The sequence below is a fragment of the Bartonella sp. CR127HXZ genome, from assembly GCF_042194555.1.
GTDB lineage: Bacteria > Pseudomonadota > Alphaproteobacteria > Rhizobiales > Rhizobiaceae > Bartonella > Bartonella grahamii.
The window spans coordinates 1-57,671 of the sequence record NZ_JBHIMZ010000005.1 but is presented as its reverse complement, the minus strand read 5'-3'; the positions used below and the strand labels follow the sequence as shown (position 1 = coordinate 57,671).

The following is a 57,671-nucleotide window of genomic DNA, read 5'->3' as shown; positions in this document are numbered from 1 at the left end:
ATTATCTTAAAGTGATATGGTTCCCCAGCCTATTTAACAAACACTTTAAAAACTAAATTACACAAAAAAAGATTCTGGAGTCTTAACGCAAAATATTTTTTTATAACTGATGATTTTTTTATTGTAACTGCATCACAAAAGAGACAAATTCTTCGCCTCGCATTTCATAATTTTTAAATTGGTCATAACTTGCACAAGCAGGTGACAAAAGAACCGTCACCTCTTTTTCCTTACAACCCATTGCATCAACAGCTGCTTCACGCACCGCATTTTTCAAAGTTAAGCTCATAGAAAAGGGAAAAGCAGATCCAATAGTGCGAGCAAATTCTTCCGCCGCGCTCCCAATCAAATAGGCTTTACGAATTTTAGGAAAAAATTTTCTAAGAGACTCTATTCCTCCCTTTTTTGCCTGTCCCCCAACAATCCAAAAAATATCATTAAAGGTGGAAAGCGCAGGAGCTGTTGCATCTGCATTAGTCGCCTTGCTGTCATTGATAAACAAAACCGCCCCCATTTTACGCACCTGCTGCATACGATGATCCAGCCCTTTATAACTTGCTAAATGCTTGTTCATAGAAGGATCGGTTATTTTTAAAGCCTGCAACGTTGCTAATGCCATAAGGGCATTTTGCGCATTATGACGTCCGCGCAAAGCAGTCATAGACGTCAGATCTGCAAGCATATGACGCTGTCCTTGATAAACAGAAAAGAGCTTAGTCCCATCTGCATAAAAACCATTTTCAACAAAATGATCCTTGGAAATTGCCCCAATTTTCTTCCCTTCATGAAGCAACTGTTGATATAAAACCCTACAAGCTGCATCATCAACTGAAATAAAAGCCTGTGAAGCCTGAGCAATCAGATGCCTTTTGGTTTGCACATAACAGGCAAAACTCCCATGTCGATCAATATGATCAGGTGTTAAATTCAATAAAAGTCCAATGGTCGGCTGAAGAGAGGGTGTAAGATCAATTTGAAATGATGAACATTCAATCACATAGATACGTTTTTTAACAAATGGCTTAAGCGTCAATATTGCCTTTCCGATATTCCCCCCCACCTGCACATCATAACCCATTTTTTCCAACAAATGCGCAAGTAAAGCCGTTGTGGTTGACTTTCCATTCGTCCCCGTAATCGCAATGAAAGGAACATCTTGGTCACAAAAACCATAATGCTGTAAAAAATGCTGGCGCGCACGAACAAATAATTCAATATCACCGATAATTTCTATATTTTTTTTTCGTGCTTTTTCAACAACCCAATGGGGTTGAGGATAATTTAAAGGAACTCCAGGAGCTACAATCAATGCAACAAATTCTGACCAATCTTCATAACGGAGATCTCGCGTTGGAATATTGTGCCGGAAAGCCATCTGCACGCTTGAAGGACTATCATCCCACGCCACCACTTCTGCACCGCCACGCATCAATGCTTGTGCCGTTGCTAGTCCAGACTTTCCTAATCCAAATAAAGCAACTTTTTGTCCTTTATAACACGCAACAGAAATCAAAATCTCACCGCAATTTAAGTGTTGAAAGACCAATAAGAGCAAGAACAATTGAAATAATCCAAAAGCGTATCACGACTTGGCTTTCAGTCCAGCCTTTTTTCTCAAAATGATGATGTATCGGTGCCATAAGAAACACTCGTTTTCTTGTTAATTTGAAATAACCAACCTGAATAACGACCGAAAAAGCTTCCACAACAAAAAGCCCACCAATAAGAGCCAAAACAATTTCGTGCTTCGTAGCGACTGCAACAGTCCCCAATAATCCTCCAAGAGCCAACGAACCAGTATCTCCCATAAAAATAGCTGCAGGTGGTGCATTAAACCATAAAAAACCAAGCCCTGCCCCAACAACAGCTCCCAGTAAAACAGCCAATTCACCTGCTCCCGATACATAATGGATTTGGAGATAATCAGCAAAATTCATATTACCAGAAAGATAAGCAATCAGAGCAAAAGATAAGGCTGCAACCATCACAGGAACAATAGCAAGGCCATCAAGTCCATCCGTCAAATTAACCGCATTACCCGTCGCGACAATAACAAAAGCAGAAAAAGGAATAAAAAACCAGCCCAAATTGATAAGATAATCTTTCAAAAAAGGCAAAGCGAATCCAGATGAGCCAATTTGTAGGATGACAAAAGCAGCAATTGCGGCAACACAAAACTCCAAACTTAACCGTGCTTTCCCAGAAAATCCTTTGTCTGTTTGTTTTGTGACCTTAAGATAATCGTCATAAAATCCAATTACCCCAAAAGAAAGCATAACCAATAGCGATACCCAAAAATAAATATTCGATAAATTACACCACAAAAATGCCGATACCACAATGCCGGTTAAAATCATCAATCCACCCATTGTAGGTGTTCCAGCCTTTTTAAAATGTGTTTGAGGACCATCCGCACGAATCGGTTGCCCCTTACCCTGCCGCAATTTAAGAGAAGCAATGATGCTAGGTCCAAACAAAAAGACGATGAGCCCCGAAGTAAGCATAGCCGCTATCGTGCGAAAAGTAATATAACGAAATACATTCACACCTGGAAGCCAATCACTAAACGAAGAAAAAAACAGCATCATGGTACAAAAAACCTCTTAAAATTATGAAGAAACCGCTTTATAGCGGTCAAGCAATGCAGTCACAATATTTGATGAACAAAGGCTATTGGATGATTTAACCATAAGCAGATCCCCAGAAGAAATTTCTGCTAAAAGGAGAGATAAAATTTTCTCAATATTTTCAGCATAATGAACCTTAACACCAGCAGACAAATCACTAACTAAAGATTTCATCGCCTCACCAAATAGAAAAACCGGATTAGCACCGGAAAGACGTATTGGCTTTATTAAATCACGATGAAGCTTTTCACTATACTCCCCTAACTCTAGCATATCTCCTAAAATAGCAATTCGCCGCCCCTCTTCCCCGACTGGTCCTGTAGCAAGAAGCTCAAGCGCAGCACGCATAGAAGCAGGATTTGCATTATAGCTTTCATCAATGAGATAAAATTCACCCCCATTTGATAAAGACAGTCGATAACGAACACCTCGCCCCTTTTGAGAAGAAAAATGGCGAAAAGAAAGAAGAACAGGCTCTAACTCAACTCCCATAGCATCACAAGCAGCAATAACCCCTAAACTATTTTGCACAATATGGCGTCCGGGAGCACCAATTTGAACCTCCCTATCCCGCTCCCTAATACGTACAATCATAGAAGAACGATCAGTTAGAAGACGTATATCTCGCGCTTGATAATCAGCATTTTTGCTCTCACCAAAGCTTAAGATATTCTTTACACCGCATTTCTTTGCTTTTTGGATGAGATAAGAAAAAAAATCACTATCCGCATTTAAAACGGCAATGCCTTTCTCATCTAATCCTTCAAAAATTTCAGCTTTTGCCTTTGCTATTTCTTCAAGATTTTTGAAAAAACCCATATGTCCTGCACAAATATGTGTAATGAGAGCAACATGCGGACAAACCAGTTTGACCAGAGGGCGAATTTCATCTCTATGATTCATGCCAATTTCAAAGATACCATAATCACTCTCCATAGGCATCCGCGCTAAAGTGAGTGGAACCCCCCAGCAATTATTTAAAGAAGCGAGATTCGCATGAACGTTCCCAGTCGTTGCAAGTGCTTGTTTCAAAGCTTCTTTTGTCGTTGTTTTTCCCACCGATCCTGTTATCGCAATAATCTTAGCTCTTGAACGTTTGCGTGCAGCTTGTGCAAGTTTTTCCAAGGCTTGCAAAACATCAGGAACAACAATAAGTGGAGCCGATATCTTTTTCATATCCCTTAAACGGTGTTCCGCAACGATAAGAACCCCTGCACCTCGTTCATAAGCTTGCGCAGCAAAATCATGACCATCAAGATGATGCCCCTTAATGCAGAAAAAAATATCACCTTCCGCAAGAGTACGGCTATCAATGGAAACCCCAGAAAAAGTTTCTGGCATGCTTCCTATTACAACACCATTAATTGCAGCAACAAGTGCTTTCTTATCCCATAAAGCTGTCATTTCTTTCGGTTCTCTAGAGCTTCTATCGCTTTCAGACGATCTGAAAAAGGATAAGTTGTCTGCCCTATAATTTGGCCATCCTCATGACCTTTTCCAGCAATGATTAATGTATCACCAACTTTCAAAAGCTCCACCGCGTAAGAAATAGCCTCACCACGATCTGCTATCTCTATTGCTGTTGGCACTGCCTGTAAAATATCCTTGCGTATTTTTTCTGGCATTTCTGTGCGAGGATTATCATCCGTTACAATAACAATATCCGCTTTATCCGCCGCAATTTTTCCCATCAAAGGTCTTTTTCCTTGATCACGATCTCCTCCACAACCAAAAACAACGATCAAACGCCCTTGCGTAAAGGGACGAACAGAAAGCAAAACCTGCTCCAAAGCTTCTGGTTTATGGGCATAATCAATATAAACAGGCGCATTATTTTCTGTCTTTCCGACAAATTCTAACCGCCCAGGTGCCCCCTGCAAAGTTTCAAGCGCAGAAAAAACCTTACGAGGTGAAACACCCGTTGCAATCGCTAACCCCGCTGCCATAAGCGCATTGGCTACCTGAAAATCTCCAGCCAAAGGCAAATCAAATGTATAAATATTATTTTCCACACGACACTCAATACACTGTTTTGAGCGTTGATGTTCAACACGATTAATCGTGATAAATTTCCCCTTACGGCCAATTGTCAAGACACGGCGGCGCGCTTGTGTAACAACATCAATAACCTTTTGTGAATAGACATCATCAGCAAAAATCAAAGCAGGAGCAGATACAGGCAAAAGTGTATCAAACAACTTCATTTTAGCTCGCAAATAATCCTCTACCCCCGTGTGATAATCCATGTGATCTCGCCCTAAATTGGTAAAGGCACCAGCCGTTAAACGAACTCCATCAAGTCGTCCTTGATCAAGCCCATGCGAAGAAGCTTCAAGAGCTGCATGAGTCACACCTTCATGAGAAATTTCACAAAGAAGACGGTGCAAGGCAACCGGATCAGGTGTTGTGAGAGAACCATAAACATTCCGTTTAGGAGAAACAACACCAACCGTTCCTATACTCGCAGCACAAAATCCAACATGAGTCCAAATTTGCCGAATAAAAGAGACAACAGATGTTTTACCACTTGTACCAGTCACAGCAACGACCGTTTCAGGCTGAGAACCGTAAAAACGTGCAGCTGCCAACGCTAAACTATGACGAACATTAGAAACACGTAAAATGGGAACAGGTAAATCCTCAAGAACAGCATAACAATCTGTAACAATTGCTCGTGCGCCACGCTTTATCGCATCATCTATATAGTGTCTTCCATCACTTTTTTTTCCTTGAACAACGACAAAAACATAGCCTGGCAAGACTTGTCGAGAATCTGCACTGATTCCTGTTATTTCCATTGAAGAAAGATTCTGATCTTCAAGACATTCTGTAAAAACTGTTCCAAACAACATAACGATACACCTTTTATTCATTTTACCGTTGTTTAACGAAACTTGAATTGCTCTTTTTAGTTAAAAGAGGCTCATATTCTTTTTTAAAATCGGGTTTTACACCAAGAAAACTAGCTGTGCGACGAACAATATTAGCAAGCATTGGTCCAGCATTCATCCCCGCTGTTGCTGAACGCTGTCCTTCTGCAGGCTTTGGTTCATCAATAATTGTTAAAACAACGTAAACAGGATCATCAATAGGAAAAGCAGCAAGAAAACTATTGAAATTTTTTGTTTTAGAATATTTTCCATTTTCAACTTTTTCAGCTGTTCCTGTCTTACCACCAACCCGATAACCTTCCACTTTTGCATTACGTCCAGAACCAATATCACTATTTAATTTATAAAGGTAACGCATATTTTGACTTGTTTTAGCCTGCAAAACCCGTTTTGTATGGTGCAAAGTTTGTCCTTTTGTACGTTTTAAAAATGTCGGAGCAATTAACCGACCACCATTCATTAAAGCAGCAGCCCCGACAGCTGTTTGCAAGGGTGTTGTTGCCATACCATGCCCAAAAGAAATCGTCATAGAATGGATATCCTTCCAATGATGTGGCACAATAGGATGGGCAACTTCAGGCAACTCTGTTGTGAGACGATCCAGTAACCCAAGTTTTTGCAAAAAACCACGATGTTTATCAATCCCTATCGCCAATGCCTCTTTAGCAGAACCAATATTGGAGGAATAAATAAAAACCTCCCATAACGTTAAGGGACGATTTTTTCCGTGAAAATCATGAATAGTATACCCACTACTTGCTTTTATTGGCTTTGAAGCATCAATAATACTGTTTAAATGAAAAATATCGGAATCAAGAGCCATGGCGGTCGTAAAACTTTTAATGATTGATCCCATTTCAAAAGCTCCTGCCGTTATCCTATTGAGACGATCACTTTTTAAAGCTTCAATAGGATTTCCAGGATCAAAATCTGGTAGTGATGCCAAAGCCAAAACTTCCCCTGTATGTATATTTAAAATAACAGCTCCTGCAGCAATTGCCCTATAACGTTTCATAGCCTGAATAAGTTCATCATGAACAATTGCCTGAACACGCACATCAATCGAAAGCTGAACTTGTTTTAATGATTCTTCCATGGCAAGACCAGCGGCACGCAAAGCACTCAACCCCGCATCATCAATATATTTTTCCATACCTGCAATGCCCTGATTATCAACATTCACCATACCGAGAATATGGGAAGTTACAGGTCCATCAGGATAAAAACGACGAATTTCAGTCCGAAAACCAATTCCTGGTATACCAAGAGCCATAATTTGCGTCTTCTGCATTGGTGTTAACCCACGCTGTATCCAAGAAAAACCAGATTTTCTTTTTAAACGCTTATAGGTTTCCTGCCAATTAAGATCAGGCAAAACTGTTGAGAGCAATTCAATTGTTTCATCCACATCAATAATACGTCGTGGCTCAGCAAAAAGTGAATACGTTTTAATATCTGTTGCCAATAAACGACCATTACGATCAACAATATCAGGCCGTGCCATCAATTGAAGAACTCCTGGCCCCTTTGCTTCTTCAATCTGTCCACCTTCCAACCCATAAGAAATAAGGCAAGCCCCCATGATGCCATATAAAATTAAAAAGCAGAACAACGAAAAAAGCAAACGTGGACGACTAGAATAGGGACGACGAACAGAAACATTATGATTATTCAACGAATTCTTTAAGCGCTTTTTCTTCTGTGAGAATAAAAAAGTCGATTTCATTACTGCGCGCCTTTTTGGACAACACCATTTATCTGAGAAGCCCGATTATTTGTCAAAATATCCTGATTATCTTCCAAGATATTTTGTTTAATCACTTCTTCAATTTGATCATGTATCCGTACCGGAATATCTTTAAACGCCACGATTTGACGCGGCTGTATAACCTCTAACTCAAGTTCTTTTTGATAACGTTTTGCAAGTTTTTGCATGCGTGAAGGCCTTATCATCACAGCCCACTCAGCACGAAGCAAACTTACCGTATTTTTTGCTGCAGCAATTTCATGCTCAAGATGACGAACTTCGTTCATTCGTTTTTGAACATCATATTTTACTTTATAAGTAAGACCTGCCATACAAATCATAATCATCACTAAGATCATATCAAATGTACGAAAAACTGTCATTTCTTGCCGCCTTCAAAACTGGCAATCTCTGCTAAACCAAATAATTTCATATCTGCTGCAAGAGCCTCTGCTTCAGTTCGTACACCAATACGCAACCGCGCAGAACGTGAACGAGGATTTTGCTGTAACTCCTCTTCACTTGCAGTTATCCCCCCTTTAAACAAAGGGAAAAATGTTGCTGGAGCCGTTTTTATTTCAGGAAGATAGCGTGATCTCATACACTCTCCAGAACGAAAAGAAAAAAATCTTTTGACCATACGATCTTCAAGAGAATGAAAACTGACAACACCCAAACGACCACCCGGTTTCAAAATGCGTTCAGCAGCAAATAAGCCACGTGCAAGTTCACCAATTTCATCATTAACATAAATGCGAAGAGCCTGAAATACACGTGTTGCAGGATGAATGCGATCTCCCGGCTTACGTCCTATCAACGCTTCGATAGCATACGCCAAATCACCTGTACGCAAAAAAGGCTGAACAACACGACGCTTTTCAATCATCCGTGCAATTCGCCCCGCATAACGCTCTTCTCCTAATATCTTAAAGATACGTGCCAAATCCCTTGCTTTTAAGTGATTTACAACATCGCCAGCAGTAAAACCAGTCTGAGCCATTCGCATATCTAATGGACCATCTTTTTGAAAAGAAAATCCCCTTTCAGCTTCATCAAGCTGCATTGAAGAGACACCAATATCCAAAATAACAGCGTCTACCTTCTCTTCAACAACGCGATCCAACTGTGAAAATTCCATTTGCACCAAACGAAGTCGTGGAAAAAATTCTTCAACAAGCGATTGTCCCGCACTAATAGCATGAGGATCACGATCAAGAGCGATCACCTCCGCCCCTGCCTTTAACAAAGCGCACGTGTAACCACCAGCACCAAAGGTGCCATCAATCACTTTTGCTCCAACCAATGGCATAAGCCCAGCCAAAACTGGCTGCAACAACACTGGAATATGGCGTTCAGCTCTTTGATCCTGCTTTATCAAAATAATCCGTCTTGAAGTTATGCTGTCTCAAATCAACAGCTCTCTCATAGCAACTGATTTTAGAGTAACCTAGCCTTCAACTTTCATATTAATCACAATGAACGAAAAAACTAAAGTTATCCCAAGACAGATCCTAACGCATTATACTTAAAGAAATGTTATAATTTTTTAAAATACTCTTTTCTCAAGTGTCCATTTCAAACACATAGACTCCATAAAAGATCATATAATCGATCTTATAAAATATCGCGTATCATCATGAAATATCAGTCGGCCTATAAGCCGGGTTCTGTAGAGTAAAGCTTACACTTTACATGGCAACCATTCATCTGGGACGGATGTTACCATCCGCCTCGTGCAACCTACCCGAATGACTCGCCCGGAAATCGGCTGCAAATTAAATTTTGCACGTCATTTCTATTTGGTCTTGCTCCCGGTGGGGTTTACCTTGCCACATTCATTACTGAATGCGCGGTGGGCTCTTACTCCACCCTTTCACCCTTACCTATAAAAATAGGCGGTTTACTTTCTGTGGCACTTTCCCTAGGGTCACCCCCGCCGGGTGTTACCCGGCACCGTCTTTCCATGGAGCCCGGACTTTCCTCACCTGCCGCATTTTAGCATTAGACAAGCGCGGCTGCCCAGCCGACTGACGCATTAATTTATAAAACATTTTCAGCTCCGTGAAAATAGCATCTTAAAATATTTTACAACAAACCTGTCTAAAAAGATGTTTTTATTTTAATGAAGCCAGATAAGTTTTCACTTTTGCGCAATATTTCGCCGAAATGGAATTCATTTTTTTTGCAGCATGACCTGCGTTATATTTAAGGATTGTACCACACGTACTTCCACCACTGAGTTTATACGCCCGTGCCAAATAACGCATACCATATTCAAGGTTGGTCGCAGGATCGTACAAATCCTGTACAGAACCACTAAAGCCCAACCCTCGTGCCGTAGAGGGTTTAATTTGCATCAAACCTATTTCGCCAGCAGCCCCCTTTATACCTGCCTTATAATTACTTTCAACTTTTACAACAGCATGTGCTAAATTAACGGGAACATTATATTTATTCGCAAGTTTCTGAATAAGAAACTCATAAGGACGATCAGGAATCTTAGAAGCAACAATTACTGAAGCTTCTCCTGATTCCGCAACATTCAAGACACTATGAGTCCAACTTATATCAAATACAAAAAATACAGCACACGCTGTACTTAACAAGATTTTCAAAAATTGCATTTTCTTTCTCTTCACTCAAACATTCTCAAATTCTAGCTGCAAATAATTTGCAAATGTATTGTACAAAAAAAGAAAGCAAAAGAACGGCTTGAAAAAGGAAAGAGTAAGACAATTTCAAGATAAAATTCTGCAACAAAAGAAAATCTCTTTATGCACAAATTATAGATTTTTCTATATCATAAAATAAAAAAAATAAAGAGAATATAATTAATCTTATAGCGTATTAAATAAAATGATATAACCTACAAATTTCTGCTATCACTATTGTATCACTCAATTTTTATATTAAAAAAATAGCATCTTTTTACCGAAGATCCTCAATATCAAAAAAGTTTCACAAAAAATATAAACCGTTATCAACGCTTTTCTCTGGTTAATAAACACCCACAGCACTCTTTATGTCCGATAAAACCTCAACAAATCACAAAACAAATCCCTACCCCCATCATTGCGCAATAAAAAATTCATAAATATACTAAAACCATCATACTCTTTACCAATTCAAAATATTGCAACAGGCTTTTAGCTCTCAAGATTCCTCAAATAAGCTTTTTACTTCTTTTTTTTAAGAGCCTCTATTCACACAAGCCTCTCACTTGTAGTGCACAAGAAGCTGATTTTGATTTTTTCACCATGAATAAATTTAAAACGAGAGAATTTTACAATTCCTAAGATTCTCACTCAATATGAAAATGACAAATTCTCATTATAAAACAATATGCTAAAAAAGTTATATCCGTCTTTGTCCCTACAACAAAGCTTAACAATTACTTTTGTCTGTTTTTTGAAAATGTTAGAAAACTCAATACCCCCAAAGCCTTTTTAAATAAAAATAGACTTCTCATCTTCATTCAAATATTTTTTTCTTTGCCACAGACTATCATCTTATCAGCCTTGCACCCCATTTTCAGAAATCATACAAGTGAATAAATATCCTAAAATCCGTAGAACAAAGGAAGCCTAAATCCTTTAAATTTTTTTTATTTGCCCATATCAAATAAAAAACAACTGGCATATAAAATGCGATTAACGTGTTTTATTATAGTCAATACTGCTTTTGTCATTGTAGCGATTGATAATGCAATTAACTTGACCAACACCCTTGATAGACTTTCTATCACTCCTGTAATGATTGCACCATTATCCCTATACTTCGATTGCTTACCTTTTGAGTAAGATAAATTTTGCTAACTATCTTACAAATTGATTATCTCCTCGCACTTTTCAAAAATTCACAAAAAGCTCTTTCTCCTCAAAATAAAACCCAAAAGCGCGATTAAAAAAACAGCTAAAAATAAGCATTAGCAATGGAAGGACGAGAAATCGCTTTTGAAAGAGCCATAGCAACAGTTTCACCAGATTTGTGAGCCTGCTCACGACTCTGACCACTTTTAAAAGCAAGCGCAATTACATCACGACGCAGCTGCGCAATAAACAACTCTTGCTGTTGAGGACTCATCTTAGAAAGATGCTTGATAATATCTGGAAAAGATACAGACAATCTCTCTAACAACTCCTCCTCTGTTACATCAAGCTTCTGAGAAGAAAAAGAAGAGCGGCCGGAAAAAAACTGATAAACAGCACCGCTTCGAGAAGCAAAAAAGACAGCGCCAAAAATAAAAAACATAAATAAAATAAAAACAATACGACGCGAAAAAGATTCCATTATCTCTTACCTAAAGATCACAGAACACAAACATAGATTCCTTTTATGATTCCCCTTATAACATTCAACAATGTCTCAATAAAGAAAAATCAAATTATTGAAAATGAATACGCTAACACTATCCGCCCAATAAGAACCGCCCCTCTATGTTTTAGGTAGTATAGGCGAAACAACAACAGATCTTACACTTCCCCCTAATAACACGCTACAACACCCCCAAAAACAATTACAAAAAGCCTGACTGAGGAAATCCTCAGTCAGGCCAGACAATCTAGGGGATCCACGCGGGGGGGGGGGGAGGAGGTTCCCCGATCGTCCTCTCACATCAACCACTAAGATAGCCGATGCAATATTCTTGCTATGGAATAAAATTCTTTAAACAACAAGAAATTCTTATCATCTTCTACGCAAAAAAACATAAAAGAGTTATAAATTGTTTAAAAATGTTTAAATTTAGGCAAAAAAAGTTTAAAATGACCCAATTTGAAGCAATTTTATTTCAAGAAGCATCAATTAGAATCTACGATCATTATAACTTTTAAATAGTTTCTTTCATAACTCTGATGATCATAATTAAAAAAACCGTAATTTCTACGTATCCACCCTATAAAAATCAAACCATGTAAAAGTAGAATCACTTTTCCAACAGCAATCACCACAAAAATAAAAATGTAGATTTTTAAAATCTTATCCATCTTCATAAAAAATTCTGTAAATGATCATTAAAATATCGTCGCATCTCTCATGTAACAATCAATGAAGAATTTAAACAGCTTAATTTTATGAAAAAATGAGAACTCTGAAGGTATTTGTTTCGAATCACGTCCTATAATCATTCCAAATAACGATAAACTATTTTACAATAACCAACAGGCTCTAACGCATTTTAACATAACAAACCGAGATCAATGCAGACAGTTTCTCTTAATCTCTATCATTTAAATGATCCCGTAAAATAATACACACAGTAGTTTCTATGCTCAAAAATTGTTATAGTCTGTTCTTCTACCGTAAATAATGCATTGATTTACAATCATAACTCATCATTTTACAACTTACATGAGAGATCTCAAGAACGTAAGATTCCCTTATTTTAAATCTTCGTCTATTGAATCAATGAATAGCCATACTATGGCACATCACAAACAAGAAAAAGCATATGGATAAAAAACATAAAACGATGATGCCCTATCAATTTTACGCTATACTAACGGGCTGCGTCATAAAATGAGCAGTAAGCATAAAAAGAAAAAATCACTTTTGGCAAGAAAAATGGACTTATTTAATAACCTTTTTAATAACCTTCATACTTCTCATGATAAAGAGATACGAAACTTTAGTGTAATATCACGCTTTTCTTTTCTACTTTCAGCCACGGACTATCCATAGATTATCGTCAATCTTATTTTTATGAATATAATAAAAAACACATAGACGAACGCCATATATGAAGCTTGTAAGAAGAAATAAACGTAAAGTCAGATACGCTATTATAACCATTGTTGTACAAAATGTTTTTAAAATTCAGAATATCACTCCAATCCATTACTAATTTATGAGTAATTTTATGGCGTCATCTACCAAGCTTTTACGTTTGCTATTACTTGTAAATCAACACCTGCTCCTAACATGGCAATATGCTTGAGATAAAGACTAGAGCAAATGAGAACCATGTAAACAGTCCCAGCTTTTATATGCCCAATTAGAGTAAAAATATTTACGTCTGTTTGAGTAATCTTAAAAAAGCCATCATTTATTTTGAACGAAACATAAAAGCCCAAAGATAAAAACCTATTGCCATCTTTACCATCCCTTTCATTTGCCTTTACGACTTTCAAACACGCTCATAACGCTGTGTTTTAAATAATGAAAATCATGCATTGTCTTACCCTTTTACCCCTTCGTCTTTTTAGAGCATCTTTTTGCACCCCTCACTAAAAATTCCAAGGTACTTCTTATCTAAGCACCTGTTTTAAAGAGACATCGTCAGATCTATTGGGTACCACCATTTTTGACATTTATGAAGGTATGAGCCATCACTATATTGTATTGTGCGCTGTTACATCATATCGCCGCCGCTCTCATATTTAGAAATATGTATTTCCTTTTACAAACGGTATTATTTAGATAAATATCTTCTCTTGTAACAAACAAACAGACTCTTTTGGATTCTGAAACAGGAAATTTGAAATGAAAAAATATTCCTATATTCGAGCCTCTCATTGAAGTCTAAAAAATCAATATATTGGCTAATAAAACAAATATGATATCAAGACACCTTAAATAACGATCCTCATAGGCTTATCTCTATAGAAGGTGCTTTCATTACACAGTACACAGCCACCAAGCCCCTGTAAAACACCAATACTCTCATATAAAAACATAATACACATGTAAAAAACAATAGATTATCAATGATTGAATAAAGGTTTATCTCTACGCTATTCCTTAAGAAAAATCAGAGAATAAAGCAGGTCAACAAATGCGATTTATGCAAAATCGACTTGTTTATCTTTGATATCGTCAACTAATAAACGCGGATCACGAGCAAGCCAAAGCGTAACCATACCCTTCTCACTGTTTTCATTTTGTATAGGAGTAAGACAAACCGTTTGTTCTAGAACAAGTCCCGTATTTTTAAGCCATTGTTCTATTTGTAAAGCCGAAAATCCAAAACGTATATGTGCTTGATCAGAATATGAAGACTCAATTTCATGATAACCAAAATCCACAATCAATAAACGTCCATGAGGACGCAAAACACTTAATATCTCATGAAGAAACATTTCAGGATTTTCAAGAAAATGTAAAACCCAATGAAGAATAACTAAATCAAAAGTTGTATCTCCAACAGACAAGTGAAAAACATTGCTATCAAGCACAACTTCAACCGCATGCGTATAAAGATTAGAAAACAATTTTAAGACAGAGTCTCCACCTATTCCAATATTCAGCATCGTTTGAAATGGTTTATCGCCAATGATTTCAAGTAAAGCGTTTTCCACACCATGATCTGCCATATAGGATGACCGTAATACATCCCATTGCAACGTATTTTGTAAAAAATGCTTCTTCCTCGTTTTTTGACGCTGCTTTTTAACATCCTTCAAACGTTCTAAATCATGCGCTAACAACATATCATGCTTTGGCAAAGCCGAAAGAACACCCATCACAATGTCTTTACCCAAAAAATCATGACAAAGCTTAAAATAAAGGCTATCTCCCTTCTGATAACGCTCAATCAATCGTGCTTCGTACAACAAACGTAAATATCGTGATATACACGCTTGCGACTGATCAAGAATAAAAATAAAATCAGAAATTGTTAAATCTTCATGACGCAAGAGCGTAAGAACACGTAAATGGTTTATTTCTGCGACCGCTTTTAGCAGCACAATCATTGCATCTAAACTTGCACTTTTTTTCATAGTTATCCCTTAAACATTCCTATAAACATTTGTTTACAGAAAAAAAAGTCAAGCATAAAACGCATATTCTCATCTATTTTGTTCTCTCTATTTTATTATACTATGAAAAAAATAGGCTACTGTAAAAAACGAACAGATTATCCCCCTGCTTCTCGTTATAATGATAATGCATTGATTTATAATAACAATTCATCATTTTCAACTTGAATAAAACATCGGAGTACCGTAAATTTTTCTCATTTCAAACCTATTCATGATAAATCAATCCAAATTATTCTCTTACAGCTCATAAACAGAGGAGACATATGGATAAAAATACCTTTTATGGTCATCTCAAAACAAGAACTGCACACTATTGAGAGAAAATAAATAACATGATGGTGCCAGCTTGCATTTTTATTAAGTAAAAATGATAATGCTCAATGACTAGAGCATTTGTAGAAATAGCGCTATACTCTTCATCCCCTCCTTTTCATTACAATACAATTTTACAAGCAATAGTCGGTTATATATCATGAGTAGAATAACCCTATCTAGGTCGTAATTTCATAAAGTATCTCTTACTATTTTCAATGAATAAAAACTTCCACAGAGTACACTCACACTTTATTTATGAAATAACAAATGCAATAAAATACACCATTTTTTCAAAAACGTTGAGATAAGATAAAAAATTCTAGCGTGTAAGAGGTTTATAATTTGCATGCTTAGGATTAAGAGATTCCGCCCCAAGACGACGAACTTTATCAGCCTCATATTCAGCAAAATTACCTTCAAACCATTCTACATGGCCATCACCTTCAAAGGCTAAAATATGTGTTGCCAATCGATCAAGAAACATACGGTCATGCGATATGATAACTGCACAACCAGCGAAATTTTCCAATGCATCTTCCAATGCACCCAATGTTTCAGTATCAAGATCATTTGTCGGTTCATCAAGAAGAAGCACATTCCCCCCCTCTTTTAGAAGTTTTGCCAAATGTACGCGATTGCGCTGCCCTCCTGATAAATTTGCCACCTTCTGCTGTTGATCTGCCCCCTTGAAATTAAAAGCCCCGCAATAAGCGCGACTATTCATCTCATATTTGCCTAATTTAATAATGTCATTTCCACCAGAAATTTCCTCCCAAACAGTTTTATTCCCCACCAAGGAATCGCGACTCTGATCCACATAACTCATGTGAACTGTTTCACCGATACGTATTTGACCTGAATCGGGCTGTTCCTGTCCCGTCAACATTTTAAACAAGGTCGACTTTCCCATACCATTGGCCCCAATAACGCCGACAATACCACCAGCAGGAAGTTTAAAAGAAAGAGAATCAATCAATACACGCTCACCATAAGCTTTAGAGAGATTATCAACTTCAATAACAACCTGTCCTAATCTTTCTCCAATAGGGATAATAATTTGTGCCTCTCCAGGACGACGCTCACGTGCTGCTTGAACCAACTCATCATAAGCCTTAATCCGAGCTTTTGACTTTGCTTGTCGCCCTTTTGGACTAGAAGCGATCCATTCTTGCTCACATGATAAAGCACGTTGACGCGCTGCCTCTTCACGTCCTTCTTGAGCCAAACGCTTGGCTTTAGCCCCCAAATAAGCAGAATAGTTTCCCTCATAAGGAATACCTCTCCCGCGATCTAACTCTAAAATCCAACCCGTTACATTGTCGAGAAAATAACGATCATGGGTTATCAAAAGCACAGCCCCAGGATATTCACGTAGATGCCTTTCAAGCCAAGCCGTCGTTTCAGCATCTAAATGGTTTGTCGGTTCATCCAAAAGTAACAAATCAGGTTTTGACAAAAGCAATTTACAAAGTGCAACACGCCGCTTCTCACCACCCGAAAGTTTTGTTACATCCCCATCGGCTGGCGGACAACCAAGAGCAGCCATAGCCATTTCCACTTGACTTTCTAAATCCCAAAGATTCTGACTATCAATAATGTCCTGAAGCCGTGCACTTTCATCAGCCGTTTCCTCGCTATAATTCATCATCAATTCGTTATAACGCTCAAGAATTTCTTGTTTATCTGCAACACCTTCCATCACATTGCCACGCACATCTTTGCTCGCATCAAGCAAAGGTTCTTGTGGTAGATAGCCACAGCGTGCTCCTTCAGAAATCCATGCTTCTCCCGTATATTCCTTATCTAGCCCAGCCATAATACGTAAAATAGTTGACTTCCCTGCACCATTCGGCCCTAAAATACCGATCTTCGCATCTGGATAAAAAGACAAATGAATATTTTCTAGAACTTTTTTATTGCCGTAAGACTTATTAAGCCCAGCCATATGATAGATAAATTGACGTGCCATAAATTTCTCTTTATATTGTGCGATATTAAAGATTAGGATTTTGAAAAAAACTGCTTTTGCTTTTTGAAACTGTACAGTAAATAGCACTTACATCGTATCAAAAGCTTTTCGCTTTATATTGGTATATTTTTTCTAATCTCACAAGCCCCAGTATGGTCCTGAATGCAAAAAAACATCCCCCAAAAAAGCAAAAAGCAAATCTTTTTAGCTGTACCTGAAACCTGTTATCAAACATTGCCTCTCTTTTCCATACCAGATATAACATTGTATTTTTATCGTATTAAACCAACTTATCAATGTAATATAGTACCAAAAAGAAAAGCAATTCTCTATGCGCCTTCTTTTTTTGCTTTATGGGCTTTATATTACGCAGTAAAAAATCCTTCCCTTTTTTCATCGATTTTTTGCTACGGGAAACAATGGTCTTCCCCCCTTGCCTTGATATGGCTTAAATTACGTTTACAAAATGATCGCCGCCTTATGGGATCTGACGTCCCAAGCCCAATGATCATGAAAGCTTTGCATCAACACGTAGCAACAAATGACTACAGTGCACTTCCCATTGGTACGTGGTTACAATTCGTAAAAAACTATAAAACCAATTGTAAAAACTTATCCATCCCCCTCTTTTGGCTTGATAATTATAAAAATAATATCAATATTCAGCAAATCATTTCAAAACTTCAAGACGAAATATAGCTTTTTAAAAATACGATAAAAGATCATCTCATATAGGAATATATTTATGGAAAAAAAAGCCTTAATCGTCATTGATGTTCAAAATGACTTCTTACTAGGTGGAGCACTTGCCGTACCACAAGGTGATGCTATTTTACCCGCCATCAATAATCTCATAAATCATTTTGACCACGTTATCTTAACCCAAGACTGGCACCCAAAAAACCATTGCAGCTTTGCTTCCTGCTATCCTGAAAAAAAGCCCTATGATACCATCATTCTTGACTATGGTCCTCAAATACTCTGGCCTGATCATTGCATACGAGGAACACAAGGAGCAGAATTTCATCCATCTCTTAGAGTGGAAAAGGCACAACTTATCCTTAGAAAAGGCTATAATCAAAAAATGGATAGCTATTCTGCTTTTCTTGAAAATGATCAAAAAACACCAACAGGTTTACAAGTTTATCTCAAAGAACATGGTTTTACCAAGCTCATTATGTGTGGCTTAGCAACTGATTTTTGTGTCGGATTTTCTGCTCTTCACGCTATACAATGCGGTTTTAAAGTCAGTGTTTCATTAAATGCCTGTGCTGGTATTGATGTAAATGGATCACTAAACACTATGCTTAAAACTATGAACGAAGCTGGTATAGAGCTTTTAATGGTCTCTTAAAATATTCTTCTCTAATCTACTACTATAATATACTGATTTATAAAGGATAAATTATTTTTCACATATTTAAGTGAGAGTCTAGAATATCGTAAATTCTCTCATTTCAAACCTGTTTCAAAACCATTCTCCTACACGTTACAAAGAGAATCAATGTATGAATAAAAATCATTCAAAAAAACAGTAAAAACACTTCTTATGAACCATTAGATGCAAGAGCTTGTCATAATATTGAAAGCTAGTAAAAAGTATAGCATCAGCTTTCTGTCTTAAATTTAGGTCAAAAAGCACCTTAGAGATTGTACACTATTCCCTTCATGAGTAGTATCATGCAATGGACTCAACTTTAAAACAAAAACGCAAATAAGCAATAAAATAGAATAGTATTTTATTTTGCATAAAAGACCTCTTTCTATTCAAAGATATGCGATAAACAAAAGCGTAAGAAAATAAGAAATCTCCATTACTTAGACACAACATGTTTATCCACCTGACGATGCTTAAAACGAATCGAAGAATATAATGCCATTCCAATAATACAGACTCCCACAAGTCCTGTTAAGACTTCAGGAACCGATATAATCGTCTGCAGATACATAATCACTGCAAGAACTAAAATTGCATAAAAAGCACCATGTTCCAAATAACGATAATGCAATAATGTTCCTGATTCAACCAACATAATTGTCATAGAACGAACGTAAAATGCACCGATACCAAGACCTATCGCAATAATAAAAAGGTTGTGTGAAAAGGCAAAAGCACCAACCACGCCATCGAAAGAAAAACTAGCATCAAGAACTTCTAAATAAAGAAACGCCCCTACTCCCCCGTGAGTTACTGTTGTTAAAGTCTTTTGAGGGGTATCCAAGAGATGACCGACAACTTCAACACCGATAAAGGTCAAAAGTCCATAAAGGGCTGCCAATAAAAAAGTTATTTTATCTTCTGTGTCAATCTGACCTGAAACAAATAAGATCAAAATCAAAACAATTGCAATATCAATCCCAACAAGCGCCCCAAACTTTTGAGCAGGTCTCTCTATAACATTAAGCCAATGTACCTCTTTTTCAGAATCAAAAAAATATTTTAAGCCAACCATCATAAGGAAAGTGCCTCCAAAAGCAGCAATCCCCATATGTGCATCGGTTAAAACTTCCGCATATCGGTGTGGTTCCCATATAGCTAATTTGACTGCCGCAATTGGATTAATCCCAACAGCAACGACAACCACCAATAATGGAAAAACAATTCGCATCCCAAATACAGCTATCAAAATGCCCCATATAAGAAAACGACGACGCCACAACGGATCCATTCTACTAAGAACACGCGCATTGATAATAGAATTATCAAAAGATAAAGAAATTTCCAAAACTCCTAAAACAAAGCAAATAAAAAAATATTTAAGAAAACCAATAATACTTTCCGTTTCAAACCAACCAATAACCCCTCCTAAAAAGACACCAATAATCGTGAAAAAAAAAGCAAACCCAAAATAGCGTAATAGGGCCATGATCATTCCTCAAAGTTTATTTTCTCATTCATCTAAAACACACCCAGTCCAAATCCAAAGTTTGCATCTCTTTAAAGTTGCATCTATTGATGCAAAAGTGTATAGAATATATATGGTAAAGTTACATGAAAATTCTCTCAAAAAAAGCAAGAGACAAATGTAGCAAACAGAGAATTTTGTTTTGAAATGAATATCAATTGTCAATACAATAAGCGAAAGATTTCTTTCTATCCACGAAAATAAAAAATAAAAAGAAATTAAAGCTATAAATATTGACATTATATCATAGAATATTAATACATAGTGTGCTTTTATTATTTAATGATTTATACCATGATGATTTACTGAGGGAGATAATTCGTGGCACGTCCTGAAACTGAATCAAAAACCATATTTGGAAAACGTTTACGTTATGTACGTCTTGCTTTAGGCGATCCATCACGTGAAACCTTAGCTAAAAATTTTAGCATGACAAAAAATTCCATTGCTTTTTATGAGCGTGGAGAGAGAGAACCCAATCTTAGTGTCTTACAAACATACCGCACGTTATATGGTGTCAATATTAATTGGCTTTTAACTGGGCAAGGAAAAATGTTTGACACCGAATATACAAAAGGTGATTTTGACTGGAATTATTTTATTAAAAAAATCGAAGGACTGGAAGAAACACTTGCCAATAGTGATCGTAATGAAAAACCAAATCAAGAAAAAATCGACAGTTCTTATGAAAAATTGCAGCAATATTTGTCAAGACAAGGTTTATCAAATGGACTTAACCCCAAGACTACAACCTCTCTGATCGATATGAAAGCTAAAATGGCCAATTCTTATACTCTTAGCTTATTCATTGATTTACTCATTCGAAGCGTATCCCAAAAAGAGGTTATAGCCAATCAATAAACGTCTGTTTCAAAAGAAAAAGCAAGAAATGATAAAACTCTACCAGTATGGAGAAGAGTATTTTTTACTTTATCCATGCTGGTGAAATTTTGTATAATTTATAAAATTTATTTCTGTACTGACAATAAAAATATTCGCATTTTAAATGAAAGTATAGTGTCTTTAAATTAAAAAAAATAATTTTATAGTATAAAATTCTCATTCATATCTTATTGACAAGAATTTTTTTCTTGTTAAAAGAATAATAGCTCTCATAGAAATTATTTTTTAAGGTCAGAAAATTTAAGGGGAATATATTGACGACTTCCTATAGAGACATACATTAGTGTTCACAGACGGATTAGTTAAATATTTATCCTGAAAATTATCAGCTATTTTATGAGGTGGGAAGCATGTATTTTGAGGTGTTTCAAGGAGTTCACAATCAATGGTACTGGCGTTTAATCTCAGGAGATGCACAAAAAATTGCTTTTTCTAGTAAAGGTTATCCAACAAAACAAGATATCCTAGTCAATATTGAACAAATCAAAGAAATTACACATAAGGCTCTTATTAGAGAACTACAGTCCTGACGTTCTTTACCATTAAAACAAACGTTTATTTTGTGTAATGGTATGGTGAGTTGCTTTTGTGACAAATAAAAAGTGATCGTTTTTCCCTCAGCGGGAGGAGGTTTTTGTATTATTTCTGATACTCACAAATAACAATCACATTCTTGCAGTTTATTATGTTTGTTTTCAATCATACTTAAGTCTCTATAGCATTTATCAAAAAGAAAGTCTCTTAAGTCTTGTATTTTTCATAAAAAATAAACACACATGAAGAAAAGATAATTTATCAATGAGAATATAATTACTTTACAAGATATTAATATCTTTTATGCTCATATTCCTCTTCTGCATTTGATAATCATAACTGACTTACCCATTTCATCTTCATAAAAAGCAAATATCTCTTTCTTTCTATTATCATGCAATTTTTTAGACATATTAGCTGAAACTATCGTAGCATTTATACCTTATATCTAAAAGGAACGTGCAAAATTGTTTCCAGCATACTGGATTGTATAGACGCGCTTTTTAATAACCAGCATACCTATAAACTGGTTTATCACCATAACCTCTTATTTTATAATCAAAGACGCTCTGTCTTATAAACTTAAATGTTTTCATAAAATCAGAGTAAACTTGAATATTCTCTTTCAATACAATCTCTCCATCAGCACCATAATTGGCTTCATTAAAGTTTATCTCTCTCGTCATTCCAATCTTCCTAACACATTTCCAAGCCCTTTAATGCAAAATATGAATACATATCACTCTTTATCATCTTCAGATTTAAGCATTTTTTGATATTTCTTTTCATTTTTTTCATATTGTTTAATTTGTTTTTTCAGTTTTTCAATTGCTTGGTCACGTCTTTTAATCACCATACTTTGCTCTCTAATAGCTCTATCTCGTTCTTCAGTCATCTTCATAGAATCTCTTAAAAACTCATGCTTTATTCTTCTAGATTCATCTTTTAAAACTTTCACTTGACTGCGATAATATAAAGAAAACCGAAATATAACCCCGCTGCACAACAAAACAACAACCATTGCTCCCAATAAAATTTCGTTTACACTCATTTGGATCTCCCTTAATTGTCGCTCAAGTGATCATCTTGACCAATTTGTTTCATCCTCAATCAAAAAAAGAATGCAATAAACCGCATGTTCCAAGTGTGAACAATCACTCTCGGCATTCTTATTTTCTCCATTAAAGCCATTGATAAATGACGCAAAAAAATCTCTGAAAGCGGCTAAATCTACACGCTTACACCAATTATTTGCGACACATTTATTGACACAAAAAACAAAAATAAGGAACGTCAAATAAAACTAACGACGCAACGCAATCGTACAAGCCTTGCCCAAATCGTTCCTATCTTCCTTTTTACGCCATGGGGAATACGGCTATATATGAAAGTTTTTCATTATTACAAAAATCATCGGTGTCACAAAGCACAGCATTTCTGTAAAATTTTGCCTTCCCAAAAATCTTTACATCACCATAAATTAAAGCATCACTATAAACTCGAGCCTTTCTATAATCACGAGTATCACCATAAAATTCAATACATTGAGCATTCAAAACTTGATCAAAAAAGACCGCATTAGCGTAAACATATGCATCTCCACTCATATTCGAATAACTATAAAGTTCTTATCTTTCATAAACATGCAAACTCTTACGAACGACTACACAACCATATGTTAATGCATTGTTATAAATAACAATATCATTGTAAATACAGACTTCATTATAAACTGCAGCTGCCTTAAAACACACTCATCCCCGTAAGGACATTGATCAAATGTATACACCCTACCAAACAACCACCTATGTGACTCAGATTACCTTCCTGTTTAATAAAATATCCAAGATCACTTTTTTGATATTTTCCAAATTTTTTAACGCATATATACGATATACCATCTGATAGTGATCTAATTTATTACAATAAAGGAGAAATCAGTATTCTTTGCCTATGAATTTACATTTTTTCTACAGCCATTATCCTATCTCTTAAGGCTCTAAAGCTTCGTTATACTCACACACCGCCTCAACACAGAATTTTTTACAAATTCTGATGTTGGGGTATATCTTGATTTATAATGCTGCTACGTATACTATCACAGTGAAATCTCATAAACATACGAGTGTGTATCGCCATTTCTGGTATACACGTTTATTTTTTCACAACCGTGGAACTAAGCAACCATTTTTTATTGATTCGAATCTGAAAGTGTATGGGGACATTTTGTTATTAGTTAAAAACAACTCTATATGCTTCATTAGCGAAGAGCTACACATGGATATTTTCACGCTCCTTGTATCATATATTCTGGATTCGCAACGCAATATTAACGCTATAGCGTAAATATGTAAAGGTCTAAAAATGACAAAGACTGAAAAAGATTGGTTCCAACGCTTAGTTGAATTGATTAAAAGTGACGGACGAACAATGATTGAAATAAGCAGAGCTGCAGGCTGTGGACAAAATTACGTCCAACAAATGATAAATGGAGGAAAGAGGCCTTCAGTAGATAAACTCATGGCTATTTTGAACACACTGGGAAATGCTAGTGCCATATATGTAATAACTGGTTTCAACATCTCCGATGAAGACTTAAAACTCATAACTTTGATTTCGTCTGGAGATAAAAAGAAGATTGAAGCCTTAAATGTTCTGTTGAATGAGCAGAATCTGTAGAATTTTCTACTCTATCCAATATCGCTTGCTTTTGAGACGTCGATAAAGACTCCCATTTTACAATAATATCAGATAAAGTTGTTTCAAATTTTTTATCATTCTTCATAGTCATACTCCATGTAGTCAAACTATATAACGCTAAAGCGTTTAAATATATCTCATACCTTAGAAAAAAATATTTGCAATAGGCAGTATGGAAGCAATTGTGTACAAACTTATTTTACAAAATCAGATGAAGTTCTATTAGTCATGTACCATGGTGAAACAGAAAGCATCACACGATCCAGATCTTCTTATGAAAATTGGTATAATCTATCAAAAATGCGAATAATGTTACGCATATCTTGTGATTCGGACCAGTAACAAACTAATGTGAAAATATCCCTGAAGACACTCCTGAACTCTATATAAGAGAACACGAAAAAGCTTTTTTGAAAAAAAATATATCACAATTTTATTCTACATAGCACCGTCTATGTTTTTTAAACAATATTGCAAAGCAAGAATATAACAATGTTATAGGAATAAATTCTTATAAACAGAGCCACACTACCTAAAACTCTGTAACACGTTTATAGGTAACCTCCCCTCTAAACGCACCTTGTAAATACTAATATTAAGTCTCTATCATAAGCAAAAATGATACTATTAAAAAATAAAACGAATCACCACGCATAATCCTTGTACGTAAATTGTATTGCAGATTTACAACAAGAGAGAAATTCCCTTATGTAAATGAAGAATTATATTTTCAAAGTATGATTTTGAAGAAAAGTATACTTTTCCAAAAAAAATTACCCTCTCTGCCAATAATTTTTCATAAGAGAGAAAACTCACAACAAAGATAAAACTCTCTACACAATCAATACGAGAAAAATGTTAGCAATACCCAAAAGTGCTAGGTTGACCTAAATATTGCCAATCCCCTATGAGAGTAAAATCAAAAAAGACTTCTGCTCTTCAATAATAATTTGGCTTACATGAAAACTCTATAATTTGAGCATTAAGCGAAAAATACACAAAAACAGAAAATGGCATTTTAACGAATTTTCCAATATCATAGAAAACATTTTTTACAGAATAAATAAAATGCTTATTACAATAAAATCTGGATGATGCAAAGCGATAGAAAAAACCACTCAATTGACTTTTCAAAGAACAATTGATGAGATTCTTTTCAGAGAACACGCCAACGTCACTATGAACAATATTTCTCAAAAATCAAATAGAACTCCTCTCTTGGGAAAAAGAAAATATCAACAAATGTTATTATCGTTGACCCCATGATACATATGAGCACCTATGGATTACATCCTCTTATATACAACCTTTCATCACGATAATGCTATTCGAACGTCTAAAAGACATTAACATCACTCAGAAAAAAGCAAATTTACACTAAATGTTTTTTGAGCCATTTGTTCTAAACAGATACAATCTTTAAAATTGGTTTTATTGGGATCTGTTTATTTATAGAACAAGCATAAATAAACTTATCCAATGAAGCTTTTAGTCTTCTATTTTATGAAGAACATCATACAGAAAAAGTACAAAACAGTATATGAATTAAGAAAGTAAATAGCGCCACATATCAGTTAATCCAAATGCTACAATGTTTCAAATGAGAGCACTTCTTTAATGAGACTAAAAAACATACTATCACTTTATATTAAAGCGACTGATAGAAAAAAACAGCAACAAACAATGACAAAGGATTTTAGAACAAACAGAAAAATAAATAAAAAACGAAAAAGGTAGAATCCCAAAATTTTTATATAAGCTACCCATTTTTCTATTGGCCATTTCCCTATTGGTGGGCCCGGAGGGACTCGAACCCCCAACCAAGCGGTTATGAGCCGCTGGCTCTAACCAATTGAGCTACAGGCCCCATATATAGGTTGTTTCTCTCTAAACTAAAATGCCCTATGATACAAGAGCTGACGAAGATTATAACCCATCTTTTTCTCTTTTCTATTGGTTTTTTTTTCAGTGCCCTAATTTCTTTACAAGAACTCTTAAAAATGAGAGAATAGTTAACTGACAAATATAAAGGTATAGATATGATAGAAAAGAAAATTCAACCACTGAAGGGTTCTCTGGTTAAAGCAGTTATATTAGCATTTACACTCTTAGCCACATCGTTGACTGTACGTGCTTATGCTGAAGAAAATAAAATGAAAAATGCAACTATTACAGTGACTGCAATCGGAGAAAGTCAAGCTGCACCGGATATGGCAATTATTAATCTAGCCGTTGTTACCTATGACAAAACTGCCCAAAAGGCATTAGCTTCCAATAATCAATCCATCAATGATATTATAAAAGCTTTTAAAAACGATGGCATCCAAGCAAATGATTTGCAAACATCAGGTTTATCCATTTATCAGTCGACTTCTGATAAACACCACGAAAAAAAGAATAATGAAAAACTCTATCATGTTTCAAATTCTTTAACCGTGCGCATTCGTGATCTTAATAATGCTGGTAAAATCTTTGATCAAGCGATGACTCTAGGTGTTAATTCAGTCAACGGCATTACTTTTACCAACGCAGATACAAAGCCGTTTTATCAAGAAGCACGTAAAAAAGCCATTACTGAAGCCATTGAAAAAGCGCAAACGATAGCGCAAGCAGCCGATTTAAAATTAGGAAAAATTATTGAAATCAATGAAAGGGATGATTACTACCACCCAACACCACGTCTCATGAGTAGAGCAGCAGATGCAAGCTACGAAAATACAAATTTTGCAGGTGGTGAATTAACTTATAATGTGAGCGTCACTGTCGTCTTTGCGATCGATTAAGTCGCCAACTGTTGTATAAAAAATCATATTACTGGCCTTTACATAGAAGACCAGTAATGTGATAAAGATAATCTTCCTCAGATAATAATTCGTCTTCGTAAACCTCTATCTGTCCGCGTGCAGAAATATGCGCTGTATGTACCGTCTGGCAATCTCCTGATACCAATGGATGCCACCAATGAAGATCTTTTCCCTCATAAATTAATCTATAAGCACAACTTTCTGGAAGCCAACGCGCTGTTTTAACTGTCGTAATGTCTAGCGATATACAATCTGGTACAATTGATTTGCGATGAGCATAATCTCGACACCTACAAGTTTCCCCATCTAAAAGACGACAAGCAATACTGGTTGCATAAAGGTCACCCGTATCATCGTCCTCAACTTTATGGAGACAACAACGACCACAGCCATCACAAAGGCTCTCCCACTCAGAAATGGAAATCTCTTCTATTTTTTTTACTTTCCAAAAGGGAAGCTCTCCACTCATAAACTCAGACACACCTTTTTTAATTAAGACGATCTATAAAAAATGAAACGTTTAATTTCTATAATTTCATCTATTTCTGTCTCTTAAAAAGATTCAACTCAATGTATGCTTTAAACCGTTTTCTTAAAATCTATCTGAATAAAAAGAGAATATTCAAAAAATAGCGCATATAAATGAACATAATCTATTGAAACATTCCTTTATAAACTGACGAAGAATAAAATGCGTCACCTAAAATGATAAAAATTCCGCAACGAATACACATTTCTCATCAAAAAGTCCGTATGTTGCAATATAAGTTTATTCTTAATAGATCCTATTTCTTAAGAAACGAGCCGCTACACGCAAGATAATGTTTTTCGTTCATTTTTTCAAATGACTACCACACCAGTATTTACCCTACATCTGTTATTTTCAGAAAGAGAAATACAAAATTCAAAAGCTAAGAAAAACATTAAACATCGTAAACTTTCTGGATTATTCAAATTCTTCCCATATTTTCTCAAAAAAGCATCAAAGTACAATGTGACACACCTCCCCTTCATTAAGAAGAAAGAGGGATTTATTAAAATACACACGAATTTCTTTATTTAAGAATCGAGAAAACTACGCAATTTTCGTGAACGGCTAGGATGTTTTAATTTACGAAGTGCCTTTGCTTCAATCTGACGAATACGCTCTCTTGTAACTGAAAATTGTTGTCCTACTTCTTCCAACGTGTGATCTGTATTCATCCCTATTCCAAAACGCATCCGCAAAACACGTTCTTCCCGCGGTGTTAATGAAGCAAGAACGCGTGTTGTCGTATCTCGCAGATTAGCTTGGATAGCTGCATCAATTGGTAATAACGCATTCCTATCCTCAATAAAATCACCTAAATGGGAATCATCTTCATCACCAACAGGCGTTTCGAGTGAAATGGGTTCTTTTGCAATTTTAAGAACTTTTCGTACTTTTTCCAACGGCATAGAAAGCTTGCTAGACAATTCTTCTGGTGTTGGTTCTCGTCCAATTTCATGGAGAATCTGACGCGATGTACGAACGATTTTATTAATTGTTTCAATCATATGAACAGGGATACGAATAGTACGCGCCTGATCAGCAATTGAACGTGTAATAGCCTGACGAATCCACCATGTTGCATAAGTTGAAAACTTGTAACCGCGCCGATATTCAAACTTATCCACAGCCTTCATCAAACCGATATTACCCTCTTGAATAAGATCAAGAAACTGCAAACCACGATTAGTGTATTTTTTTGCAATTGAAATGACAAGACGCAAATTAGATTCTACCATCTCTTTTTTCGCAATTGTTGATTCGCGTTCACCTTTCTGCACCTGCATAACAATCCGACGAAATTCACCAATCGAAATAGCCGTTTCTTGCGCAAGATTTTGTATCTCACTTCGCAGTTTTTGGATTTCTTTTGCTTCACGCATCGAAAATTCTTTCCAACCAGGTGTAGGCAAAGCAGCAATATAATTCATCCAATCTGCGTCCAATTCACGCCCTTGGTATTCTTTTAAAAAATCCTCGTGGCCAATGCCATAGCTGTTGGCAATCCGTTTCAGCTTACCTTCATTATGAATCAATCTCTTATTGATGTCATAAAGCTGTTCAACCAAAGCTTCGATACGATTTTGGTTTAAAGAAAGAGATTTTACTGCTTGAATCAACTCACCCTTTAATTGAATATATTTTTTCTTCTGAGAAGATGTAAGGGCCCCCTCTTTACGCTCTGCCAAACTGCTTTCAACATGCTGATCTTGTAATTTTCGTAATTTCACATAGGTTTGAGCAATAAAATCCAATGTTTCCATAACTTGAGGACAAAGTTCATTTTCCATTGCAGCAAGCGATAAGTTAACATCGTCATCGTCTTCTTCATCATCGTCTTCAATGTTTCTCTCTCCTGCGCTCTCCTCCATATTACGTATACCAGAAGACATTTTTTCTTCTTCTGTCTTATTCACTTCACTTCGCTCAATAACAGGAGCCTGCTTTGCTTCTGGACCAGCATAAGTCGTTTCAAGATCAATAATTTCACGAAGAAGAATACGCTGTTCTTTTAACTCGTCACGCCATATAATAAGAGCCTGAAAAGTTAAAGGACTCTCACAAAGTCCCGCAATCATTGTCTCACGCCCTGCTTCAATACGCTTAGCAATGGCAATTTCACCTTCCCGTGAAAGAAGCTCAACAGCTCCCATTTCACGCAAATACATACGCACCGGATCATCCGTACGATCTGTTACTTCGCGTTTATTCGTTGTCGTTGCAATTGCGTGGCTAGAGGCTTCTACTAAATCACCACCCTCTACTGTAACTTCTTCTTCATAATTTTCAGACTCAACTTCATCCTCATCATCCACAACATTAACCCCCATCTCAGAGAACATCGCCAAGATATCTTCAATTTGTTCGGATGTAACCTCGTCAGAAGGAAGAACAGCATTGAGTTCATCCATTGTTACGTAACCATTTTTTTTGGCAAGCTTAATCATTTTCTTGATGGCATCATCAGAAAAATCAAGAAGAGGACCATCCAAACTCGCTTGGCTTGTTACTTCTGCATTATCTTTCTGTTTAACCTTTGTTGCCATACCATAACTCCACTCGACCACTTCACAGTTTCCATGTAACCATAGCTTCCATGTGACCAGTTTTTTTGCTCTCACTAAAATCTACCAATAGTTTCTCATATATACTTCCTTTTAAGAGATTACTATTGGAAAGAATACATTTTGTATACGCCTTAACATCCAGACAAACTTCACATCCAGACAAAAACGCGGGAAAACTCCAGAAGTTTCCCCGACACCTCTCAGCCCTTCTGAGATAATCTCTATACCCTATCGTAAGAACCAATTTCCCGCTTTTCCTAAAATTTACCCGCTTTTCCTAAAATTTAATTGCCATCTTTATGAAAATGTCACTCCCATAAACTTCCTCGTCTAAAATTTAAGTGACTGATTCGCATTAAAAAAGCGAATCATTTTATCGTATCTTGTGTATTCCCGTCTATTTTTTCATCCAACCAACTTCCAAACCCTTCAATTAACGCTTCTGTTGCCTGCATCTGCTCCAGCTCATTTTTTACCTCACGAAGCAGATCAAAAACCTCACTCCTAGGATTTTCTACAAGTTGCTCTTTAATATCCTGTAATCTCTTATGTAGGTGGTGTTCTTGAAGATGCAAGTAGACAGCTTGTTTTAATATCGCACGTGCATCCTCTATAGAAGCTCTACCAAAGATAATACGCATACCAATATTTTGCACAAGATGTTTCATACGCTCTAACAGAGCCTTTTGCCCTCTTTTTTCTAAGAGCGCAACCATCGTCTCCTCATCATGAAGCTGTTGATTCCCAAGAATTTCCAACATAGCTTGATGAAAGCACATCAATTGAGTATTTTTTAATTCTAACTCAGAAAGAATTTCAAAATTTTCATACCACAACTCAGGATAGTAAGCTAAAGTGAGTAAAATCACTGCTTCTCGCAAAGGAATAGATTGCGAAGAATTTCGTACTATTTCAGAATTTGCTAACAGAGAAAAGGATTGATCTTTAAAGATCCTATTTGATGAAGATTGATCATATCGCCCTTCTCCCTTTTTTTTCGAAAAAGAGGGACGAAAAAAATCAAAAAGGCGTTTTTTTACATCTTGCAAATAATAACGACGGACATCTTCATCCTTAATCGTAAAAATTTGTTGTTTTAGTTGTTTTTCTAGCGCTGCTCGTGTCTCTGGAGTTTCAAAATGCTTTCCATAGGTAGCTCGCCACCATAAAAGCTCACTCAAAGGAATTGCTTTTTGCAAAAAAGAAGAAAAAAGTTGTGCTCCACCAGCACAAACAATTTCATCAGGATCTTTTCCTTGTGGCAACAAAACAAAGCGTACACAAACCCCAGCCTTTAAAAGAGGCAACACACGATCAACAACACGAAAAGCAGCGTTTAAACCAGCATCATCACCATCAAAACACAAAATGGGCTCCTTCCCCATCTGCCATAAAAGCTCAATTTGCGCTTCCGTTAATGCTGTCCCCAAGGGCGCTACAACTCCTTCAAAACCAGCTTTAGTCAATGCAATGACATCCATATACCCCTCAACAACAAGGAGTGAATGATTTTTTTCATCGCCAACAAAGCGACTGTTTTTGCGAGCTGCTACCGCGTTATAAAGTATATTTCCTTTATGAAACAGCACTGTTTCAGGGCTATTGAGATATTTTGCTCGTGTCTCTTTCTCTAATGCACGCCCTCCGAAAGCCACCACACGTCCGCGCAAATCTTCGATAGGAAACATAATGCGATTTCTAAATCGGTCATAAGAATCCGCACTCCCCTCACGCACTGTGAGAAGTCCACATTCTTCCATTTGCTTTATTGAAATGCCCCGTGCACTCAAAGCTTCTTTCAAAGCTGTACGCCTTACCGGTGCAAAACCAATGCGGAAACGCTCTACGAGCTCTGGTGTCACACCACGTGCATCCAAATAACGACGTGCTTGCACACCTCCTTTATCGCGTAAATTATATTGAAAAAAATCTGTAGCAATTTTCATTACATCATAAAGCTCAGCTTTTTCCAGTTGACGTTTATGACTTTGTGAATCCAAAATAGGGAGTTTCATTCCCGCAAAATCAGCCAAACGCTCTACACTTTCTGAAAAGTGCAATCCATCAAGCTCACACAAAAAGGTAAAAATATCTCCACTTACACCACAACCAAAACAATAATAGCGCCCTTTATGATCATCACAATGAAAACTTGGCGTTTTTTCACCATGAAATGGACAACAACACCAAAAGTCTCCCCGTGAAGGCTTACTTTTTCGAGGATCAAAATCCACCCGTTGACCAATCACTGTTGAAATTGGGAGTCTAGTACGCAGTTCATTAAGGAAATCGGGCGGGAAACGCATTATCTCTCACAGAGTTTGAAAATTCTTTTTTGCATATTTAACGACTTTAGAGCATAATTCCAATACTTCCTCTTAAGTAGTTGTAAAATTTTAAACTCTTAACTGCATATAACTTTAGAAATGGAGAGTGGAAAAGTGATCGAATTTATTGTTCAATATCCGTGGTTAGAGGCTATTTCTTGGCTTATTATTCTTACTATATTTGCCCTTTTAGTCAACTTTCTAGGACGAAAATTACTTATTCACGGAGCCAAAAAACTCTCTTCTTTTCTCCCCAAAAATACAACGATCGATATTAATAATGCTATTCAATACATAGCGGATATCATTTCAGCCTTTATTATTTCGGTTGGTGTTAATTTTATACCAACATTGCCCAATGCATTCAGTACTATCATCGGTAATGTTGCTAACGCCTTCATTATCTTTTTTGTTGTTCTGACAATTTCTGCCTGTCTGAATGTCATTAACATCCTCTACGAACAACGACCAACAGCACGGTTAAAACCAATAAAAGGTTATATTCAAATTGCTAAAATTGCACTTTTTGCTGTTGCGACAGTTTTAATGGTCGCTACATTGATTGACCGCTCCCCTCTTATTCTTTTCTCCGGTCTTGGTGCAATGGCCGCGGTTCTCATGTTAATTTTTCAAGATACGCTTCTTTCTCTCGTTGCCGGTATTCAAATTTCATCCACTGATATGGTTCGCGTTGGTGATTGGATTGAAATCCCTAATCTCGGTGCCGATGGTGATGTTATTGAAATTGCCCTGCATACTGTTAAAGTTCAAAATTTCGACAATACCATCACCTCAGTTCCTATCCGTAAACTTGTGACCGACCCTTTTAAAAATTGGCGTGGAATGCAAGAATCGGGTGGACGACGCATCAAACGCTCCCTTTTTATTGATCAATCAAGTATCCATTTTCTCACAGAAGAAGAACAAAAATATCTTTCCCGATTTAATTTATTAGAAAAATATTTCACGCAAAAATTAGCAGAAATTGACCAATGGAACGCTCAATTAGATAAAAATCATGATGTCTTAGCCAATACGCGCCGTTTAACCAACATTGGAACTTTTCGTGCTTATGTTTTTGCTTATCTACAACAACACATAAACATCAACCCTAATATGACCTTTATGGCACGGCAATTACCTCCTACAGAAAATGGTTTACCATTGGAAATTTATTGCTTTACGAACACCACCGTTTGGATAGACTACGAACAAATTCAAGGTGATATTTTTGATCACCTTTATTCCATTCTTCCCTGTTTTGGTCTAAAGGTTTTTCAAAATCCAAGCGGTTATGATTTTAATCAAGTATTAAAAGCAAAAACGAAATAAAAACGATAAACTTTAATTTATCAATTTTGAGGCAAACATACTCATAACAACAGAGAAAGAATAAAGTATCATGAATGGTTCATTGGTACTCCTTCATCTTGCCGGCGCTATTTCTTTACTTCTCTGGGCCACACGCATGGTGCGCACAGGAATTGAACGCGCCTATGGTGACAGACTTAAATATAAAATGTGCCACGTCATTTCAAAACCATTGTTTGCGGTAAGTTTTGGGCTTTTTACAGCAATGATTTTACAAAGCTCTACAGCAATAACGCTCCTTGTTGGTTCTTTCGTTGAATCTGGTTTTGTCTCTGGAGTAGCGGGACTTATGGCTGTACGCGGAGGAGAATTAGGATCAGCAATCGTTGTTAAAATTCTCACCTATGATCTCACACTTGTTGTGCCCCTTTGTCTTTTAATTGGCACTTGTATCTTCATGACAACAGAAAAACGTGAGTGGCGTCAAATAGGACGTATTGTCATCGGTATTGGTCTGTTAATTTTATCTTTAGAGATGATAAGTACAGCGACAGAACCTTTACGTGAAAGCGAAATTTTGCCTAGCATCATTCGTTATCTTTCAACCGATCCTGTTTCCACTTTTTTGTTGGCTGCTGGCTTAACCTACCTCTTACATTCATCTATTGCAGGAATCATTTTGCTGGTCAATTTTGCCAACTACGATCTTATCCATACGCAACTCTGTGTTGTCATGGTTCTTGGTGTCAACTTTGGCTCTTCTCTTATAGCACCACTTTTAACGCGCAACGCCTCTCCTAATACCCGCCTCGTTCCCTTAGGAAATTTACTCATGCGTGGGGCCGGTTCAATCCTTGTACTTATCTTATTTCTCTCCTTCCGCCCTCCCATCACATGGCTTGGCAATAACGCCCCTACTCAAGTGATCAACGCCCACATTATTTTTAATGTTTTCATTCTCCTTGCTGGAATACCGCTTTCAAAATGGGTTTTAAAATTAACCACTCAAATTGTTCATATAAGTGCAAAAAAAACGCAAGCCGACAAAACGCTCAATTTATCGGATCAAACAGCTCTTGATGACAGTGTGCTTGAACGCCCCTCTCTCGCTCTCTCGAATGTCATGCGTGAAGTCATTCATATTTGTGATCTTGTAGACATCATGCTAGAAAAAATCATGGGACTTTATGAAAATCCTGATCCCAATATTATTCGTGAACTCAACCAACTCAACACCATATTGGACAAAAAACATATCGCCATCAAACTTTATCTTGCACGATTAGCGGGACAAAAATTATCTGACGAAGAAGCTCTTCAAACGCAAGAACTTCTAGGCGCCTGTATAAAATTAGACCAAGCAGGCGATATCATTATTCATAATATGCTGATGCTGGTTAAAAAGAAACAACAAAAAGGTTTACAGTTCAGCAGCGAGGGCTGGAATGATCTCCTTCGTTTCCACGCCATTGTACTAGCCAACGCGCATATAGCATTTAACGTTCTTGTCTCACGTGATACACACACTGCACACCTATTGGTACAAAAAAAAGATCAACTACGAAACTTAGAAAAGGAGATGAGTTTAAAACATTTTAAACGTTTGCGTGAAGGGGATCTCAAAAATGTAGAATCATCCAGTCTTCATCTCGACACTGTCCGCGACCTCAAACAAATCAACTCTCTTTTGACCTCAATGATCTACCCCATTTTAGAAGAACAGGGACTTCTTCAAAGTTCTCGCCTACGCAACCCTGCTGAAGAACAAACAGAAAAACCTTAAACTTTTAAATAACTTGAATAAGAAATACATCACATCGATTACTCGATTTTGAATATGGTCAAGATACTGATTTAATCAAAATATTTTATTATTTGACAATTTAAATGAGCTTTCTGCATCGTAAATTTCTTTCATTTAAAATCTATTCATGATGAATTACTCAAAGTCATTTGCTTACACATTATAAACAAAGCAGCATGTAGAATAGAACTCTTGAAGAAAGACGTAAAAATGCCTAATCATCTCAAAGCCAAGACTGTTAAACACATAAAGAGAAAGTCAAGAGTATAATGGTTCCAACCTAAACTCTCCTTGTAAAAAGGAATTGCCCCACAGTAGCAGCAAAAACAGAAATACTCTATAAGGAATGCAAAACCCCACAAAAATGCAACATTTATATCAAGATTGGTAGAGACTCAACCTATACAGCCATTCTATAACGTGTCAACAAAACAGTTTTAATTTCATTTCAAACATCATTGATATCAATTGGCAAGCTCCAAACTTTTAAATATCTATTTTACTTATTGCTTTAATCACAAATCACAATTGTTTTTTTAAACTTAAGAGAGAGATTAAAAAAGCTTATAAATAAACTTTATGACTTTTTAAAACATTTTCACTAATATTTTCTTCTTTTATTCATATTTCTCAATTAATTAATTTATAAATAAATTAAAATGTGTTATATGTTTATACTTATTAAGTATTATTATGATATCATATGTAAATATTATTTTAATATAAAGGAAAATAATAAGTAAAATTTCTAACAGAAATATCCTTTTCACTGGATAAAAAGGGGATAAATCTTGATTTTTAAAAAGTTTACTCTAGTTACAATTTAAATTCAGGCAAAGGAGAGTATCATGGAAAATGCAAACATCGGTTGGATTGCTGCTATTATTATCGGCGGGATTGCAGGTTGGGCTGCACAGTATATTATGAAAAGCCAAACAGGAATATTATTAAATATTATCTTAGGGATTATTGGCGCTGCGCTAGCAAGCTTTCTTTTTAGTCTTTTAGGTGTAAATTTTGCTGGTTGGCTTGGCTATCTTATTTCAGGTTTTATAGGAGCCTGTATTCTTATATGGATAGTACAAAAAATTCGATCCTAGAGCATTTATTTTTTATACCTTTTGGGATTCAATAAAAAACTGGGAAACAACTAGAAAAATTTGAAATATTTCCCAGTAACTCGTTGTTACCAGTTTTGATATGATGGTGAGGTGCTTAAGCTGCGATTTTGGGCATACACCATCACCATATTTTAAAACGAAATGCAGTAAAGACCTTTATAACGCACCCATTTCATACCTATATAAACTTACGCATATCAGGAGAGATATGTTGCGTTATTTTAACGCAATACGAACCTATTTTTGTACAGTGCGCGCAAATCTAGCTCATCTTACTGTAATAACAATCCATAAGGTTACAAAAATCACTAACGATGATTAAAGACTCTACCGCATAGCACTTAACGCCTATACACTTCATCAACAATACCCTTTTTACCGAAAAAATCGAGGAGCTCTTTTGCATTCTTAAGAAGTAAAGAGAGAAGGTAAGCAAAAAATGATAAAGAATTTTTTTCTAATCTGTGAAATAAAAGAATATCTAAAGTAGATATACTATAAATACATATGAATATAACTTTATTATAAAATGAATACACATTCTGTAATATGAAGTAATTTATTACAATTTAAATAATATAATATATTTTAAAGTTTTCAAAAATATATGTATTACTATAAAATTATTTATTATAAAGAATACGATCTTCTTTACATCTCAATTCAAAAGGTTTGAATATCTCTTCACTTTCCAAAGTATAAAATAAAGTTTTATTTCTCTTACAGTTTCCTCTTTATATCATCTTACATAGATGATTTTTTATATGCGTTACAAACGAATTTTAAAGCACAAAACATTTTTCCCATTGCTCTCATGCGATAAAGAAATTTCCGTAATGCATTGTGTGAAAGCATCTTGGATAAAACATAATACTTATTTTGCTTTTTTAATGAAAATGATCCTATAATACGTATTTTCCGCATATCTTCTTTTAAAGACCTTTGATATCTTCCTGTTAAAATCTTGCTGCTTTTATACTCCTTGTATTACAATAGAGCTATTTATTTTAGTTCGCCCAACATAACATATGGAATAAGACTTTAAATGTGGAGTAAAATGATGTCTGATCTTGAAGATTCCATCTTACCACCTCTAAAGTGGCTCTCTGATCAAAATCCTCCAATACCAGAAAATATTCGCGATTGGCTCATGGAATCGGGTTCAATGACGCTTCGATTAAAGAAATATTGTACCTGCCTCCAAGTTCAACCACAACGCGAATGTTTTATTACGCGAGATCAATTAACAGACGAAGCAGAGCATCTCCCCGAAAGTGCGCGTTATTGGCTACGCGAAATCATATTGATGGGAGATAATAAACCTTGGCTTTTTGGACGCACTGTAATTCCACAAGAAACCCTCCTACACAATCAAGCCTTGATGCATTTGGGAACTGTACCTCTAGGACATTATTTATTTAACCATGACAAATTAACCCGCGATTACATTCATATTGGTCAACAAGGTGTGCTATGGGCACGCCGTTCCCGTTTACGGTTAACGGGTAAACCATTGTTGCTAACTGAACTATTTTTAACAGATTCACCACTGTATCCCCACAAATAGAGATTACTCATTTTATTCTGCATAATTTATAGATTTTATATAGCTTATAAGGGATTTAATCAAAGAAAAGAATTTCAAAATCAGCTCAAAACACATTACAAACAAAGACTTATTTTAAAAATATCTTTTCATTTCATCAACTCAGCTTAAAAATGTCTTCTATAGAAAAAACGTTTTAAAGTTCTGATTTTCTTATCATTAAAACCAGCGCTTGAATTAAGAAGATACACACCATATTGATAAATATCATCTACATTTAAATTTCTTGCCGAATAATCACCACTCTAAAAATACGGCAACTCTTTATCAAAAAAATGCTTTGAAACAGCAAAAAAGACAACAATACACTCCCCAAAATTGGAAATCTGTATCAATTAGCTAATCATCCTATTTTAAAATTTTTAACAGTGCAGACAATAGATCTTTTTTAAAAAGTAGAAACTCTATAATTTTTTTGTTTTGTTAATGATCTAACAGCTTTGAAGAACAGAAAAATTTAATACATAAAAGATGTTTTTATTGCTCTATGAGCTCCAAAAAAGGTTCGTTTATTTCAAAAAATATTTTTTTGATAATAATTATGTATGTACAAGATAAATGACATTTATCAACATCCTACTGACTTACAAAAGCGACGCACAATAAAAAATATTTTCCAATCCCCTTGAATTAATAAGATCTATTGCAATTTCTTACGAAGACTATTGCACACTTTAGAAAAATTCATTTGCCCCGCATACCGTTCCTTAAGCCATGCCATCACCTTGCCGATATCGCGTAATTTTTCAGCTTTTGTTTGTGCCAAAGCTTCACAAAGAACCTGTTCTACTTCCATCTCCTTAAGTTGATAGGGAAGAAACTCACGAATAACTTCTATTTCTGCTTGTCCTCTCTCTGCCAATTCCAAGCAACCAGACTCTTTATAGACTCGCATCAATTCTTCACGCTGTTGAAGCATTTTAGTGAAAACAGACTGTATCTGCTGATCATCCACTTCTAACTTCCCTTGATCATAATAAAGAATATCACGATCCCTAACTGCAGCATTCATTAAACGAAGTGTAGCAAGACGCGCACTATCTTGCGCTTTCAAAGCAGCCCTAAGTGCCCCATCAATCTGGTTACGCAACATAAATTTATCCAATTTTGTTCAAGAAAAAAGTGCCTTTTAACCAATCTTTATCCATCTTGCAATGGAGGATAAAAAAATAATTAAGGACTCGATCTTCGAAAAACTAAAACAAGACTTTACCTCTTCATGGAATGTACTTATACTGCCTATTTCAAGCGAAACATTACCAGAATAATATACACAGCATCTGTTAAAGGTATGATTTTTGTGTAAAGTTGATCATTATACCTTTCAGAGAATAAATTGTGGATACATACTATGATACAAACGACTTCACCCAGCAGCCCTTGGAGTATCAAAAAACCTACAGCCCTCTTAGTCTTAGCTGATGGAACCGTTATTGAAGGCAAAGGAGCAGGTGCTACAGGTATTGCTGAAGCTGAAGTGTGTTTTAACACCGCCATCACAGGCTATGAAGAAATCCTCACAGACCCGTCATACACACAACAAATCGTTAATTTTACTTTTCCTCATATAGGAAATGTAGGGGCAAATAGTGAAGATATTGAAGCTCTCACTCCTCTCAATTGTCATGGTGCTGTTGGCGCTATTTTCAAGGCAGACATTACACACCCCTCAAATTATCGTGCCAATGAAAATCTTCATCAATGGCTTAAAACGCGTAAAATTATTGCACTTTGTGGTATTGATACACGTGCGCTCACAATTCTTATTCGTGAAAAAGGTGCGCAAAATGCTGTCATTGCACATGATTCTAATGGAAATTTTGATATTCCTTCATTAAAGAAACGTGCGCAAAAATGGCACGGTCTCGTCAATCTTGACCTTACGAAAGACGTGACATCTCAATCATCAATGCAATGGGATGAAAAACCATGGAGCTGGAATAAAGGATACGGTACAAATAATGTGCACAATCTTCATATCATTGCAATTGACTATGGTATTAAACGCAATATTCTTCGCCTTATGGCAACACAAAAAGCACGCATTACTGTTGTACCTGCCCACACAACTGCAAAAGAAATTCTAGCAATGAACCCTGATGGCGTTTTTCTTTCTAATGGACCAGGGGACCCCGCAGCTACGGCTCAATATGCCGTTCCAACGATCAAAACGTTAATTGATCATAATTTACCAATTTTTGGAATATGTCTTGGTCACCAACTTCTCGCTCTTACGGTTGGTGCAAAAACCATGAAAATGCACCAAGGACATCATGGTGCCAACCACCCAGTTAAAGACCTCAACACTGGAAAAGTTGAGATTGTATCGATGAATCACGGTTTCGCCGTAGATTCTGCCTCTTTACCACAACATGTTCAAGAAACACATATTTCTCTCTTTGATGGTTCAAACTGTGGTATTCGAATCATTGGAAAACCAGTTTTTTCTGTTCAATATCACCCCGAAGCTTCTCCTGGACCACAAGATAGCCACTACCTCTTTCAGCATTTCTGTGATCTCATTATGAATTATAAAAAAATATCTTAAAATAAAATATCTCACCTTCTAGCTTCTCTCCTTTAAATTATATCATCTTCCCATACACAACTATATTATTTTTATACCTACAACTTATTGAATAAGTGTTATTATTTATCATTTTGCAACTAAAATGAGAGCACTGAATAGCTTGAATTTTTCTCATGACTCTCCTCTTAGAATTGTATTCATCAAAATCATTGGCTTCCCCTAAGCAAAATAAGTGTGTCGATAAAAACCATTTTTAAAAAGAGTAAAGTACCTAACCGTACCAAAAGCTCAGAGCTATCGGAACATTGGAAACTGGCAAAGTGAATGATTGGTGCTGCATCTTTATATACGTAAAGTGAGTAGTGTACGGCAGATCTTATACCATTGACAGTGACTTTTACCTCATATTCTTTATTGGCACTATCATGAAATTGGCGCAAACACATTGAAAGCTATTCCTTCAAATAAGTATTGGATTCACAATACAATTTTAAGCATTATATTTTGCATGAGAAGCATAATTCCTATTAAAGAATAAAAAACTAAAGTGTGAGACCATGCAACAAATCTCTACTTTTAAAAAGATATTACCATAGATGGTTTTGAAAGCTGTAAAGCCGAATAAAAAAGTGATGGCAAAACAGGAAACGGTTTTTCAATTTTACAACTTTATATTCTTCCAAAATGAGTTTTTTTCGATTCTAGAAGTGATGCAAACAAATATACGCAATATTTTACTTCCAATTTGCCATATAAAATTTGGAATTGTTCGCACAGTACTAATACATCTAACGCAGATACGTTTTAATCTTTGTTTTCAATATGCTGCTGCATTAGCACTGAATATTAATTTGCAAGCAACAGAAAAAATACGGACTCTACTATACAAACAATATCACAAAAAACTTTTTACCTATAAAATGATGCATTTTGTTTATCTTGTGCATTCTCTAGCAAAATAGTACGTACCAGCTCTCCTCAACAAATTAACGTACCCGCAAGACAAAAATAACTGTCGCAACGACAAGAAGAAAAAAGCCTCCAACAAAAGGAGCACCAGAAAAATAAAACTGTGCATTTTTATCTGTAAAACATTCAAAAAGAAACACATAAAAAACAGAACCAAATATTAAACTTAACGAAATAACAGATGTCATCGCTCCTTGCAGTTCTCCTTGTACATTTGTTGGTACCTGCGCTGAAGCAATAGCACGTATAGGTGCATGAACAAGATATTCAAGCATTGTACACGCACAAACCATATAAACCATCCACCCCTGCGTCGCAAATGTATAGCCCAGCATAGCAACGGAGGCAAACAAAAGCCCCACTATAACAATATGCCAATCACTCCATCGTTTAGAAAAATAAGGCAAAATGAGAGCGACTACAATAAATTGGCCTATCCCAAAAACACTATAGGAGAGCCCAATAGAAAAAGAACTCCAATCATAGCGTTCTTTTGCAATGAAAGCCCAAATGCTTAACCATACAGATTCCGCAAACCAATAAAGAAAAAAGACCAATAACACCCAAAGAACCATCGGATATTGTTTCAGGTGCCAAAAAGCACCTAAGGGATTTGCCCGCTTAATATCAAAAAAGCGCCTATTCCATAGAGAAAGAGTTTCTGGAAGCATAACCCAAGAAAAAATAAAATTAATGAGTGAAAAACCAGCAGCAAAATAAAACGGAATACGCGGACCAAACTGACCTAAAAAACCACCAATAAACGATCCTAAAATAAACCCCAATGCGGATGCAACGCCTAACAGACCAAAATTGCGTGTACGGGTTTTATCATCGGATATATCCGCAAGATAAGCTGTACAAGTTGCAAAACTAGCACCACTCATCCCTGACAAAAGACGCCCGATAAATAACATAGAATAACTCCATGCTATAGCACATATGAGGTTATCAAGAGCAAAGCAGATAATAGAGAGAAGCAAAATAGGACGACGACCATAACGATCAGAAAGATTGCCAATAACAGGAGCAAACAAAAACTGCATCACTGAATAAGCTGCAAGTAATTTTCCTCTTTCTACAAAAGATGTACTGATATCTTTTCCAGTTAATTGAGAAAAATATTCAGGCAAAACAGGACAAATAATCGCAATGCCAAGAATATCTAACAATAAAGTGATGAACACTAAAACGAGCCCACGCTGAACAAAATTCGGGTTAAGCATTTGGTCTTGCATAACATACACACTATTTTACGCATACAATTACTCCCCCGCTATCTTTTTACTCCCTTTTCCTTTTAAAAGTATTCTATACCATATACTTGTCACATATAAAATAATAACAAAGTAAAAATTTAAGTAAGAGTCAAGATAAAAATATAAAATTACATTTTAATTGGTATATCTTTGTCAAAGCATAAAAAATATTTTTTTGCATTATACGAACAAAATATTTGTGCGACCAACTCATAAACAAAATTTCATGAAACACAGAGCATTTCCAATAATTTTAGAGACATTATGATAGATTTTATCAGACATCATTTCCCCTTCTCATACCAACGTTTTCAGGAATCTCAATTCCACTTGATACGTTAGATATCCTCTAGCAATTGAAACCTTTTAAAAGATAAGCTCTTAAAAAATTTTCTTACCCTCAGAATGTGCTATAAGATTAAAGCAGCATCACCCGAATAGCTTAACAACGTAAAAAGCTCATCATATTTTTTAAAAATATTCATTTGACAATCATTTTATTTAAAAAATAAGTATATTATAGAGAAATATTCTTTGATTCTATAATCTTAGAAACTATTCATATTGCTTGCAATTTGTGTAACCTTAAAAAACATGATTATATCTTTATATTCATTGATGCTCTTAATGATTATATGCTACCGTTAAATCTAATGATAATCATGATACGCATTTTAAAAATAGCACTTTTAGAAACAGTTAGTCATGAATTGTTAATGCAAAAATGGTGTATAGAATGCGAAAAATATCCCTATTAGTTCTCATTTTAATATTGGTAACAGGATGTGATGTTCAGGATTCTGATTCACAAGAGAGTATTTTAGGAAATAAAATAAAAACACAACAAACAACCAACGTAAACTTAGATCCTTATACTCTAAATAAATTAAATGCTCTTCTCAAAAAACGTTCAGAAACAAATTATCAGGAAAAAGGGGCACTAATTGGCTTTCTTTCTGAAGCTTTTTTAGGGACACCTTACCAAGCAAATATGTTACATGGCTCAGAAAATACACCAGAAAAACTGATTATTGATTTTAGAGGCTTAGATTGCTTCACTTATCTGGATTATGTTGAAGCATTGCGCAAATCAACATCCCAACCAGAATTCATAAATAACGTCATAAAAACGCGTTATATTAACGGTAATGTTCATTTTTTAAATCGCAAACATTTTTTTACAGACTGGGCTTATAGAGAATATAAACTCGCCACTGATATTACCGCTGAAATAAGTCCCCTTGCGGTAAAAATAGAAAAATATCTCAACAAAAAAGCTGATGGTGAAAGCTATCTACTTGGGTTGCCAGTTGTGAAACGCACGATAACATATATTCCAAGCAACTTTATTAATGAGGAGGTTATAGGTCGTTTACAGTCTGGTGATTTTATTGGTATTTATACGAAACTTGCTGGATTGGATGTAACACACGTAGGCTTCTTTATCATGACAGATAAAGGTCCAATGTTAAGAAATGCTTCTTCACGAAAAGCAAACGAAAAAGTCGTTGATTCTCCTTTTATGGATTATGTTGCAAAAACACCAGGAATCATTGTTTTAAGAGCTCTTTAATAACATCATAGTGATATGAAATATCTTCTCTATTCTTAAAATAAATACTGTAGTTATTCAGGTAAACATCTAACTTCGTTCAAGCTATACGGATACAATATATTTGTTTACAGTTTTAAGAGAAAAAAGTCGTTTTGATCTAACTTCGTTTATAGGTATGATAAAATCACTTGTGACGAAATCACGGATTTGTGATCACTTTTACTGGTTAAACGATAAAGACAGGCAAAACTCTACTATAGTATCACACTTTCCTTTCATATTCTCAACCAAGAGTTATCTATAGATTACCGCTAATCTGATCTTTACGAATATAACACAAAAGACATAAACGAACGTTTGTAAAATAAGTAAAAGTAAAGCCAGATATGTTTGGTTGTTGTCTCATAAAGTATTTTATAAAAATTCGATCTATCTCTCTAATTTATTGCGTATAAATTTTTGACTTTATAGCATTATTTTCCTCATAAAGTCTTTGCTTTTTCTTGTTGTCTATACATTAAAATAGCCCTGATATAGCAGCATATTTATGATTAGGATGCACCAGTACTGTACGCGTCATTGTAAAGTTTTTGATGCTAGATTGGAATGAAAATATGAAGGCATCAATTAAAAACCAGTATCTATCTTTAGCATCATTCTTTAGTTCAGCTTTGCGATTTTCTAAAGCAACGACAATAATATCCTTTAAAGAGTAGAGATATGAGCATTATTTTTTGTTTTTTTATTCTTTAATGAGCCCCCTATCCTTCATGCAATAAAGAACATTTAAAATAGAACACATTTTATCGATAAAACAACACATTTATTAGCAACAATAACGATGATTGATCTATGATCACAAACTTTAAAATTTTATTCATAACTTTTATATAAAACTTATAATTAAATCTCATTAAACTTATTACAAAAGCTTCATTCCTCTTCGCCCTAAGAAACAAAATATCTACCCCCGACAGTCTGTAAACAATCCGTTCTCTTAAGTGAATTTAAGCAGCTAACCATTTCATGAGATTCACTTACACAAGAATACACCGGCAAGCCCTATTTTGAATATTTACTCCACACTCTAAAAACACTTAATAGATCAAATTTTATATGCCTTATCTCCCCCCACCTTAAATGACAGTATTTTAACGAAATAGAATAAATCTTGCCTTAAATACTCTGTTTAACCTTTTATAATTGATTGATGCAAAAATTAAATCAACGAAAGAGATTCATTGTATTTTCGAGAGGTATGAATCGCCCCATCATAAAAAACAATCTCCATAACATGACAGGCAATTTGAAAAAAATCTTTCTATATAAAAGGTACCACCGTTGTACCGGGAGGCAATTTTGCCTCATCTTCAGGCTCGACATGAATAGAAATACGCACATTATCAAATTCTTTTTGAAGAACACCTTCGATTTTATCACAAATCTTATGTGCTTCTCCTACCTGCATTACAGCAGGCACAACCAAATGAAACTCTATAAAAGTAACCCTCCCAGCAACACGCGTCCGTAAATCATGAACCTCAAGCGCACCAGATGCATTTGCAGAAATCAGCTCCCGAATCCGCATGCTTTCATTCAATTCAACGCCGACATCCATTAATCCCTGAATAGCATTTCTAATCACCTTCCAGCCCTGTAAGAGAATATTAACGGCAACGATTATCGCTAAAATTGGATCTAAAACTCCCCATCCTCCTACAAAACCAGCAATCAGACCAATTAAAATTGCAAGCGAAGTAAAAACATCTGTTATAAAATGGACTCCATCAGCTTTAAGAGCCGGTGAGCGATGATGTTTTCCCTGCCAAATAAGGACCATTCCCCACATACAATTTATGACAGTTGCAATAAGATGAATAACAAGCCATATTCCAGGCTTCTGCAATAATTGAACGGTAGAAAGAGCTATCCATGCTTCTCTTAAAATAACAATTGCCGCAATAATAATGAGTATCCCTTCAAGAATTGCGGAAAAATATTCCGCTTTATGATGCCCAAAGGGATGATCCTGATCCGCTGGCTTCATACTCACTTTAACAGCCCACCATGCTGCCGATGACGCAAGGATATTAACTATTGATTCCAATGCATCAGAATAAAGTGCAACCGAACCTGTGATGTGATATGCCCAATATTTCAAAGCAAAAACAATACACGCAATAAAAATAGAGTATAAAGTTAAGCTTTGTATATTGATTTTTACATCCATGAGCCTCATCCTTTTCTTCACGAAATAGGGAATTAATATTTTCAACCATATCATTATACTTTTGGCATATCGACGATATTTCCTCAATATTACAGAAGCTTCATCATACAATAAACGCCCCAGCTCACCATTATTATCGTAAAAACTGCTCAGTTACACGAACAGCACCAATAAAGGAAGAAGAAAGGAAAATAATAAACAAAGAGCTTTCCCAAGAGCAATCAAACACATCATCTTCATTATTAATCGTTTTCTGAATAACTTAAAGCCATTTCACATCTCATAAACAAAAAACTTGTTTTTGCTCAAATGTATCATGATCATGCGTTATTTTTCAGTCTTATGATGTGCATTATAACCCATCTATAAGCCATCTTTGCACCTTAGAAAAATATCTTAGCGCTCTACTGTAACCTTACAGATCAACTGGATTTTAAAATATGATTTACTAAAAAATTGAGATATAAAAAAGAAGAACAGTGATACCCTCAAAAAAAGAATCTGGGCATTGGGGACCCAGATTCTTTTCCCTTAGAAATTAAGGGCATACAGAACTTGGGAAATAGCGGGGACCCAAGACACTGCACCCGATACGAGAAAAATATATGATTCCGTACCAGTGTTTTTATACTATACCTATGGTTGTATATTGTCAACATAAATTCTACCATAAGTTTTAAAATAATGTTTTTTTATCTCTTTTTTTTAAATAAAATAAATTCTAACATCTGGAAATCATAAGAAAAAAGCACTAAAAATCTCGCATGCATTTGAATATCATAACAATCAATGAAACAGATGATCCACGCCTAAAAGCCTATCATAATATCCGTGAAAAAGATCTTGTTGGACGGCAACATCAATTTATTGCTGAAGGCAAAGTAACCTTGTCCGCATTACTGCACTCGAAAGAGTTTTCTGCCATCTCACTGCTCATCGTAGCAAACCGTCTCTCTGGACTTCTACCGCTTTTAGAAAAAACACAGCCTCTATGTCCCATTTATTGTGTTCCACAAAAAGTCATGGATAATATCACCGGCTTCCATGTTCATCGTGGTGTCTTGGGTATTGGTAAACGCAAAACACTGCCATCCTTACAAAGTTTTCTACAACATCTTCCAGAAAAAGCTTTGATTCTTGTTTTATGTGGTATCTCGAATCACGATAATATGGGATCAATTTTTCGTAATGCAGCAGCCTTTGCCAGTAATGGCATTATTGTCGACAAAACCTCATGCGATCCACTTTATCGTAAATCAATAAGAGTTTCTGCCGGCGCTGCTTTAAAAGTACCCTATACGCAAAACGCTGATATAAATGACATTATAGCTGCTCTAAAGGATAAAAGATTTCATCTTTATGCACTCTCCCCTTCTGCTTCACACACTCTCAAGCAAGCCAACAAAACTAAAAGAATGGCACTTATTTTTGGAACAGAAGGCGATGGCTTACCGCCCCATATACTACAACAATCAAAAACCTTACGTATTCCCATGACTAACGGTTTTGACAGCCTTAATGTTGCCACAGCCTCAGGTATTGCACTTGCCCATTTTACCAACTTTGACCACTAAAAATGATAACACTTTAAGTTGTAAAACATATCCAATGTTGTATGTTATTCATCAGTCCCAATAATGTTGCTGTTCCCTAGCATTTGAAAGCATTGATTAAAAAGCATTTTATATTTTTCTTATCAATGCTTTCCACACCCTAACCCCGCTCATGACGTGCAAAAGACATAATTTTGATGGATCCAATCATAAAACAAACTCTCAATGAGAGAACCTTCTGGAAGTCTCTCATTCAAGTTTAAGGTTAAAAATTATCGTTATAAATCAATTGACTATGTTTTATGAAGCTGTTGTTTTAGTTCAGAGGAAACAGAATCTTTTGTTTCGAGATTACATAAAACGCGCTTCAACATCATTTCAGTATCGGCCGCACGTTCTGAATGTGTTACAAATCCTCCCCCAAGAATACGTGCCTCATGACCATTTCCATCATAAAGAACGCAAGCTTGCCCTGGTGCCACACCATTTTCACATTCCAATAAATCAACGGAAAAAATACCTTCTTTATAATGTAAGCGCGCAAGGTGAGGTGGACGCGTTGAACGCACCTTTACAGCTACCTCAATACCTTGAGAAGGAAATTTATCTAACGATTCATCACCAAGCCAATTCACATCACGTAAAAAAAGCTTATGTGTTTCTAACATTTCACGCGGTCCAACAATAACACGTGCATTTTCCACATCAAGATAAACCACATAAAGCGCTTCACCCGTTGACACCCCAATACCACGACGTTGACCAACCGTATAATTAACAATTCCCGAATGTTTACCTAAAATCTTTCCATCAATATGGACAATAACGCCAGGATTAGCTGCTTCTGGACGCAGTTTTGCGATAACATCTGAATATTTTCCTTGTGGAACAAAACAAATATCCTGACTATCATGCTTATTGGCAACCACAAAGCCCATTTCTGCTGCCATTTCACGAACGCGGGCTTTTGGAAGGTCACCAAGTGGAAAACGCAAATAATCAATCTGTTCTTGTGTCGTTGCAAAGAGAAAATAACTCTGATCACGATCATTATCAAGAGGACGAAAGAGTGCTCGATGCGCTCCGTGGGAACGCGAACGAATATAATGTCCCGTAGCCAAAGCATCTGCCCCCAATTCACGTGCTGTTGCTAATAAATCAGCAAACTTAACCGTTTGATTACATGCAATACATGGTACTGGTGTCTCTCCATGAGCATAGCTTTCTGCAAAAGGGTCAATAACAGCTTCGCGAAAACGCTTTTCATAATCAAGAACATAATGCGGTATTCCTAATGTTTCTGCAACGCGGCGAGCATCCTCAATATCTTGTCCTGCACAACATGCCCCCACCCGATGCGTTGCTGCCCCGTGATCATAAAGCTGCAACGTAATGCCAATAACATTATACCCTTCCTTTTTCAAAAGACCTGCAACAACCGATGAATCAACCCCCCCCGACATTGCAACAACAATGCGAGAATCCTCAGGTTGTCCTGGTAAATCAAGACTGTTTAAAAACATGTATTCATTCTCTATTTAATGCTCTGTTTAATGGCTACCCATATGTTAACATTTTGATGTACGCTCTTCAGCACTTTTACACGATTGATTGTCTTTATATTGTTTTTTTATCTTTTCCACAACCATAGGCATTACTTTCTTAAAGGCTGCTGCAAACAAAAAAAGAATGATAGAAATAAGGCATAATGGCAATCGTTTGGGAGAAAACCTTTTTTGCTCTTTTTAAAATCTGAAAAATATTACAAGAAGCTCTTCTACACACTTCACTTAAACTTCTTTTTACGTGCTCAATCACTTTATTAATTTTTTCTTTCAGCGTGTTTAGCTCTTTTTTAAATTTCATGCTCTATAAACGAATCAAGTCCTTGACTAAAGGTAGAGGATACGAATGACCAATTTGATAAAAACACAAATGAAATATGTTATTGGGCCAGATGGAAGTCCGCTTACAATTGCCGACCTACCGCCGCAAACAACACGACGCTGGGTGATTCGTCGCAAAGCTGAAGTTGTTGCGGCTGTCAGAGGTGGATTGTTAAGTCTTGACGAAGCGTGCCAACGTTATACTTTGACTGTAGAAGAATTTCTTTCATGGCAAAGTTTGATCGATGAACACGGTTTAGCGGGATTACGAACGACCAAGATTCAAAACTACAGGCATTAAGTTGCCATTAATTACGATTCGATAACATAAAAAAACTTATAAAACAGCCAAATTTGATAAAAATTTGGCTGTTTTATACTATACCCAAAAGATAAATCTGAAAGAATGGATTTTTCAATAATTGCTTTTATCATCCAACCATTGAATTAGATTGAATCAAAATATCCTCATCATCCGCAGCAATCTTCTTTTCTCGTGCTTCCAAAAGCTGTGCACGTTGCAGCTCTGTATTAGCTTCATGGAGAGCAATTTCAGCGTTTGTTTTTTGAAGCTGTAAATCACGAATTGAATTGATCAGATTATCACGTCTTTGCCGCGCTGCACGCGCAAAAGCAGAATAAGCGAAATGGTGAACATCATTGTTTCCAGATTTACGTTCTTCATGAGTAATCTGTGCTTCCAGCTCTAACACCATTCGTTCAAATTCTGCGATCATCATCTCAAGCTGTGCAATTTCACGGCGTTTTCCACGCACTTGAAACATCCTCAATCGCACCATATTTTCTCGCGGCTTCATACTCACTACTCCTTGATTGCGCCAACTCAAAACTCGCATTCACACCCAATAAATATCTTTTAGTTATATGTCTATCCGACAAAAACAGTCTATTGACTTGAAATTATAATAATTTTCGCCTTTCATTAAAGCATCTGAAAATACAATCTGCTTTAAAGAGCAATAACTATTTCTTTACTTTTCCCTCCATTATAAAATGAAGAGGTTTAAAGCTCAGTAAATAAACACTGAAATTGTAAAAAAGTAATTTATAATGCTCTTTTACAAATTTTTTTAAGTTAAAGTTTATAGAAAAAGCCGTTCTTTTTTTATTATGTTAAAAAATATGCGATTTTTCTAAAATAATTTTGTAGCCTCTTTCAAAAATAAAAATATTTTGTTAACCACTATCATGGATAGTGGGGAATTTAGTAGTGATTGTTACGCGTACTACTGAAATATACATAAACACTTTGTTATAAGTGTTTGATTTCATGAATTGTTTTTATAACAGTGGCTTTGCTAACTGATTATAAAATAGAAATGCTCCTTATGATTCGTGAAGGAGCGAAGTGAGGGATCTAAAATGCGCGTATTATTAATTGAAGATGATAGAGCAGTTACTCAAAGCATTGAGTTAATGTTAAAGTCAGCTAACTTTAATGTTTATATCACTGATCTGGGTGAAGAAGGTATCGATTTAGGAAAACTCTATGATTATGATATCATTTTGCTTGATCTGAATTTGCCCGACATGTCAGGATATGATGTCTTGCGGACTCTAAGGTTGGCAAAAATAAAAACTCCTGTCCTAATCCTTTCTGGTATGAATGCCATTGAAGACAAGGTCCGTGGTTTTGGCTTTGGAGCTGACGACTATATGACGAAGCCTTTTCATAAGGATGAACTCATTGCACGTATCCATGCAGTTGTTCGTCGTTCTAAAGGGCATGCACAATCGGTTATTGTTACCGGTGATCTCACTGTTAACCTTGATGCAAAAACCGTCGAAGTTGCAGGGCGCCCCGTTCATTTAACCGGAAAAGAGTATCAAATGCTAGAGCTTCTCTCTTTACGTAAAGGTACCACCCTTACTAAGGAAATGTTTCTCAATCATCTCTATGGTGGAATGGATGAACCAGAACTAAAGATTATCGATGTTTTTATCTGTAAATTGCGGAAAAAATTGGAAGCAGTCTCTTCTAGTGTAAATTACATTGATACAGTTTGGGGACGTGGTTATGTATTACGTGATCCAGTTGAAGAGAACGTACGAAAAACCGCTTAAGCAGTGAAAATGCACTTTGTAAAATCTCGGAGTGTAGCGGGCCGAGATTTTTTCCCGAGATCTGTTCTCTGTTAAAAGTAGAAAACTCGCACACCAAGAATCTCATATAGAAAGCGCTTAAAGCTTAAGAAGTAACCACACAGAATTTACACATATAACCCTATTGCTCATAAGTTCAATCGAAGCCACTTTTCCCAACACGGCTTAAGCGCTTCTCTCTTATTCAAAGCTTTTTTACACTTTCTAAAACAATACAATGATCACTTTCATCAATATTTATTTTCATCTCTGTCATCTGAGAAAGTAACATTGTGTAATAAAATTGGATGACATGTGCATCAATAAGCTCTTCTTGAACTTCTCCACGAAATAACGCAAGAAAATGAGGGGGTATACGGAGAGTTTTACCGAAAACCTCAAATCGAAAAGAACGTTTATTTTCTTCTTGCAAAATCATAACAACAATTTCACCACCACGAGAAACTGTTGCGTTTGCAATCAATAATAAATTAAGCAAAAGTTTAACTTCATCTTTTGGTAACAATAAAGAAGAAGCTTGCCATTTTAAAGTTGCTTTTTCTTCTTTCATATATTGTTGAGCAACCTGCTCTGCAGCCCGTGTATCTATTTGTCCTCCACTTGCACCAGCAAAACCAAAAGCCAATCGCGCAAATTGTAGACGTGCAGCAGCACTCGCAACGGATAAACGCACCAATTGTAAAGCATCTTCTTCAGCTCCTCCTTCATCATAAAGCTCCATTGCATTTTGAATAGCCCCCACAGGTGAAATCAAATCATGGCAAATGCGACTACAAAGCAAAGCAGCAAGATCCATAGGCTTCAAAGAAATATCTAACTTCATAATGATTGAAAACTCCTAGATTCAAAAAAACAAACTTTATTTTAAAGAAAAACTCTTAATATCTGATGCATAGTAGGAAACATTAACAATCATGCTAAAAAAAATTCAGAAATAAATTCAAGAATTTAAATAACCTTATATCTTATTTTTTATTTGAATAGAATGAAAATTCTAATATTATCTTTTTGTTTATCACTAATAAAAGGAGAAAACTCCATGGCTCTCTCTCTGCTCAAATACTGGTACAAAAATATTATATCTTTAATCCTCCTTTTATTCATCACCATAAACACTGCAGATGCTCAACTACAACCAATAGAGCAAAATGAACCCCATTATTCACTCCAAGAAATTATTGATTCTGGTCATCTTTTTTTTGGAAAAACAGCTAGTGGTCTGGCTGTTGCAATTCAAAATATTTTTTCACAATACGGTTATCCCAATGCCTATATTTTAGGAGAAGAAGCTTCTGGTGCCTTTTTTGCTGGATTAACCTATGGCGAAGGAAAGGTTTTTACCAAAAGCTATGGTCAACATAAAGTTTTTTGGCAAGGTCCCTCAGTAGGATGGGACTTTGGCGGCCAAGGCTCCCGTTTAATGATCTTAGTTTACAACCTTAATAGCATAAATAATTTATGGAAACGCTATGGTGGTATTTCAGGTTCGGCCTATTTAATTGCAGGTGTTGGTTTTCATGTCCTCAAATACCATAATACCTTGTTAATCCCAATACGTACAGGAATCGGCGCACGCCTTGGTATCAATATAGGATATTTAAAATTAACACCTAGACCGACATGGAATCCGTTTTAAACGTATTCTTATTTGAAAAGGGGTATTATGCTTATTCAATCGTTTCTTTTTTTTATTCTTGGAGTTGCTTTCACTTCTTGGGTACTGGTGCTTTTGTCTCCTTTTATTTGGCGTAAAGCCGTTCATTTTGCGTATAAAGATGTTTGTGCGCAAATGCCATTATCACTCGCGGAAATAGAAGCAAATCACGATTTTCTTCGTGCACAACATGCTGTAGAATTAGCAAAAAACCAACAAAAGTACGAGTTTTTGCAAAAAAAATACGCCCAACAAAAAATACAACTGAGCCAAATAACAGAACAATTTTATCGGCTATGCCTCCCCATACAAGACACTCTCACCAAAGAAGCGATAGCAATCAAACAAAATATCGCCACAATACACACTTTCAAAGGAAAGAAAAATGATGCGTGAAAAAATCGCACACTATCAGCAACGTTTACAAAAAATCCAAACTCATGAGCTTGACACGACTGCTAACCACCAATTGCTGGAAGAACTCCGTGAAGAAACAAAAGAACTTGCAGCAACATTGGCAGCTCAAATAGCGCTACAAGAAGGGAATACATCACCCATCAATACATTGATTCAAAAATCAAAAAACAAAAATGACCTCGCATCACGTATTCGCAAAAAAATCACTTGTCTCTCCAAAAGCTCTGTTAAATAAGTTATCTTTTAAAACACCTTGAATGAAGAGTAAAACCAACAAAGGTTCATTGTAACTTTCATAACCCAAATCCTTTTTATTAAACGTGACTTTCTTGCTAAGCTAAACGACAAAGTTTCTTAACCCATACCGTTCTGTTAAAAAGCATCTTCTTGTCTAGCAGATTCCACTTGCTAATCATATCACCGCCCTAAAGGACAACATTTCATAGGTCCTAGAAAGCAAATAATACCAAAAACATTGGTCACACGCTCTAACAAAAATACCTTCTAAGATGGGTCACCAATAGAGCTCTTACGATAATTTTAAGGATAAAACACGCTCTCAAGAGTGATAAAAATCTCTTATTTTTTGGATAATCATATCCTGATCCGTTTGTGTCAAGTAAGGATGCATTGGTAAACTTAAAACACACTCTCCTAAAGACTCTGAAACAGAAAGGGAATCTTTTACATAAGGAAAGTGTTTATAAGCTGGCTGTTGATGTAACGGAGTTTTATAATAAATCATTGTAGGGATAGATTTTTTTTGTAAAAAATCTTTTAATTTATCACGTTCCTTTACCTTAATCGTATATTGTGCATAAGCAGAACGAATATTTTCTCCTATTTCTGGAACTGTAACAATATCTCTTAAGCCATTGGAATAGCATTGAGCAATTTCTACACGCTTTTCCATTTCATCTTCAAAGATCGCAAACTTTTCTAGTAAAATTGCAGCCTGAATGCTATCTAAGCGCGAATTCATGCCAATACGTACATTGTCATATTGCGTTTCACCTTTACCATGAAACAAAATAGAGCGTAAAAGTTCTGCAAAATGATCATCATTGGTCATCATAGCGCCTCCATCGCCATAACATCCTAATGGTTTTGCAGGATAAAAACTTGTAGCAGCCACATCACCAAAAGCACCGCACATAGTATTACCGCTTCTTCCACCCATAGATTGAGCAGCATCTTCAATTACAAAAAGATTTTCCTTTGCAGCCACTTGAGCAATTTGCACATAGTCAGCAGAAAGCCCAAATAAATCAACAGCAATAATAGCCTTTGGCTTTAAACGTCCCTCTTTTTTTACCATTTCGATAGCGTAAGAAAGTTTTTCAACATCAATATTGAATGTATCAGGTAAAACATCAACAAAAACAGGCTTAGCCCCCACTAAAGCAACCACTTCAGCCGTTGCTGAAAATGTAAAACTAGGACAAAACACAGCATCCCCTGGACCAATATTTTTAGCCATAAGAGGCATCTTCAAAGCATCTGTTCCATTAGCACATGCAATCACATGTTTAACGCCAAGATATTCTGCCAATTTCTCTTCAAATTCTGTTACTTCTGGTCCCAAAATATACTTACCACTAGCGACCACATGTGCAATTGCAGAATTAATTTTATCTTCAATACGCGCACGCTGCGCCCCAAGGTCGATGAATTGCATATTAACTCCATTGATCATCACAAGAATGCAAAAGCGCTACCTATCTCTTTTATCTATCATAATTGACACCAGCAGCTGTTAAAATCCGTAAAACCGCAATAGCATCATCACCATTTGTACAAGGTGATTGACGCGTTTCAATACAATGAAGAAAGTGCCGTAATTCGCAAGTAAGCGGCAAATCTTCACAAACATCAATATAATTCAGCTCATCCATGCTAAAAGCCCACTCTTGATTTTCTTTCCAAACGGCAAAATGGTGCATTGCCAATTTACGGCTCCACGGTTCCATATCATCAAAAACGAGCATAGCTTTTGTTCCAACAACAGTTAAACGTCTCTCACGATAAGAACTCAAGCGTGAAGTAAAAAGATGACTACGCACACCATTTGGAAAAGTCATATGAATATGAGAAAAATCAGAAATCTGATCAACGACAGCAGCCCCCTCACCGCGAATTTCGGAAGGTTCACACCCTGTCAACGCCAAAATCATTGAGAGATCATGAGGCGCAAGATCCCATAAAGCATCGCTGTGTGTGTGAAATTTTCCAAAGCCTAATCTATGAGAATAAATATATCGCACATCTCCCACTTCTCCGTTTTTCACCAATTCACACATTTTTTCAAAAGCCGGATGAAAACGTAAAATATGGCCCACCATAAAAACTCGCTCATAAGCCTCAGCCTCCTGAACTTGGCGTTTAGCATCAGAAACATTCAAGGCTATTGGTTTTTCCACCAAAACATCTTTACCATTTTTAACAGCACGGAGCACATTTTGCGTATGCAATTGTGGCGGCAGAGCTAATACCAGCGCATCAATATCTCGATGCGTAAAAAGATCATCTGGTGTAACAAGCTCTACACCATACATCGTTGCAAAACTAGCAGCACGATCATTATCAATATCAGAGACTGCTGCCAAAGCCCCGAGAGAATGGAGTGTCCGTATATGATTTTCACCCCAATGACCGCATCCTAAAACCGCTACACGTGGCACCATTTTCATGCCTTACCCTACTTTATCATATAAAATTACACTTTTACATATCGAGGATAAAATAGAATGACAAGAGAAAAGCTTAAAAACGATGCTTGACATCTTACTATTCTACCCCTTATATCCGCAAAAGATGTAATTCTTTACAATTATGATTGCTTATTTTGGCGGAGTAGCTCAGTAGGTTAGAGCAGAGGAATCATAATCCTTGTGTCGGGGGTTCAAATCCCTCCTCCGCTACCATTACTTTTTTTGTTGTGTAGTTTTAGCTTGTCATTGGTGTATGTATGTAGCTTGCCAGCGGGTTTTGTATATTTTGCCACTAGGTTTTGTACCAATTTATTTTTTCTCAAAGAGTTTTTAAGTGGTTCTCAAAGGGTCTTCAAAGACCT

47 protein-coding genes, 2 tRNA genes, 1 other RNA gene and 1 pseudogene are annotated in these 57,671 nt (G+C 36.0%); 19 read left to right on the top strand and 32 right to left on the bottom strand.

All coding sequences use genetic code 11. The annotated features are described in order from the left end of the window. Positions 1 to 118: 118 nt before the first annotated feature. The 9 genes from murD to ACFIKY_RS04205 form a co-directional block, all read right to left on the bottom strand. Positions 119 to 1,513, bottom strand: coding sequence for a UDP-N-acetylmuramoyl-L-alanine--D-glutamate ligase (gene murD, locus ACFIKY_RS04245; protein WP_375636159.1), 1,395 nt, complete (start codon positions 1,511 to 1,513; stop codon positions 119 to 121). Between the two features lie 4 nt (positions 1,514 to 1,517). Beyond that, entirely contained in the window at positions 1,518 to 2,588 is a 1,071-nt protein-coding gene (mraY, locus tag ACFIKY_RS04240; RefSeq protein WP_375656168.1) for a phospho-N-acetylmuramoyl-pentapeptide-transferase, read from the bottom strand. A gap of 21 nt (positions 2,589 to 2,609) precedes the next feature. Beyond that, positions 2,610 to 4,031, bottom strand: coding sequence for a UDP-N-acetylmuramoyl-tripeptide--D-alanyl-D-alanine ligase (murF, locus tag ACFIKY_RS04235; RefSeq protein ID WP_375644787.1), 1,422 nt, complete (start codon positions 4,029 to 4,031; stop codon positions 2,610 to 2,612). Continuing rightward, the gene (locus tag ACFIKY_RS04230; RefSeq protein ID WP_375656170.1) at positions 4,028 to 5,479 is read right to left on the bottom strand and encodes a UDP-N-acetylmuramoyl-L-alanyl-D-glutamate--2,6-diaminopimelate ligase; all 1,452 of its coding nucleotides are present in this window, start codon (positions 5,477 to 5,479) and stop codon (positions 4,028 to 4,030) included. Before ACFIKY_RS04230 ends, murF begins: the two co-directional genes overlap by 4 nt. Before the next feature lie 22 nt (positions 5,480 to 5,501). After that, positions 5,502 to 7,244 (bottom strand): peptidoglycan D,D-transpeptidase FtsI family protein, encoded by a 1,743-nt coding sequence (locus ACFIKY_RS04225; RefSeq protein ID WP_375661447.1) that lies wholly within the window; start codon positions 7,242 to 7,244, stop codon positions 5,502 to 5,504. Further along, complete coding sequence (locus ACFIKY_RS04220; protein WP_015856648.1) at positions 7,244 to 7,648, bottom strand: hypothetical protein; 405 nt, start codon at positions 7,646 to 7,648, stop codon at positions 7,244 to 7,246. Before ACFIKY_RS04220 ends, ACFIKY_RS04225 begins: the two co-directional genes overlap by 1 nt. Then, positions 7,645 to 8,643, bottom strand: a complete 999-nt coding sequence (gene rsmH, locus ACFIKY_RS04215; RefSeq protein WP_015856649.1) for a 16S rRNA (cytosine(1402)-N(4))-methyltransferase RsmH — start codon at positions 8,641 to 8,643, stop codon at positions 7,645 to 7,647. The genes ACFIKY_RS04220 and rsmH overlap by 4 nt, the downstream gene beginning before the upstream one ends. 262 nt (positions 8,644 to 8,905) lie before the next feature. Next, positions 8,906 to 9,296, bottom strand: an RNA gene (rnpB, locus tag ACFIKY_RS04210) — RNase P RNA component class A. A gap of 83 nt (positions 9,297 to 9,379) precedes the next feature. After that, positions 9,380 to 9,889 (bottom strand): lytic transglycosylase domain-containing protein, encoded by a 510-nt coding sequence (locus tag ACFIKY_RS04205; RefSeq protein ID WP_375647230.1) that lies wholly within the window; start codon positions 9,887 to 9,889, stop codon positions 9,380 to 9,382. Between the two features lie 1,020 nt (positions 9,890 to 10,909). On the opposite strand from ACFIKY_RS04205, the gene ACFIKY_RS04200 reads away from it, so the two are divergent. Beyond that, positions 10,910 to 11,065, top strand: a complete 156-nt coding sequence (locus tag ACFIKY_RS04200; RefSeq protein WP_375644791.1) for a hypothetical protein — start codon at positions 10,910 to 10,912, stop codon at positions 11,063 to 11,065. A gap of 112 nt (positions 11,066 to 11,177) precedes the next feature. On the opposite strand, the gene ACFIKY_RS04195 is transcribed toward ACFIKY_RS04200, so the two are convergent. The 4 genes from ACFIKY_RS04195 to ettA form a co-directional block, all read right to left on the bottom strand. After that, complete coding sequence (locus ACFIKY_RS04195) at positions 11,178 to 11,555, bottom strand: hypothetical protein (protein ID WP_375656173.1); 378 nt, start codon at positions 11,553 to 11,555, stop codon at positions 11,178 to 11,180. A gap of 1,577 nt (positions 11,556 to 13,132) precedes the next feature. Next, entirely contained in the window at positions 13,133 to 13,393 is a 261-nt protein-coding gene (locus ACFIKY_RS04190; protein ID WP_375640432.1) for a hypothetical protein, read from the bottom strand. A gap of 651 nt (positions 13,394 to 14,044) precedes the next feature. Further along, the gene (locus ACFIKY_RS04185; protein WP_375661446.1) at positions 14,045 to 14,983 is read right to left on the bottom strand and encodes an ArsR/SmtB family transcription factor; all 939 of its coding nucleotides are present in this window, start codon (positions 14,981 to 14,983) and stop codon (positions 14,045 to 14,047) included. Between the two features lie 676 nt (positions 14,984 to 15,659). Continuing rightward, complete coding sequence (gene ettA / locus ACFIKY_RS04180; RefSeq protein WP_375661445.1) at positions 15,660 to 17,309, bottom strand: energy-dependent translational throttle protein EttA; 1,650 nt, start codon at positions 17,307 to 17,309, stop codon at positions 15,660 to 15,662. A 162-nt stretch (positions 17,310 to 17,471) separates the two neighbouring features. Between ettA and ACFIKY_RS04175 the strand changes: the two genes are divergently transcribed. After that, positions 17,472 to 18,008, top strand: coding sequence for a hypothetical protein (locus ACFIKY_RS04175; protein WP_375661444.1), 537 nt, complete (start codon positions 17,472 to 17,474; stop codon positions 18,006 to 18,008). A 46-nt stretch (positions 18,009 to 18,054) separates the two neighbouring features. Continuing rightward, complete coding sequence (gene pncA / locus ACFIKY_RS04170) at positions 18,055 to 18,663, top strand: bifunctional nicotinamidase/pyrazinamidase (protein ID WP_375636149.1); 609 nt, start codon at positions 18,055 to 18,057, stop codon at positions 18,661 to 18,663. 460 nt (positions 18,664 to 19,123) lie between these two features. Here pncA and ACFIKY_RS04165 read toward each other — a convergent pair whose 3' ends face one another. Continuing rightward, a complete protein-coding gene (locus tag ACFIKY_RS04165) occupies positions 19,124 to 20,176 on the bottom strand; it encodes a DUF475 domain-containing protein (protein WP_375636148.1) in 1,053 nt (350 codons plus the stop codon). Positions 20,177 to 20,536: 360 nt separating this feature from the next. On the opposite strand from ACFIKY_RS04165, the gene ACFIKY_RS04160 reads away from it, so the two are divergent. Both ACFIKY_RS04160 and ACFIKY_RS04155 read left to right on the top strand, forming a co-directional pair. Next, positions 20,537 to 21,076, top strand: a complete 540-nt coding sequence (locus tag ACFIKY_RS04160; RefSeq protein WP_026500335.1) for a helix-turn-helix domain-containing protein — start codon at positions 20,537 to 20,539, stop codon at positions 21,074 to 21,076. Between the two features lie 392 nt (positions 21,077 to 21,468). Further along, positions 21,469 to 21,648 carry a DUF1508 domain-containing protein gene (locus ACFIKY_RS04155; RefSeq protein WP_015856658.1) on the top strand — a complete coding sequence of 60 codons (180 nt, stop codon included), beginning with the start codon at positions 21,469 to 21,471 and terminating at the stop codon, positions 21,646 to 21,648. Positions 21,649 to 22,155: 507 nt separating this feature from the next. On the opposite strand, the gene ACFIKY_RS04150 is transcribed toward ACFIKY_RS04155, so the two are convergent. The 3 genes from ACFIKY_RS04150 to ACFIKY_RS04140 form a co-directional block, all read right to left on the bottom strand. Beyond that, positions 22,156 to 22,338 (bottom strand): hypothetical protein, encoded by a 183-nt coding sequence (locus ACFIKY_RS04150; protein ID WP_375636147.1) that lies wholly within the window; start codon positions 22,336 to 22,338, stop codon positions 22,156 to 22,158. A 53-nt stretch (positions 22,339 to 22,391) separates the two neighbouring features. Further along, positions 22,392 to 22,703 carry a hypothetical protein gene (locus tag ACFIKY_RS04145; RefSeq protein WP_375636146.1) on the bottom strand — a complete coding sequence of 104 codons (312 nt, stop codon included), beginning with the start codon at positions 22,701 to 22,703 and terminating at the stop codon, positions 22,392 to 22,394. Between the two features lie 307 nt (positions 22,704 to 23,010). Then, positions 23,011 to 23,259 carry a hypothetical protein gene (locus ACFIKY_RS04140; protein ID WP_375636145.1) on the bottom strand — a complete coding sequence of 83 codons (249 nt, stop codon included), beginning with the start codon at positions 23,257 to 23,259 and terminating at the stop codon, positions 23,011 to 23,013. A gap of 757 nt (positions 23,260 to 24,016) precedes the next feature. On the opposite strand from ACFIKY_RS04140, the gene ACFIKY_RS04135 reads away from it, so the two are divergent. Then, entirely contained in the window at positions 24,017 to 24,331 is a 315-nt protein-coding gene (locus ACFIKY_RS04135; protein ID WP_007347852.1) for a helix-turn-helix domain-containing protein, read from the top strand. Here the strand turns inward: ACFIKY_RS04135 and ACFIKY_RS04130 are convergent. Both ACFIKY_RS04130 and ACFIKY_RS04125 read right to left on the bottom strand, forming a co-directional pair. Beyond that, the gene (locus tag ACFIKY_RS04130) at positions 24,255 to 24,437 is read right to left on the bottom strand and encodes a hypothetical protein (protein ID WP_015856659.1); all 183 of its coding nucleotides are present in this window, start codon (positions 24,435 to 24,437) and stop codon (positions 24,255 to 24,257) included. The two genes, ACFIKY_RS04135 and ACFIKY_RS04130, sit on opposite strands and share 77 nt — an antisense overlap. Positions 24,438 to 26,142: 1,705 nt before the next feature. Further along, positions 26,143 to 26,219: transfer RNA gene (locus tag ACFIKY_RS04125), tRNA-Ile, on the bottom strand. A gap of 172 nt (positions 26,220 to 26,391) precedes the next feature. Between ACFIKY_RS04125 and ACFIKY_RS04120 the strand changes: the two genes are divergently transcribed. After that, positions 26,392 to 27,135, top strand: a complete 744-nt coding sequence (locus tag ACFIKY_RS04120) for an SIMPL domain-containing protein (RefSeq protein WP_015856660.1) — start codon at positions 26,392 to 26,394, stop codon at positions 27,133 to 27,135. 28 nt (positions 27,136 to 27,163) lie between these two features. On the opposite strand, the gene ACFIKY_RS04115 is transcribed toward ACFIKY_RS04120, so the two are convergent. The 3 genes from ACFIKY_RS04115 to dnaG form a co-directional block, all read right to left on the bottom strand. Then, positions 27,164 to 27,625 carry a YcgN family cysteine cluster protein gene (locus tag ACFIKY_RS04115; RefSeq protein ID WP_375661442.1) on the bottom strand — a complete coding sequence of 154 codons (462 nt, stop codon included), beginning with the start codon at positions 27,623 to 27,625 and terminating at the stop codon, positions 27,164 to 27,166. Positions 27,626 to 28,215: 590 nt separating this feature from the next. Beyond that, a complete protein-coding gene (gene rpoD / locus ACFIKY_RS04110) occupies positions 28,216 to 30,231 on the bottom strand; it encodes an RNA polymerase sigma factor RpoD (RefSeq protein WP_375636232.1) in 2,016 nt (671 codons plus the stop codon). A 389-nt stretch (positions 30,232 to 30,620) separates the two neighbouring features. Continuing rightward, positions 30,621 to 32,558 carry a DNA primase gene (dnaG, locus tag ACFIKY_RS04105; protein WP_375661440.1) on the bottom strand — a complete coding sequence of 646 codons (1,938 nt, stop codon included), beginning with the start codon at positions 32,556 to 32,558 and terminating at the stop codon, positions 30,621 to 30,623. Between the two features lie 135 nt (positions 32,559 to 32,693). Here dnaG and ACFIKY_RS04100 point away from each other — a divergent pair, with 135 nt between their 5' ends. From ACFIKY_RS04100 to ubiC, 4 genes are all read left to right on the top strand, one after another. Continuing rightward, a complete protein-coding gene (locus ACFIKY_RS04100) occupies positions 32,694 to 33,911 on the top strand; it encodes a mechanosensitive ion channel family protein (protein WP_375661438.1) in 1,218 nt (405 codons plus the stop codon). A gap of 70 nt (positions 33,912 to 33,981) precedes the next feature. Next, positions 33,982 to 35,673: a Na/Pi cotransporter family protein gene (locus ACFIKY_RS04095; RefSeq protein ID WP_375636142.1), complete on the top strand. Its 1,692-nt coding sequence runs from the start codon at positions 33,982 to 33,984 to the stop codon at positions 35,671 to 35,673. A gap of 869 nt (positions 35,674 to 36,542) precedes the next feature. Further along, the gene (locus tag ACFIKY_RS04090; protein ID WP_375636141.1) at positions 36,543 to 36,794 is read left to right on the top strand and encodes a GlsB/YeaQ/YmgE family stress response membrane protein; all 252 of its coding nucleotides are present in this window, start codon (positions 36,543 to 36,545) and stop codon (positions 36,792 to 36,794) included. 1,078 nt (positions 36,795 to 37,872) lie between these two features. Beyond that, on the top strand, positions 37,873 to 38,382 hold the full coding sequence (ubiC, locus tag ACFIKY_RS04085; RefSeq protein WP_375636140.1) for a chorismate lyase: 510 nt from the start codon (positions 37,873 to 37,875) through the stop codon (positions 38,380 to 38,382). 679 nt (positions 38,383 to 39,061) lie between these two features. Here the strand turns inward: ubiC and ACFIKY_RS04080 are convergent. Continuing rightward, positions 39,062 to 39,514, bottom strand: coding sequence for a GatB/YqeY domain-containing protein (locus ACFIKY_RS04080; RefSeq protein ID WP_015856668.1), 453 nt, complete (start codon positions 39,512 to 39,514; stop codon positions 39,062 to 39,064). A 258-nt stretch (positions 39,515 to 39,772) separates the two neighbouring features. On the opposite strand from ACFIKY_RS04080, the gene carA reads away from it, so the two are divergent. Then, on the top strand, positions 39,773 to 40,969 hold the full coding sequence (gene carA, locus ACFIKY_RS04075) for a glutamine-hydrolyzing carbamoyl-phosphate synthase small subunit (protein WP_375636139.1): 1,197 nt from the start codon (positions 39,773 to 39,775) through the stop codon (positions 40,967 to 40,969). Between the two features lie 188 nt (positions 40,970 to 41,157). Here the strand turns inward: carA and ACFIKY_RS04070 are convergent, their stop codons facing one another. Together ACFIKY_RS04070 and ACFIKY_RS04065 are read right to left on the bottom strand one after the other, a co-directional pair. Next, positions 41,158 to 41,397, bottom strand: coding sequence for a hypothetical protein (locus ACFIKY_RS04070; RefSeq protein WP_375661437.1), 240 nt, complete (start codon positions 41,395 to 41,397; stop codon positions 41,158 to 41,160). Positions 41,398 to 41,937: 540 nt separating this feature from the next. Further along, entirely contained in the window at positions 41,938 to 43,158 is a 1,221-nt protein-coding gene (locus ACFIKY_RS04065; protein ID WP_375636138.1) for an MFS transporter, read from the bottom strand. A 757-nt stretch (positions 43,159 to 43,915) separates the two neighbouring features. Between ACFIKY_RS04065 and ACFIKY_RS04060 the strand changes: the two genes are divergently transcribed. Then, positions 43,916 to 44,752, top strand: a complete 837-nt coding sequence (locus tag ACFIKY_RS04060) for a DUF1460 domain-containing protein (protein WP_375644799.1) — start codon at positions 43,916 to 43,918, stop codon at positions 44,750 to 44,752. Positions 44,753 to 46,055: 1,303 nt separating this feature from the next. Here ACFIKY_RS04060 and ACFIKY_RS04055 read toward each other — a convergent pair. Continuing rightward, on the bottom strand, positions 46,056 to 46,964 hold the full coding sequence (locus tag ACFIKY_RS04055; RefSeq protein WP_375661436.1) for a cation diffusion facilitator family transporter: 909 nt from the start codon (positions 46,962 to 46,964) through the stop codon (positions 46,056 to 46,058). 764 nt (positions 46,965 to 47,728) lie between these two features. Between ACFIKY_RS04055 and ACFIKY_RS04050 the strand changes: the two genes are divergently transcribed. After that, positions 47,729 to 48,538, top strand: a complete 810-nt coding sequence (locus ACFIKY_RS04050; RefSeq protein WP_375653014.1) for a TrmH family RNA methyltransferase — start codon at positions 47,729 to 47,731, stop codon at positions 48,536 to 48,538. Positions 48,539 to 48,810: 272 nt separating this feature from the next. Here the strand turns inward: ACFIKY_RS04050 and mnmA are convergent, their stop codons facing one another. Next, positions 48,811 to 50,040, bottom strand: a complete 1,230-nt coding sequence (gene mnmA / locus ACFIKY_RS04045) for a tRNA 2-thiouridine(34) synthase MnmA (RefSeq protein WP_015856674.1) — start codon at positions 50,038 to 50,040, stop codon at positions 48,811 to 48,813. Positions 50,041 to 50,179: 139 nt separating this feature from the next. Beyond that, positions 50,180 to 50,383 carry a hypothetical protein gene (locus ACFIKY_RS04040; protein ID WP_375644802.1) on the bottom strand — a complete coding sequence of 68 codons (204 nt, stop codon included), beginning with the start codon at positions 50,381 to 50,383 and terminating at the stop codon, positions 50,180 to 50,182. A gap of 45 nt (positions 50,384 to 50,428) precedes the next feature. On the opposite strand from ACFIKY_RS04040, the gene ACFIKY_RS04035 reads away from it, so the two are divergent. Next, on the top strand, positions 50,429 to 50,704 hold the full coding sequence (locus ACFIKY_RS04035) for a DUF1153 domain-containing protein (protein WP_015856675.1): 276 nt from the start codon (positions 50,429 to 50,431) through the stop codon (positions 50,702 to 50,704). A 130-nt stretch (positions 50,705 to 50,834) separates the two neighbouring features. Here the strand turns inward: ACFIKY_RS04035 and ACFIKY_RS04030 are convergent, their stop codons facing one another. Continuing rightward, positions 50,835 to 51,221, bottom strand: coding sequence for a hypothetical protein (locus ACFIKY_RS04030; protein WP_015856676.1), 387 nt, complete (start codon positions 51,219 to 51,221; stop codon positions 50,835 to 50,837). 565 nt (positions 51,222 to 51,786) lie between these two features. Between ACFIKY_RS04030 and ctrA the strand changes: the two genes are divergently transcribed. Then, positions 51,787 to 52,488, top strand: a complete 702-nt coding sequence (ctrA, locus tag ACFIKY_RS04025) for a response regulator transcription factor CtrA (protein WP_015856677.1) — start codon at positions 51,787 to 51,789, stop codon at positions 52,486 to 52,488. A 223-nt stretch (positions 52,489 to 52,711) separates the two neighbouring features. Here ctrA and chpT read toward each other — a convergent pair whose 3' ends face one another. After that, positions 52,712 to 53,350, bottom strand: a complete 639-nt coding sequence (gene chpT, locus ACFIKY_RS04020; protein WP_375636132.1) for a histidine phosphotransferase ChpT — start codon at positions 53,348 to 53,350, stop codon at positions 52,712 to 52,714. A gap of 216 nt (positions 53,351 to 53,566) precedes the next feature. Here chpT and ACFIKY_RS04015 point away from each other — a divergent pair, with 216 nt between their 5' ends. Both ACFIKY_RS04015 and ACFIKY_RS04010 read left to right on the top strand, forming a co-directional pair. After that, positions 53,567 to 54,163 carry a DUF1134 domain-containing protein gene (locus ACFIKY_RS04015; protein WP_375636131.1) on the top strand — a complete coding sequence of 199 codons (597 nt, stop codon included), beginning with the start codon at positions 53,567 to 53,569 and terminating at the stop codon, positions 54,161 to 54,163. A 27-nt stretch (positions 54,164 to 54,190) separates the two neighbouring features. Beyond that, positions 54,191 to 54,833, top strand: a pseudogene (locus ACFIKY_RS04010) (hypothetical protein). Between the two features lie 324 nt (positions 54,834 to 55,157). On the opposite strand, the gene ACFIKY_RS04005 reads toward ACFIKY_RS04010, so the two are convergent. Together ACFIKY_RS04005 and ACFIKY_RS04000 are read right to left on the bottom strand one after the other, a co-directional pair. Beyond that, a complete protein-coding gene (locus ACFIKY_RS04005; protein WP_375636130.1) occupies positions 55,158 to 56,276 on the bottom strand; it encodes a DegT/DnrJ/EryC1/StrS family aminotransferase in 1,119 nt (372 codons plus the stop codon). Between the two features lie 49 nt (positions 56,277 to 56,325). Then, positions 56,326 to 57,282, bottom strand: coding sequence for a Gfo/Idh/MocA family protein (locus ACFIKY_RS04000; RefSeq protein WP_375636230.1), 957 nt, complete (start codon positions 57,280 to 57,282; stop codon positions 56,326 to 56,328). Positions 57,283 to 57,445: 163 nt separating this feature from the next. Here ACFIKY_RS04000 and ACFIKY_RS03995 point away from each other — a divergent pair. Then, positions 57,446 to 57,522: transfer RNA gene (locus tag ACFIKY_RS03995), tRNA-Met, on the top strand. Positions 57,523 to 57,671: the final 149 nt, after the last annotated feature.

Bases quoted from the DNA above. Each gene is read 5' to 3' on its own strand.
- ACFIKY_RS04145 (WP_375636146.1), bottom strand. From the start codon at position 22,703: ATGAGTGTAAACGAAATTTTATTGGGAGCAATGGTTGTTGTTTTGTTG.
- ACFIKY_RS04035 (WP_015856675.1), top strand. From the start codon at position 50,429: ATGACCAATTTGATAAAAACACAAATGAAATATGTTATTGGGCCAGAT.
- ACFIKY_RS04000 (WP_375636230.1), bottom strand. From the start codon at position 57,282: ATGGTGCCACGTGTAGCGGTTTTAGGATGCGGTCATTGGGGTGAAAAT.
- carA (WP_375636139.1), top strand. From the start codon at position 39,773: ATGATACAAACGACTTCACCCAGCAGCCCTTGGAGTATCAAAAAACCT.
- ACFIKY_RS04220 (WP_015856648.1), bottom strand. From the start codon at position 7,648: ATGACAGTTTTTCGTACATTTGATATGATCTTAGTGATGATTATGATT.
- ACFIKY_RS04150 (WP_375636147.1), bottom strand. From the start codon at position 22,338: ATGACGAGAGAGATAAACTTTAATGAAGCCAATTATGGTGCTGATGGA.
- ACFIKY_RS04015 (WP_375636131.1), top strand. From the start codon at position 53,567: ATGGCTCTCTCTCTGCTCAAATACTGGTACAAAAATATTATATCTTTA.
- ACFIKY_RS04060 (WP_375644799.1), top strand. From the start codon at position 43,916: ATGCGAAAAATATCCCTATTAGTTCTCATTTTAATATTGGTAACAGGA.
- ACFIKY_RS04005 (WP_375636130.1), bottom strand. From the start codon at position 56,276: ATGCAATTCATCGACCTTGGGGCGCAGCGTGCGCGTATTGAAGATAAA.
- ACFIKY_RS04120 (WP_015856660.1), top strand. From the start codon at position 26,392: ATGATAGAAAAGAAAATTCAACCACTGAAGGGTTCTCTGGTTAAAGCA.
- ACFIKY_RS04195 (WP_375656173.1), bottom strand. From the start codon at position 11,555: ATGGAATCTTTTTCGCGTCGTATTGTTTTTATTTTATTTATGTTTTTT.
- ACFIKY_RS04065 (WP_375636138.1), bottom strand. From the start codon at position 43,158: ATGCAAGACCAAATGCTTAACCCGAATTTTGTTCAGCGTGGGCTCGTT.
- ACFIKY_RS04030 (WP_015856676.1), bottom strand. From the start codon at position 51,221: ATGAAGCCGCGAGAAAATATGGTGCGATTGAGGATGTTTCAAGTGCGT.
- murF (WP_375644787.1), bottom strand. From the start codon at position 4,031: ATGACAGCTTTATGGGATAAGAAAGCACTTGTTGCTGCAATTAATGGT.
- ettA (WP_375661445.1), bottom strand. From the start codon at position 17,309: ATGGCACGTCAATTTATCTATCATATGGCTGGGCTTAATAAGTCTTAC.
- ACFIKY_RS04050 (WP_375653014.1), top strand. From the start codon at position 47,729: ATGCATTTGAATATCATAACAATCAATGAAACAGATGATCCACGCCTA.
- ACFIKY_RS04135 (WP_007347852.1), top strand. From the start codon at position 24,017: ATGACAAAGACTGAAAAAGATTGGTTCCAACGCTTAGTTGAATTGATT.
- ACFIKY_RS04140 (WP_375636145.1), bottom strand. From the start codon at position 23,259: ATGAGTGGAGATGCATATGTTTACGCTAATGCGGTCTTTTTTGATCAA.
- ACFIKY_RS04200 (WP_375644791.1), top strand. From the start codon at position 10,910: ATGCGATTAACGTGTTTTATTATAGTCAATACTGCTTTTGTCATTGTA.
- ACFIKY_RS04070 (WP_375661437.1), bottom strand. From the start codon at position 41,397: ATGTGTTTGCGCCAATTTCATGATAGTGCCAATAAAGAATATGAGGTA.
- ACFIKY_RS04175 (WP_375661444.1), top strand. From the start codon at position 17,472: ATGCAAAAAAACATCCCCCAAAAAAGCAAAAAGCAAATCTTTTTAGCT.
- ACFIKY_RS04130 (WP_015856659.1), bottom strand. From the start codon at position 24,437: ATGAAGAATGATAAAAAATTTGAAACAACTTTATCTGATATTATTGTA.
- ctrA (WP_015856677.1), top strand. From the start codon at position 51,787: ATGCGCGTATTATTAATTGAAGATGATAGAGCAGTTACTCAAAGCATT.
- ACFIKY_RS04230 (WP_375656170.1), bottom strand. From the start codon at position 5,479: ATGTTGTTTGGAACAGTTTTTACAGAATGTCTTGAAGATCAGAATCTT.
- ACFIKY_RS04185 (WP_375661446.1), bottom strand. From the start codon at position 14,983: ATGAAAAAAAGTGCAAGTTTAGATGCAATGATTGTGCTGCTAAAAGCG.
- ACFIKY_RS04095 (WP_375636142.1), top strand. From the start codon at position 33,982: ATGAATGGTTCATTGGTACTCCTTCATCTTGCCGGCGCTATTTCTTTA.
- ACFIKY_RS04040 (WP_375644802.1), bottom strand. From the start codon at position 50,383: ATGAAATTTAAAAAAGAGCTAAACACGCTGAAAGAAAAAATTAATAAA.
- ACFIKY_RS04090 (WP_375636141.1), top strand. From the start codon at position 36,543: ATGGAAAATGCAAACATCGGTTGGATTGCTGCTATTATTATCGGCGGG.
- mraY (WP_375656168.1), bottom strand. From the start codon at position 2,588: ATGATGCTGTTTTTTTCTTCGTTTAGTGATTGGCTTCCAGGTGTGAAT.
- dnaG (WP_375661440.1), bottom strand. From the start codon at position 32,558: ATGCGTTTCCCGCCCGATTTCCTTAATGAACTGCGTACTAGACTCCCA.
- ACFIKY_RS04115 (WP_375661442.1), bottom strand. From the start codon at position 27,625: ATGAGTGGAGAGCTTCCCTTTTGGAAAGTAAAAAAAATAGAAGAGATT.
- ACFIKY_RS04225 (WP_375661447.1), bottom strand. From the start codon at position 7,244: ATGAAATCGACTTTTTTATTCTCACAGAAGAAAAAGCGCTTAAAGAAT.
- pncA (WP_375636149.1), top strand. From the start codon at position 18,055: ATGGAAAAAAAAGCCTTAATCGTCATTGATGTTCAAAATGACTTCTTA.
- ACFIKY_RS04080 (WP_015856668.1), bottom strand. From the start codon at position 39,514: ATGTTGCGTAACCAGATTGATGGGGCACTTAGGGCTGCTTTGAAAGCG.
- ubiC (WP_375636140.1), top strand. From the start codon at position 37,873: ATGATGTCTGATCTTGAAGATTCCATCTTACCACCTCTAAAGTGGCTC.
- ACFIKY_RS04165 (WP_375636148.1), bottom strand. From the start codon at position 20,176: ATGGCCCTATTACGCTATTTTGGGTTTGCTTTTTTTTTCACGATTATT.
- mnmA (WP_015856674.1), bottom strand. From the start codon at position 50,040: ATGTTTTTAAACAGTCTTGATTTACCAGGACAACCTGAGGATTCTCGC.
- ACFIKY_RS04055 (WP_375661436.1), bottom strand. From the start codon at position 46,964: ATGGATGTAAAAATCAATATACAAAGCTTAACTTTATACTCTATTTTT.
- chpT (WP_375636132.1), bottom strand. From the start codon at position 53,350: ATGAAGTTAGATATTTCTTTGAAGCCTATGGATCTTGCTGCTTTGCTT.
- ACFIKY_RS04205 (WP_375647230.1), bottom strand. From the start codon at position 9,889: ATGCAATTTTTGAAAATCTTGTTAAGTACAGCGTGTGCTGTATTTTTT.
- rpoD (WP_375636232.1), bottom strand. From the start codon at position 30,231: ATGGCAACAAAGGTTAAACAGAAAGATAATGCAGAAGTAACAAGCCAA.
- ACFIKY_RS04155 (WP_015856658.1), top strand. From the start codon at position 21,469: ATGTATTTTGAGGTGTTTCAAGGAGTTCACAATCAATGGTACTGGCGT.